Annotated in this window: 55 protein-coding genes (2 of these 55 only partly in view); 29 read left to right on the forward strand and 26 right to left on the reverse strand. The window is 65.9% G+C overall.

What is annotated here, in order from left to right:
- Positions 1-939 carry the 5' portion of a metalloprotease TldD gene (gene tldD, locus QX070_RS05875; protein ID WP_315735865.1) on the reverse strand. The gene continues 486 nt to the left of window position 1, outside the view, so only the first 939 of its 1,425 coding nucleotides appear in the window; the start codon lies at positions 937-939; the stop codon falls past the left edge of the window.
- A gap of 84 nt (positions 940-1,023) precedes the next feature.
- Here tldD and QX070_RS05880 point away from each other — a divergent pair, with 84 nt between their 5' ends.
- Entirely contained in the window at positions 1,024-1,524 is a 501-nt protein-coding gene (locus QX070_RS05880) for a GNAT family N-acetyltransferase (protein WP_315735867.1), read from the forward strand.
- An 86-nt stretch (positions 1,525-1,610) separates the two neighbouring features.
- Here QX070_RS05880 and QX070_RS05885 read toward each other — a convergent pair whose 3' ends face one another.
- A complete protein-coding gene (locus tag QX070_RS05885; protein ID WP_315735869.1) occupies positions 1,611-2,240 on the reverse strand; it encodes an invasion associated locus B family protein in 630 nt (209 codons plus the stop codon).
- A gap of 480 nt (positions 2,241-2,720) precedes the next feature.
- On the opposite strand from QX070_RS05885, the gene coxB reads away from it, so the two are divergent.
- From coxB to QX070_RS05935, 10 genes are all read left to right on the forward strand, one after another.
- Positions 2,721-3,557, forward strand: coding sequence for a cytochrome c oxidase subunit II (gene coxB / locus QX070_RS05890; protein ID WP_315735871.1), 837 nt, complete (start codon positions 2,721-2,723; stop codon positions 3,555-3,557).
- A gap of 69 nt (positions 3,558-3,626) precedes the next feature.
- Positions 3,627-5,240 carry a cytochrome c oxidase subunit I gene (ctaD, locus tag QX070_RS05895; RefSeq protein WP_315735873.1) on the forward strand — a complete coding sequence of 538 codons (1,614 nt, stop codon included), beginning with the start codon at positions 3,627-3,629 and terminating at the stop codon, positions 5,238-5,240.
- A gap of 158 nt (positions 5,241-5,398) precedes the next feature.
- Entirely contained in the window at positions 5,399-6,337 is a 939-nt protein-coding gene (locus QX070_RS05900) for a heme o synthase (protein WP_315735875.1), read from the forward strand.
- A gap of 20 nt (positions 6,338-6,357) precedes the next feature.
- A complete protein-coding gene (locus QX070_RS05905; protein WP_315735877.1) occupies positions 6,358-6,534 on the forward strand; it encodes a CoxF protein in 177 nt (58 codons plus the stop codon).
- 34 nt (positions 6,535-6,568) lie between these two features.
- Positions 6,569-7,204, forward strand: a complete 636-nt coding sequence (locus QX070_RS05910) for a cytochrome c oxidase assembly protein (RefSeq protein ID WP_315735879.1) — start codon at positions 6,569-6,571, stop codon at positions 7,202-7,204.
- An 87-nt stretch (positions 7,205-7,291) separates the two neighbouring features.
- Positions 7,292-8,149 (forward strand): cytochrome c oxidase subunit 3, encoded by an 858-nt coding sequence (locus QX070_RS05915; RefSeq protein WP_315735881.1) that lies wholly within the window; start codon positions 7,292-7,294, stop codon positions 8,147-8,149.
- 166 nt (positions 8,150-8,315) lie between these two features.
- On the forward strand, positions 8,316-8,705 hold the full coding sequence (locus QX070_RS05920) for a DUF983 domain-containing protein (protein ID WP_315735883.1): 390 nt from the start codon (positions 8,316-8,318) through the stop codon (positions 8,703-8,705).
- Between the two features lie 184 nt (positions 8,706-8,889).
- Complete coding sequence (locus QX070_RS05925) at positions 8,890-9,648, forward strand: SURF1 family protein (protein WP_315735885.1); 759 nt, start codon at positions 8,890-8,892, stop codon at positions 9,646-9,648.
- 84 nt (positions 9,649-9,732) lie between these two features.
- Positions 9,733-10,200, forward strand: a complete 468-nt coding sequence (locus tag QX070_RS05930; protein WP_315735887.1) for a MerR family transcriptional regulator — start codon at positions 9,733-9,735, stop codon at positions 10,198-10,200.
- Complete coding sequence (locus QX070_RS05935; protein WP_315735889.1) at positions 10,139-10,543, forward strand: carboxymuconolactone decarboxylase family protein; 405 nt, start codon at positions 10,139-10,141, stop codon at positions 10,541-10,543. The genes QX070_RS05930 and QX070_RS05935 overlap by 62 nt, the downstream gene beginning before the upstream one ends.
- Before the next feature lie 25 nt (positions 10,544-10,568).
- On the opposite strand, the gene QX070_RS05940 is transcribed toward QX070_RS05935, so the two are convergent.
- The 4 genes from QX070_RS05940 to QX070_RS05955 all read right to left on the reverse strand — a co-directional run bounded on the left by QX070_RS05940 (position 10,569) and on the right by QX070_RS05955 (position 12,891).
- On the reverse strand, positions 10,569-11,156 hold the full coding sequence (locus QX070_RS05940; protein WP_315737007.1) for an NAD(P)H-dependent oxidoreductase: 588 nt from the start codon (positions 11,154-11,156) through the stop codon (positions 10,569-10,571).
- Between the two features lie 86 nt (positions 11,157-11,242).
- Entirely contained in the window at positions 11,243-12,076 is an 834-nt protein-coding gene (locus QX070_RS05945; RefSeq protein ID WP_315735891.1) for a PhzF family phenazine biosynthesis protein, read from the reverse strand.
- Between the two features lie 267 nt (positions 12,077-12,343).
- A complete protein-coding gene (locus QX070_RS05950) occupies positions 12,344-12,571 on the reverse strand; it encodes a hypothetical protein (protein WP_315735893.1) in 228 nt (75 codons plus the stop codon).
- Entirely contained in the window at positions 12,568-12,891 is a 324-nt protein-coding gene (locus tag QX070_RS05955; protein ID WP_315735895.1) for a heavy metal-binding domain-containing protein, read from the reverse strand. Before QX070_RS05955 ends, QX070_RS05950 begins: the two co-directional genes overlap by 4 nt.
- A gap of 242 nt (positions 12,892-13,133) precedes the next feature.
- Between QX070_RS05955 and QX070_RS05960 the strand changes: the two genes are divergently transcribed.
- The 5 genes from QX070_RS05960 to QX070_RS05980 all read left to right on the forward strand — a co-directional run bounded on the left by QX070_RS05960 (position 13,134) and on the right by QX070_RS05980 (position 19,251).
- Positions 13,134-13,622 (forward strand): hypothetical protein, encoded by a 489-nt coding sequence (locus tag QX070_RS05960; protein ID WP_315735897.1) that lies wholly within the window; start codon positions 13,134-13,136, stop codon positions 13,620-13,622.
- A 1,462-nt stretch (positions 13,623-15,084) separates the two neighbouring features.
- Positions 15,085-16,500 (forward strand): threonine synthase, encoded by a 1,416-nt coding sequence (thrC, locus tag QX070_RS05965; protein WP_315735899.1) that lies wholly within the window; start codon positions 15,085-15,087, stop codon positions 16,498-16,500.
- Positions 16,500-17,789 carry a pitrilysin family protein gene (locus QX070_RS05970; RefSeq protein WP_315735902.1) on the forward strand — a complete coding sequence of 430 codons (1,290 nt, stop codon included), beginning with the start codon at positions 16,500-16,502 and terminating at the stop codon, positions 17,787-17,789. The genes thrC and QX070_RS05970 overlap by 1 nt, the downstream gene beginning before the upstream one ends.
- 114 nt (positions 17,790-17,903) lie before the next feature.
- Positions 17,904-18,491: a GNAT family protein gene (locus tag QX070_RS05975; RefSeq protein WP_315735904.1), complete on the forward strand. Its 588-nt coding sequence runs from the start codon at positions 17,904-17,906 to the stop codon at positions 18,489-18,491.
- Positions 18,492-18,633: 142 nt separating this feature from the next.
- Entirely contained in the window at positions 18,634-19,251 is a 618-nt protein-coding gene (locus QX070_RS05980) for a hypothetical protein (RefSeq protein WP_315737009.1), read from the forward strand.
- Positions 19,252-19,373: 122 nt separating this feature from the next.
- On the opposite strand, the gene QX070_RS05985 is transcribed toward QX070_RS05980, so the two are convergent.
- From QX070_RS05985 to QX070_RS06005, 5 genes are all read right to left on the reverse strand, one after another.
- Positions 19,374-19,865, reverse strand: a complete 492-nt coding sequence (locus QX070_RS05985) for an ATP F0F1 synthase subunit B (protein WP_315735906.1) — start codon at positions 19,863-19,865, stop codon at positions 19,374-19,376.
- Entirely contained in the window at positions 19,865-20,440 is a 576-nt protein-coding gene (locus tag QX070_RS05990; RefSeq protein ID WP_315735908.1) for a F0F1 ATP synthase subunit B', read from the reverse strand. The genes QX070_RS05985 and QX070_RS05990 overlap by 1 nt, the downstream gene beginning before the upstream one ends.
- 28 nt (positions 20,441-20,468) lie before the next feature.
- Entirely contained in the window at positions 20,469-20,696 is a 228-nt protein-coding gene (locus tag QX070_RS05995) for a F0F1 ATP synthase subunit C (RefSeq protein ID WP_006615622.1), read from the reverse strand.
- Between the two features lie 40 nt (positions 20,697-20,736).
- Positions 20,737-21,480 carry a F0F1 ATP synthase subunit A gene (locus QX070_RS06000; RefSeq protein WP_315735910.1) on the reverse strand — a complete coding sequence of 248 codons (744 nt, stop codon included), beginning with the start codon at positions 21,478-21,480 and terminating at the stop codon, positions 20,737-20,739.
- Between the two features lie 73 nt (positions 21,481-21,553).
- The gene (locus tag QX070_RS06005; RefSeq protein ID WP_315735912.1) at positions 21,554-21,931 is read right to left on the reverse strand and encodes an AtpZ/AtpI family protein; all 378 of its coding nucleotides are present in this window, start codon (positions 21,929-21,931) and stop codon (positions 21,554-21,556) included.
- 286 nt (positions 21,932-22,217) lie between these two features.
- Here QX070_RS06005 and QX070_RS06010 point away from each other — a divergent pair, with 286 nt between their 5' ends.
- From QX070_RS06010 to QX070_RS06020, 3 genes are all read left to right on the forward strand, one after another.
- Positions 22,218-22,841: a 2-hydroxychromene-2-carboxylate isomerase gene (locus tag QX070_RS06010; protein ID WP_315735914.1), complete on the forward strand. Its 624-nt coding sequence runs from the start codon at positions 22,218-22,220 to the stop codon at positions 22,839-22,841.
- Positions 22,842-22,943: 102 nt separating this feature from the next.
- On the forward strand, positions 22,944-23,510 hold the full coding sequence (locus tag QX070_RS06015) for a hypothetical protein (protein ID WP_315735916.1): 567 nt from the start codon (positions 22,944-22,946) through the stop codon (positions 23,508-23,510).
- Positions 23,511-23,534: 24 nt separating this feature from the next.
- Positions 23,535-24,002, forward strand: coding sequence for a secondary thiamine-phosphate synthase enzyme YjbQ (locus tag QX070_RS06020; RefSeq protein WP_315735918.1), 468 nt, complete (start codon positions 23,535-23,537; stop codon positions 24,000-24,002).
- Positions 24,003-24,110: 108 nt separating this feature from the next.
- On the opposite strand, the gene QX070_RS06025 is transcribed toward QX070_RS06020, so the two are convergent.
- The gene (locus QX070_RS06025; protein ID WP_315735921.1) at positions 24,111-25,781 is read right to left on the reverse strand and encodes an MFS transporter; all 1,671 of its coding nucleotides are present in this window, start codon (positions 25,779-25,781) and stop codon (positions 24,111-24,113) included.
- Between the two features lie 352 nt (positions 25,782-26,133).
- Between QX070_RS06025 and QX070_RS06030 the strand changes: the two genes are divergently transcribed.
- Positions 26,134-26,808, forward strand: coding sequence for a response regulator transcription factor (locus QX070_RS06030; RefSeq protein ID WP_315735923.1), 675 nt, complete (start codon positions 26,134-26,136; stop codon positions 26,806-26,808).
- Between the two features lie 379 nt (positions 26,809-27,187).
- Here QX070_RS06030 and QX070_RS06035 read toward each other — a convergent pair whose 3' ends face one another.
- Complete coding sequence (locus tag QX070_RS06035; RefSeq protein WP_315715219.1) at positions 27,188-28,564, reverse strand: IS30 family transposase; 1,377 nt, start codon at positions 28,562-28,564, stop codon at positions 27,188-27,190.
- A gap of 426 nt (positions 28,565-28,990) precedes the next feature.
- Between QX070_RS06035 and QX070_RS06040 the strand changes: the two genes are divergently transcribed.
- From QX070_RS06040 to QX070_RS06055, 4 genes are all read left to right on the forward strand, one after another.
- Positions 28,991-29,572: an Imm21 family immunity protein gene (locus tag QX070_RS06040; protein WP_315735925.1), complete on the forward strand. Its 582-nt coding sequence runs from the start codon at positions 28,991-28,993 to the stop codon at positions 29,570-29,572.
- Positions 29,573-29,727: 155 nt separating this feature from the next.
- Complete coding sequence (locus tag QX070_RS06045; RefSeq protein ID WP_315735927.1) at positions 29,728-30,087, forward strand: hypothetical protein; 360 nt, start codon at positions 29,728-29,730, stop codon at positions 30,085-30,087.
- A gap of 98 nt (positions 30,088-30,185) precedes the next feature.
- Positions 30,186-30,641, forward strand: a complete 456-nt coding sequence (rpiB, locus tag QX070_RS06050) for a ribose 5-phosphate isomerase B (protein ID WP_315737011.1) — start codon at positions 30,186-30,188, stop codon at positions 30,639-30,641.
- Between the two features lie 153 nt (positions 30,642-30,794).
- Positions 30,795-30,956, forward strand: coding sequence for a hypothetical protein (locus tag QX070_RS06055; RefSeq protein WP_315735929.1), 162 nt, complete (start codon positions 30,795-30,797; stop codon positions 30,954-30,956).
- 60 nt (positions 30,957-31,016) lie between these two features.
- Here QX070_RS06055 and QX070_RS06060 read toward each other — a convergent pair whose 3' ends face one another.
- From QX070_RS06060 to QX070_RS06085, 6 genes are all read right to left on the reverse strand, one after another.
- Complete coding sequence (locus QX070_RS06060) at positions 31,017-34,535, reverse strand: PAS domain-containing hybrid sensor histidine kinase/response regulator (RefSeq protein WP_315735932.1); 3,519 nt, start codon at positions 34,533-34,535, stop codon at positions 31,017-31,019.
- 549 nt (positions 34,536-35,084) lie between these two features.
- Complete coding sequence (gene hemA / locus QX070_RS06065; protein WP_315735934.1) at positions 35,085-36,314, reverse strand: 5-aminolevulinate synthase; 1,230 nt, start codon at positions 36,312-36,314, stop codon at positions 35,085-35,087.
- A gap of 209 nt (positions 36,315-36,523) precedes the next feature.
- Positions 36,524-37,582, reverse strand: a complete 1,059-nt coding sequence (locus tag QX070_RS06070; protein WP_315735936.1) for an MBL fold metallo-hydrolase — start codon at positions 37,580-37,582, stop codon at positions 36,524-36,526.
- Between the two features lie 191 nt (positions 37,583-37,773).
- Positions 37,774-39,912: a HAMP domain-containing methyl-accepting chemotaxis protein gene (locus QX070_RS06075; RefSeq protein ID WP_315735938.1), complete on the reverse strand. Its 2,139-nt coding sequence runs from the start codon at positions 39,910-39,912 to the stop codon at positions 37,774-37,776.
- A 243-nt stretch (positions 39,913-40,155) separates the two neighbouring features.
- A complete protein-coding gene (locus tag QX070_RS06080; protein WP_315735941.1) occupies positions 40,156-40,890 on the reverse strand; it encodes a porin family protein in 735 nt (244 codons plus the stop codon).
- A gap of 219 nt (positions 40,891-41,109) precedes the next feature.
- Positions 41,110-41,421 carry a hypothetical protein gene (locus tag QX070_RS06085; RefSeq protein WP_315735943.1) on the reverse strand — a complete coding sequence of 104 codons (312 nt, stop codon included), beginning with the start codon at positions 41,419-41,421 and terminating at the stop codon, positions 41,110-41,112.
- Positions 41,422-41,708: 287 nt separating this feature from the next.
- On the opposite strand from QX070_RS06085, the gene QX070_RS06090 reads away from it, so the two are divergent.
- Positions 41,709-43,697: a methyl-accepting chemotaxis protein gene (locus QX070_RS06090; protein ID WP_315735946.1), complete on the forward strand. Its 1,989-nt coding sequence runs from the start codon at positions 41,709-41,711 to the stop codon at positions 43,695-43,697.
- Positions 43,698-43,771: 74 nt separating this feature from the next.
- Here QX070_RS06090 and QX070_RS06095 read toward each other — a convergent pair whose 3' ends face one another.
- Genes QX070_RS06095 through QX070_RS06105 form a run of 3 tightly spaced genes read right to left on the reverse strand, consistent with a single transcriptional unit; the run spans position 43,772 to position 47,575 of the window.
- Complete coding sequence (locus QX070_RS06095) at positions 43,772-46,036, reverse strand: xanthine dehydrogenase family protein molybdopterin-binding subunit (RefSeq protein WP_315735948.1); 2,265 nt, start codon at positions 46,034-46,036, stop codon at positions 43,772-43,774.
- Entirely contained in the window at positions 46,026-47,084 is a 1,059-nt protein-coding gene (locus QX070_RS06100; protein ID WP_315735950.1) for a xanthine dehydrogenase family protein subunit M, read from the reverse strand. Before QX070_RS06100 ends, QX070_RS06095 begins: the two co-directional genes overlap by 11 nt.
- Positions 47,081-47,575 (reverse strand): (2Fe-2S)-binding protein, encoded by a 495-nt coding sequence (locus QX070_RS06105; protein WP_315735952.1) that lies wholly within the window; start codon positions 47,573-47,575, stop codon positions 47,081-47,083. Before QX070_RS06105 ends, QX070_RS06100 begins: the two co-directional genes overlap by 4 nt.
- Before the next feature lie 196 nt (positions 47,576-47,771).
- On the opposite strand from QX070_RS06105, the gene QX070_RS06110 reads away from it, so the two are divergent.
- Positions 47,772-48,371 (forward strand): TetR/AcrR family transcriptional regulator, encoded by a 600-nt coding sequence (locus tag QX070_RS06110; protein WP_315735954.1) that lies wholly within the window; start codon positions 47,772-47,774, stop codon positions 48,369-48,371.
- Between the two features lie 18 nt (positions 48,372-48,389).
- On the opposite strand, the gene QX070_RS06115 is transcribed toward QX070_RS06110, so the two are convergent.
- The 4 genes from QX070_RS06115 to QX070_RS06130 form a co-directional block, all read right to left on the reverse strand.
- Complete coding sequence (locus tag QX070_RS06115) at positions 48,390-48,908, reverse strand: hypothetical protein (RefSeq protein WP_315735957.1); 519 nt, start codon at positions 48,906-48,908, stop codon at positions 48,390-48,392.
- Positions 48,895-49,182, reverse strand: a complete 288-nt coding sequence (locus QX070_RS06120) for a hypothetical protein (RefSeq protein WP_315735958.1) — start codon at positions 49,180-49,182, stop codon at positions 48,895-48,897. Before QX070_RS06120 ends, QX070_RS06115 begins: the two co-directional genes overlap by 14 nt.
- 75 nt (positions 49,183-49,257) lie before the next feature.
- Entirely contained in the window at positions 49,258-49,959 is a 702-nt protein-coding gene (locus QX070_RS06125) for an alpha/beta fold hydrolase (RefSeq protein ID WP_315735960.1), read from the reverse strand.
- 799 nt (positions 49,960-50,758) lie between these two features.
- Positions 50,759-51,559: an IclR family transcriptional regulator C-terminal domain-containing protein gene (locus QX070_RS06130; protein WP_315735963.1), complete on the reverse strand. Its 801-nt coding sequence runs from the start codon at positions 51,557-51,559 to the stop codon at positions 50,759-50,761.
- Between the two features lie 211 nt (positions 51,560-51,770).
- Here QX070_RS06130 and QX070_RS06135 point away from each other — a divergent pair, with 211 nt between their 5' ends.
- From QX070_RS06135 to QX070_RS06145, 3 genes are all read left to right on the forward strand, one after another.
- Positions 51,771-53,129: an aromatic ring-hydroxylating dioxygenase subunit alpha gene (locus tag QX070_RS06135; RefSeq protein ID WP_315735965.1), complete on the forward strand. Its 1,359-nt coding sequence runs from the start codon at positions 51,771-51,773 to the stop codon at positions 53,127-53,129.
- A gap of 193 nt (positions 53,130-53,322) precedes the next feature.
- On the forward strand, positions 53,323-54,762 hold the full coding sequence (locus QX070_RS06140; protein WP_315735967.1) for a glutamine synthetase family protein: 1,440 nt from the start codon (positions 53,323-53,325) through the stop codon (positions 54,760-54,762).
- A 339-nt stretch (positions 54,763-55,101) separates the two neighbouring features.
- Positions 55,102-55,974: the 5' portion of a hybrid sensor histidine kinase/response regulator gene (locus tag QX070_RS06145; protein WP_315735969.1), read on the forward strand. Its footprint extends 732 nt past the window's final position; 873 of the gene's 1,605 nt are visible here — the first part of the coding sequence; its start codon is at positions 55,102-55,104; its stop codon lies beyond the right edge, outside the window.

Raw genomic sequence — 55,974 nt, forward strand, 5'->3', positions numbered from 1 at the left:
GGTACGGCTGGTCGGCGTGCCCTCGTCGTCGATCGACAGCGAGCCGCGGCGCGAGGCCATGGTGCCGTCGTCGACCACGGTGACGCCCTTGGCGGCGACCGGCTTGCCCAGCAGTCCGGCAAAGGCCGAGGTCTTCTTGCGGTTGAAGTCGCCCTCGAGGCCGTGGCCGACGGCCTCGTGCAGCATCACGCCGGGCCAGCCGGCCCCTAACACGACGTCCATCTCGCCGGCGGGGGCGGGGACAGACTCCAGGTTGACCAGCGCCTCGCGCAGCGCGCCGTCGGCGGCCTCGCGCCACGCCTTGGTCTCGATGAAGCGCGCATAGGCCTCGCGGCCGCCATAGCCCTTGCCGCCGCTCTCCTGGCGATCACCCTGGCCGGCGACGACGGAGATGTTCACGCGCACCAGCGGGCGGATGTCGCGATAGCTCTCGCCGTCGGGCCGCAGGATCTCCACGACCTGCCAGGTCGCGCCCAGGCTCACCGTCACCTGGCGCACGCGCGGATCCTTGTCGCGCAGATACGCGTCGATCTCGCCGAGCAGCTTGACCTTGGTTTCGAAGCCCGGGGCGTCCAGCGGATTGTCGTCGCCATAGAGCCGGACGTTGGTGTGCGGCGGTGCGCTCGCGAACGTGCCGGAATAGCCGCCCCTGACCGCGCTCACCGCATCGGCGGCGCGCATCAGAGCCGGCAGCGACACGTCGGAGGAATGGGCATAGCCGACCGCGTCGTCCTTCACCGCGCGCAGGCCGAAGCCCTGACTGGTGTCGTAGGTCGCCTGCTTCAGCCGGCCATTGTCGAAGGTCAGCGCCTCGGTCTGGCTGTATTCGAAGAACAATTCGCCGTCATCGGCACCGGCCAGGCCGCGCGCGACCTCGCTCCGGACCGCATCGCGATCCAGATTGGCGCGCTCGAGCAGGGAAGTGGTGGGAGCAGTCATGTTTCAATCCGTTGTCGGAGCGTTCATTCCAAGATAGTTGTTTTGACGCCGGGGCGCGAGGGGCTGGATGATTACCGAACTGACATGGTTGAGATCGTTCCCATCACGTCCGCTCACATCGAGAGCTTCCACCGCACGCTCGATCATGTCGCGCGCGAGCGGCGCTATTTGTCGTTCGTGCAGGCGCCGCCGCTGGAGTCCACGCGCGCCTTCATTCTGAACAACATCCACGAGGGATATCCGCAATTCGTCGCTCTCTCGGCCGGGGAGGTGGTCGGCTGGTGCGATGTGACGCCCAAATCGGGGCCAATCGATGCCCGGATCGGGGTGCTCGGCATGGGCCTAATGCCGCAGTTCCGGCACCAGGGCCTCGGCAGGCGACTGATGGCGGCGGCGCTCGAGGCCGCGCGGGCGGCCGGCTTCTCGCGTGTCGAGCTCACGGTCTACCGCAGCAACACCAACGCTATCCGGCTGTACCAGAAGGCCGGATTCCTGCTCAAGGCGGTGCAGCCGCGGGAGCCTGGCGATGACGGGTTCGACAAGACCCTGCTGGTGATGGCGCTGGCGCTCGACGGCCCGCGCTGAGGCCGCGGCGCGCGCATTCAGACGCGCGAACTCACGGCTCGATCACGGCATCGTGCGCGGGAGGGGCCTGTCAATCGTGGCCAACGTCAGGGCAGCTTGTCGAAGCCTTCGGCCAGTCCGTTGAGGCTCAGCGGGAAGCCGATCCCTTCCTCCGGCGTCTCGAAGATGATGAAGGTCGCGGTCTTGGCCGTCTTGAGCTGGCCGAGCAGCTTGTCCTCCAGCACCACCTCGGCGACGCAGCCATTGGGCAGGCAGCGCACGAAGCCGGCGCGGCCGACGTCCTGGTTGTCGAGCTTCAGGCCGAGGCCGGAGGGCAGCAGCACGCCGAGCGGCGCCACCACCCGCATCAGCCGGCTCTTCTGGTCGGCGGTCTTCAGCATGATCACGGTGAGGCCGGCATTGGAGCGGTCCTCGGCCACGACGCTCTGGATCAGCGCGCACTGCTCGCTCTGCGCGCCCGGCGGCGTGTCGCAGCGGATCTGCCAGTCGCCATGCACCGAGCGCACCGCGCCCTGTGCCAACGCCGCGTGCGGCACGCCGACCACCGTCGCGGCCATCAGCGCGATCGCCGTTGCTGCGGCGGAGGTCATTGCGGCGACATGCGTGAGTCGCGCACGCACCGCGCTGAATCGGTACAAACGGCGCGAGTCATTCGCAGCTGGGGTCGGCATGTCAGCTGTCCTGTCCGTTGAAACCCTGATCCGGGTCGGTGCCATGACAATTTCCTGTGGGTGATCTGCGCGTCCGACGCCATGATACGGCAATGATGGCGTCTTGAGGACAGCGTCACCGGCGTACGGCACGAAACGATACCAAATATGGCCGCACCCCGGTGGGCGCTGCCGCTGCGCCTCGCCGAATCAGCCTCGCAAACGGCCGTGTCCCGTTTGCCTACATCGCGCCGCACGCCTGTCAAGCGCCCGTTGCCCGCGAAATCACGGCGTGCGGCAATCTCCCGGAAAATACGCTTGTCGCGACGAACAGCGCGGCGCGCGATATCCGGCGCAAGACTGCATTGCGATAGATCAAGAATTATGGTTTGAGAAGAAAGATTTCGTCATTCCAGTGAACTGGCCCAGGTGCTTTTCTATGCATCCGCCCGAAGGCCATTTGTCAGGAGAGCGGATCGAACGGCGCGCCGCCGCGTGAAGCGGGCGGTGCGCTGAGGGGGAAAGTTCTGAAGGGAGCGCGACGGCATGAAGATGTCGAAAGGCCAATTGAGCGCCTTGCTGGGGTTGGCTGTAACGGGCATGACGCTCGTGTCGGGTGGAGCGGCGTTTGCTGAAACGGGGCAGCCGGCGCCATGGGAAGTCAAGCTGCAGGAGGCTGCGACGCCGGTGATGGAGAACATCACCTGGTTCCACGGCCTGCTGCTGACGATCATCACCATCATCACGCTGTTCGTGCTGGCGCTGCTGATCGCCGTGGTGGTCAAGTTCAACGCGCGCGCCAATCCGGTGCCGTCGCGGACCACGCACAACACGCTGCTCGAAGTGGCGTGGACGCTGATCCCGGTGCTGATCCTCGTCACCATTGCGGTGCCGTCGTTCCGCCTGCTGTTCCTCGAGCTCGACGTGCCGAAGGCCGACCTCACGATCAAGGCGACCGGCAAGCAGTGGTACTGGAGCTACGCCTATCCCGACAACGGCAAGTTCGAGTTCGACTCGCTGATGGTGCAGGACAAGAAGCCGCGCCTGCTGGCGGTCGACAATGAGATGGTCGTGCCGGTCAACAAGGTGATTCGCGTCCAGACCACCGGCGCCGACGTCATCCACTCCTTCGCCGTGCCGTCCTTCGGCATCAAGATCGACGCCATTCCCGGCCGCCTCAACGAGACCTGGTTCAAGGCGACCAAGGTCGGCATGTATTACGGCCAGTGCTCCGAGCTGTGCGGCAAGGACCACGCCTACATGCCGATCGCGGTGCGCGTCGTGAGCGACCAGGAATTCACCGCCTGGGTCGAGGACGCCAAGAAGAAGTACGCCAGCGCGCCCGCGAGCACCTACGCGTCGGCTGCGGGCATATCGCAGTAGCGCGCGGGGACGAGCGCTTAGGATTGAGGGCCGCCTCGCGCGGCCTACGGGGACACTGAGGATTGGACAATGGCGACGAACGCGACGACCCTGACCGGCCATGACGATCACGCGCACGACCATCCGACCGGATGGCGCCGCTGGATCTATTCGACCAACCACAAAGACATCGGCACGATGTATCTGATCTTCGCGGTGTGCGCCGGCATCATCGGCCTCGTCATGTCGGTCGCGATCCGCATCGAGCTGATGTATCCGGGCGTGCAGTTCTTTCACGAGAACCACACCTACAACGTGTTCGTGACCTCGCACGGCCTGATCATGATCTTCTTCATGGTCATGCCGGCGATGATCGGCGGCTTCGGCAACTGGATGGTGCCGCTGATGATCGGTGCGCCGGACATGGCGTTCCCGCGCATGAACAACATCTCGTTCTGGCTGCTGCCGGCCTCGTTCGCGCTGCTGCTGACCTCGACCTTCGTCGAGGGCGAGCCCGGCGCCAACGGCGTCGGCGCCGGCTGGACGATGTATGTGCCGCTGTCGACCTCGGGTCATCCGGGACCGGCGGTGGATTTCGCGATCCTGTCGCTGCATCTCGCCGGTGCGTCGTCGATCCTCGGCTCGATCAACTTCATCACCACGATCTTCAACATGCGTGCGCCGGGCATGACCCTGCACAAGATGCCGCTGTTCGTGTGGTCGATCCTGGTGACGGTGTTCCTGTTGCTGCTGTCGCTGCCGGTGCTCGCCGGCGCCATCACCATGATGCTGACCGACCGCAATTTCGGCACCACCTTCTTCGATCCGGCCGGCGGCGGCGACCCGCTGCTGTTCCAGCATCTGTTCTGGTTCTTCGGCCATCCGGAAGTGTACATCCTGATCCTGCCCGGCTTCGGCATGATCAGTCAGATCGTGTCGACCTTCTCGCGCAAGCCCGTGTTCGGCTATCTCGGCATGGCCTACGCCATGGTCGCGATCGGCGGCATCGGCTTCGTGGTGTGGGCGCACCACATGTACACGGTCGGCATGTCCTCGGCGACGCAGGCCTATTTCGTCGCCGCCACCATGGTGATCGCGGTGCCCACCGGCGTGAAGATCTTCTCCTGGATCGCCACGATGTGGGGCGGCTCGATCGAATTCCGCGCGCCGATGCTGTGGGCGGTGGGCTTCATCTTCCTGTTCACGGTCGGCGGCGTCACCGGCGTCGTGCTGGCGAATGCCGGCGTCGACCGCGTGCTGCAGGACACCTATTACGTCGTCGCGCACTTCCACTACGTGCTGTCGCTCGGCGCCGTGTTCGCCATCTTCGCGGGCTGGTACTACTGGTTCCCGAAGATGTTCGGCTACATGTACAACGAGACGATCGCGAAGGCGCACTTCTGGGTCACCTTCGTCGGCGTCAACCTGGTGTTCTTCCCGCAGCACTTCCTCGGCCTGTCGGGCATGCCGCGCCGCTACATCGACTATCCCGATGCCTATGCCGGCTGGAATCTGGTGTCGTCGATCGGCTCCTACATCTCGGCCTTCGGCGTGCTGATCTTCATCTACGGGGTCGTCGACGCCTTCATGCGCAAGCAGCAGGCGGCGAACAATCCGTGGGGACCGGGCGCGACGACCTTGGAATGGACCCTGTCCTCGCCGCCGCCGTTCCACCAGTTCGAGGTGCTGCCGAAGGTGCAGTGAGTCCGATCTCTCCGACGCGGCGCCCATCCGGCGCCGCGTCGATATCCGCCGGTGGTGCGCCCGATGGTTTGCCGGATGGAGTCTTGAATCGAGGTTCTGGCGCGCCCTGCGTCAGAGCCGTTTGAATTGAAGCCTGTGAATTGAAGTCTGGATTCGTCGTGTCGGTCATCGATCAGAACGCCATTGCCGTCGGCCCGCGGATTTCCGAGGCCGATGTCGGCGATTATCTCGCGCTCCTGAAGCCGCGGGTGATGTCGCTCGTGATCTTCACGGCGTTGATCGGCCTGCTGATCGCCCCGGGCCATTTCCACCCGGTGCTCGCCATCACCTCGCTGCTGTGCATCGCGGTCGGGGCCGGGGCCTCCGGGGCGCTGAACATGGCGCTGGAAGGCGACATCGACTCGCTGATGTCGCGCACCGCCAACCGCCCGATCCCGCGCGGCCGCGTCACCCGCCAGGAGGCCCTCGCCTTCGGCATCACGCTGTCGTTCTTCTCGGTGCTGACGCTGGGCATCCTCGTCAACTGGTTCGCCGGCGCGCTGCTCGCCTTCACCATCTTCTTCTACGTCGTGATCTACACGCTGTGGCTGAAGCGCTGGACCGCGCAGAACATCGTCATTGGCGGCGCCGCCGGCGCCCTGCCGCCGGTGGTCGCCTGGGTTTCGGCCACCGGATCGATCGCGCCGGAGCCGCTCTGGCTGTTCCTGATCATCTTCTTCTGGACCCCGCCGCATTTCTGGGCGCTGGCGCTGTTCCGCAGCGACGATTACGCCCGCGCCGGCGTGCCGATGCTGCCGGTGGTCGCCGGCCCCGATGCGACCCGGCTGCAGATCCTGCTCTACACGATCGTGCTGGTGGCGGTCGCGCTGGCGCCCTGGCCGCTCGGCTATTTCGATGCCGTCTACGGCGTGGTCTCGCTCGCGCTCGGCGCCGGCATGCTGTGGCTGGCGATCGGGGTGTTCCGCAAGCGCGAGCGCATCGCCTCGCTGCGCGCCAACCGCAGGCTGTTCGCCTTTTCGATCCTGTATCTGTTCGCGCTGTTCGCGACGCTCGGGCTCGAAGCGGTCGCGCGCATGATCGCGCCGCTGATCTGGTAAGAGGCGCGAGACTGGAAAACATGGCGATCACGATGGCAGATCCGAACGAGCAAGAGGGCATCGTCCTCACCGAGGCGCAGCTGCGCAGCCGCCGTCGCCGCTCGATCGCGATTGCGCTCGCGCTCGGCGTGCTGGTGGTGCTGTTCTTCGCGGTGACCATGGTGAAGGGTCCCGCGGTGCTGAATCGGCCGATGTAGAGACGCGATGCAGGACAGGGCGAAGCAGACCGCAATGGAGACAACCGACCAGATCGTTCCGGCGACAGCGCCGGCCGCGCCGCGCCGCGGCCTCGGCCGTGATGCGCTGGTCGGCGGCATCTGCGGCGCCGTCGTGGTGCTGATGGTCGGCGCGTCCTATGCCGCCGTGCCGTTCTACAACTGGTTCTGCCGCGCCACCGGCTTCAACGGCACCACGCAGGTCGCGACCGCGGCGCCGTCGTCGGCGCCGCTGGCGCGCCGGATCGGCATCCGTTTCGATGCCAATGTCGCCGGCGGGCTGCCGTGGAAGTTCGAGCCGGAGAAGACCGAGATCGAGGTCGCGATCGGCGAGGTGGTCACGGTCTACTACAAGGTCACCAACCAGGCGGCGCGCACCACCATGGCGCAAGCGGCCTACAACGTGACGCCGCTGACGTCGGGCGCCTATTTCCAGAAGATCAACTGCTTCTGCTTCACCGAACAGACCATGGCCCCGGGCGAGACCCGTGAGATGCCTGTCGTGTTCTACGTCGATCCGGCGATCACGGCCGATCACGAGAATGACGGGCTGAAGACGATCACGCTGTCCTACACCTTCTATCCCGTTCGCGACGCCGAGCCCAAGCCGATCGCCGCGGGCGAGCCGGACAAACCGCGGGGCAACCTGTGACCGCGCGGACGTCCGATATCCGGGGACCATTGCTGTTGAACGACACCGTGCCGGCGCGACCGGCATCGATCTGGGGAGAGACCTGACATGGCTGAGGCGCACGCCAAGCATCACGACTACCATCTCGTCGACCCGAGCCCCTGGCCGTTCGTCGGCTCGGTCTCGGCCTTCATCATGGCGTTCGGCGCGATCGGCTGGATGCACAAGATGTTTGGCGCCGCGCCGGTCGTGTTCGGCATCGGCACCATCGGCGTGCTCTACACCATGGCGAGCTGGTGGGGCGACGTCATCAAGGAAGCGCAGTACAAGGGCGATCACACCCGCGTGGTGCAGCTCCATCACCGCTACGGCATGATCCTGTTCATCGCCTCCGAGGTGATGTTCTTCGTCGCCTGGTTCTGGGCCTATTTCAATGCCGCGCTGTATCCGAACTTCGAGGTGCAGGTCACCCGCGACGCCCTGTTCGGCGGCGTCTGGCCGCCAAAAGGCATCGAGACCTTCGATCCCTGGCATCTGCCGCTGCTCAATACGCTGATCCTGCTGACCTCTGGCACCACGGTGACCTGGGCACACCACGCGCTGCTCGAGGGCGACCGCAAGGGTCTGAAATACGGCCTGATCCTCACCATCCTCCTGGGTGCCACCTTCACCTGCGTGCAGGCCTATGAGTACAGCCACGCGACGTTCTCGTTCGCCGGCCACATCTACGGCTCGACCTTCTTCATGGCGACCGGCTTCCACGGCTTCCACGTCCTGGTCGGCACGATCTTCCTGATCGTCTGCCTGGCGCGCGCCTATGCCGGCCACTTCACGCCCAAGCAGCATCTCGGCTTCGAGTTCGCCGCCTGGTACTGGCACTTCGTCGACGTGGTCTGGCTGTTCCTGTTCATCTGCATCTACGTCTGGGGCCACGGCGCCGAGGCGATGGCCCACGGCGCGCACTGAAGCTGGCGCGTACCGGTTCCGCCGAACGTGCTAAGAAGGGGCGGCCGTCGGGCCGCCCTTTCTCGTTGCGGCGGCGCCCGGCGGTTGATCGAAATGTGATCCGCTCTCGTCGCCTCCGGTTGTATCACCATGAGGCGTCGCCCGGCCGCCCAGGGGGCAAGACACCATGACCACCCACCCGCCCGTCACTTTGGCCCAGACCGTCCTGCGCGGGCTCGCCTGCCGCTGCCCGCGCTGCGGCCGGGGCAAGCTGTTCGACGGCTTCCTCAACCTGCGCAAGCGTTGCGAAGCCTGCGATCTCGACTACGCCTTCATCGACACCGGCGACGGTCCGGCGATCTTCATCATGATGCTCGCTGGCGCCATCGTGGTCGGCGCCGCCCTGATCGTCGAGGTGAAGTATCAGCCGCCGTTCTGGGTCCATGCCGCGCTATGGGGACCGCTGATCCTGGTGACGACGCTGCTGCCGCTGCGCGCGATGAAGTCGCTGCTGATCGCCCTGCAATTCCACCACAAGGCCGCGCCCGGCCGTTTGGTGGACAAAACGCCGCGATGAGGGACTTAACGGATCGCCGCCGGCGCGGTGCGCTCCCTCCCCCCTTGTGGGGTGGGGAGGGGGGTAGCTCCGGCGGCAGTCTTTGTGGGGCTACCCTCACCCCCAACCCCTCCCCGCAAGGGGGAGGGGAGCGCACCGTCTGCGTCGGCAGAGCGCGCAGCCTGTCGTTGGCGGCCCTGCAACGATGACCTCGACCCGCCCCAACACCTCATCTCGCGCCTTTGCCGCCTTCACCCTCGTCATGGTCGCACTGTTCATCGGCCTCGGCGTCTGGCAGTTGCAGCGCCGGGCAGCGAAGCATGCGCTGATCGCCGCGCTCACCGATCGCGTCGCCGCTGCGCCCGAGCCGCTGCCGCCACAGACGGAATGGCGCACGCTGACGCCGGAGCGCGACGAATTTCGCCGCGTCAGCTTCACCGCCACCTACACCAGACTGCCGGACGCGATGGTCTACAGCGCCGGCTCGGCCGTGCGCGAGGACGTCTCCGGGCCGGGCACCTGGGCGTTCCTCCCCGCGCGCCTGCCGTCTGGCGAGACCGTCGTGATCGACGCCGGCTTCGTCGCCAACACGATGCAGGAACGCAGCGTCCAGGATCGCCAGGTGGGCAAGCTCGTCACCGGCGTCCCCGTGACCCTGACCGGCTATCTGCGTTTCCCGGAAGCCGCCGGCCTGCTCACCGCGGCGGAAAATCACGACAAGCGCCTGTGGTTCACCAGGGATCATCAGGCCATGGCCAACGCCCTCGGCTGGGGCGAGGTCGCGCCGTTCTACATCGATCTGGAATCGCCGGTGCCCGACAATGGCATTCCCAAGCCCGGCCCGCTGTCGCCGCATCTGCGCGACGAGCACATGCAATACGCGATCACGTGGTTCTCTCTGGCCGCCGCGTTGATCGTCGCGTTCGCGGTGTGGGCGCGGGGTCGGCGCGCAGCGAACCGATGAGCCCGTAGTCCGCGAAACGTCGCTTGACTTAGAGCGCACTCGAACCCGTAGCCTGCGTGGCGTCGTGAATGGAGATAGGGGCGCATGAAGATCGGCGAGCTGGCAAGGCAGTCGGGGCTCACGCCCCATACCATCCGCTACTATGAGCGGATCGGGCTGCTCCCCAGGGCCGATCGCGATCATGCCCGCCAGCGGGACTACGACGCATCGATCCTGACCTGGATCGAATTCCTCGGCCGTCTCAAGGCCACGGGAATGCCGATCCGGGACATGCTGCGCTATGCCGAGCTGCGCGCGGGCGGCGCTGCCACGGAGCCGGGCCGACGCCGGCTCCTGGAGCGGCATCGCGACGCGGTCCGGGCGCGCGTCGCCAGCCTGCAGGACTGCCTTCTCGTTCTCGACGGCAAGATCGCCGGCTATGCCGGCAGCAGCGAGAGGACGAACGATGATGACGCGATCCACGCCCAACCAGGCCACGACGACGAGCCCGATGCCATCCGGCGCCAACAACGATCAGGATCGGCTGGTGCGCGGCCGGCGCGCGCTCGATAGCATCGACGGCGAGGCCGGCCGCAATGTGATCGCGGCGCTCGCCGACATCGCGCCGGATTTCGCGACCTACGTGATCGAGTTTCCGTTCGGCGACATCTATTCGCGCCCCGGCCTCGATCTGCGCAGCCGCGAGATCGCGACCATCGCAGCGCTGACCGCGCTCGGCAATGCCAGCCCGCAGCTCAAGGTGCACCTCCATGCGGGCCTCAATGTCGGCCTCAGCCGGGCGGAAATCACCGAGGTGATCATGCAGATGGCCGTCTATGCCGGCTTCCCCGCCGCGCTCAACGGCCTGTTCGCGGCCAAGGCGGTGTTCGCGGAAGCGGACGCGAAGCCCGCATGAATTCGGGCGCCCGCGGTGAGCACAGTCATGACGATGGCTGTGTGTTCTCATCGCCTGCGGACGCGGCCAAGGCCAGTGCGGCGATCGCATCCGCGATGGCCGCACGCATGTCGGGGGCCGCGACGCGACCATCTGCGGTCATTGCCGTCGGCGGCACCGGTACGGCGACGCAAGCCTCATCGACGATCGTCGCGCCCGCGCGCTCCAGCACCCTGCGCAGGTCGGCATGGGCGTCGTGCGCGCCACCATGGGCCGAGCAGTTGATCCAGCCGATCGGCCGTCGATAGAGGCTGCCGGCACTGACGGTCCAATCGATCATGTTCTTGAAGCTGCCCGGCAGCGAGCCCGCATATTCCGGGGTCGACAGCATGACGGCGCGGGCGTCGCCGAGCAGCTTGCGCAAGCGAATGACCGGCTCGGGCAAGGGATCGCAATCGTGGTCGGGATTGAAGTGCGGCAGCTCGCTCAGCCCGACGTAGATCGCCGGCGTGACATCCGCTGGCGCCAGCTCGGCCGCGGCGACGATCGCTGCACGGCAGGCCGAGCGGGCGCGCAGGCTGCCGCTGATCAGAACGATGAGCGATGTGTCCTGCTGCATCTCGGTCGACATCATCACGGCGTGCTCCGCTGGCGAACGAAGCGCTCGTTCTTGCAGCCCGCGCACTATGGCAGCCAAGCGCCCCGGGATTTCAAATCAAATCACGCGTGAATCAACCGGGCTCGCCCGGACACCCGGACCGGCGCGCCTGGAGGGCCGTCGAGATCGACCTGCAGGCAGCAGGGCACGCCCATGTCCTCGCCCTGGCGGATCACGATCGGCCCCTCGGTCGCCCAGGCGAGCTCGCGCAGATAGCCGGCCAGCGCCGCGGCCGCAGCGCCCGTCGCCGGATCCTCGTAGACCCCGCCGAACGGAAACGGGTTGCGGGCGTGAAACAGCTGCGGCGTCTCGGCGTGCACGAGGGCGAAGGTGCAGAAGCGCTCACGCTGTGCCAGCACCTGGCCTCGAGCGAAGTCGTAGCTGATGGCAGCCAGGCGGCTGCGGTCGCGCAGGGCAATCACTGGATGATCCATGCCGGCGTGAGCGATCACCGGCGGGATCCGCTCGTCGAGTTCGTCTTGCGACAGCCCGAACAGCGCCAGGATCTTGTCGAGCGCCGCAGATGGCAGGGCCCGGGTCAGCGTCGGCGGCGATCGAAACGCCGCGCTCCAGTCGGTCGCCGAATGATGCCCGTCGACAGTGATTTCGGCATGGTTGAGCGTCAGTGCGAACGTGCCGGAGCGCTCGTGCCTCGCCAGCGCTGCGCCGAGCGCAATCGTCGCGTGGCCGCAGAAATCCACCTCGGCCTGCGGCGCGAAATAGCGCACCCGCCATTTGTCGCCGATGGGCGCCGCGAACGCCGTCTCCGAATAGCCGATCTCCGCCGCCGTCGCCTGCATGGTGGCGGCCTCGGGCAGCGCCTCGCAGATGACGACCCCGGCCGGATTGCCGCCGCGTGGGCCGTCGGTGAAGGCTGCGATGTGCTGGATGATCATGGAGGTCTCGCGCTCGATCTCTGTGTTGGCGATGCTAGGCTTTCAGCGCTCGCAAGTGAAGATGTGCAAGACGTGACTCCACGCACCGCTGTCGTCCCTGCGAACGCAGGGACCCATACCGCGGAATCTATCGGTGAAGCGCAACTGCCAGTCGTCGTCCCACCGAAGCCGGTGGTTATGGGTCCCTGCGTTCGCAGGGACGACGGCGGAATGTGACGCGGCTTCCCTGTGTCGTCGGTGCGATGGTCTCCCGCGTTCGACCGCGGTCTACACGGATCGGCCCGCCCTCACATACGCCCGCTCGCCGGTCCGCGGATGAAACCACACGTCCAGCGTCTCGCCGCTGGTGGGATCGACGAAGCGCTCCTCGGTCTTGATCCAGTCCGGGCCTGGCGGCGCCGAGAGCGCATCGCGCTTGTAGCCTCCCTGGCGGAAGACGAACCACACCAGCACGACCGCTGATATGACCGCGAGCCAGAGCACGAGATCGATCACGGCGCGGGTTCGATCACCGCCGCCGTGCCATAGGCGACGATCTCGCTCATGGTCTGGCCGATCTCGGCGCTGTCGAAACGCATCATCAGAATGGCGTTGGCGCCCATCGACGTGGCGTTGGACACGAGCCGGTCGAGCGCATGGCGCCGCGCCTCCTCCAGCATCTGCGTGTACTCGTGGATCTCGCCCCCGACGATCGAGCGCAGGCTGGCCACCAGATTGCCCCCGAGCCCGCGGCTGCGCACCACCACCCCAAAACACTGCCCCAGCATCCGCACCGTGCGGTAGCCGGTCACGTTTTCCGTCGTCAAGACGATCATGGGGGGCTCCATCTGATACTGGCCCGCTCGGGCAGGGGCGCTTGGATTTGACAACCCAGCCACGGTTCCGGTTCAAGGGAGCCACAAGTCTTGCCAGGGCGCCACGGCCAGACGGTGTTACAGCCCATAAACTGTTGAGCTTTGTTAACACTGAGTTTGGGCGTATTCGTTCCGTCGAACGCAAGGCATGCAGGCCGCTAGGCTCTCACTGCCTTATTGGAATCGATGACGGATCATAGCTCATGCCGATGAAGATGATCGCGCTCGCCGGAGCCCTGTGTCTCCTGCTCTCCAGTTCGATGGCATGCCGCGCGAACTCTGGTCCGTGGTGCAGGCCTGACGCTGCAATCCTGAGCTTCAAGAACCAACAGGGGCACGATCTCGCAAGGATCGAGCTGCGCGCCCTCAAGCCCAACTGCAACCGAAATCCGGAGAAGCTTGGCGCAAGCGTGGAAAGATCGATGCGCATCGAGCATGGCGGAGGGTGGACAGATGTTCCGGCGGAGTGCGTAGCCGGTGTTTCCTTTGAAGCAGATGGGTTGGCGCTGTCGGGCGACGATTCGGGACTTGGCATAGCGCTCGCCGGGAAATCGACTGACACGGCCGAGCGCGTGAGGCTCGTCATTTATAAGTCGCGAGAAAGGATCGCATGCTTTCGCATCGAGCCATGTCCGAGCGCCGAGGATCAGTCGGACGAAATCCGCGAGTGCTACAGAGAGTTGACGCGCTAAGCCCGCTCGGCCTGCGGATGACTGCAGACCGAGAGCGTCAGGAGACCTCTATCCCCGCCATTGCGAGGCATCGTTGCGCCGACGCAATCTGTGGATGGAGCCGGGTTGTTTCGTTCATCCGGCCGCGCGATCCGCGACCGGATGGCTCGCAATGACGGCTGCCGACTGCGTCTTACTCACCTGGGCGCGTAACCCGGCATGTCGCTGCGCTCATGCGGGCTACTGACCAGCGCCCCCAAAACTCCGCTGTCGTCCCTGGTCGGCATCCGTCGATGCATGCGCGTCGTCGGGCTTCCACGGGACGACACCGGGAGTGAAGCTGCTCTGCGGTCTGCATTGCGGAGCAGCGCCTGCCGCACTCGTCTGAGTCGCCCGACGGGCTGCCAGGATCTAGGCCCGAGCGCACCGCGAACTAATACGCCTGGCTGCTCCGAAACTTTCTTTTGGCGAGCAGGTCCAACGCCATCAGCCAATCCAGTCCAGTCTGCGCGAAAATTCCTCTTTCATATTTTCCGAAATTGTGGTTGTCTTTGTCTATCCCGCCTCGTTGCGAGGGGCGTACGCGTCGTCACGGACGTGGGGTGGGATGCGATGGACGGGTCGGCTGCAACTGACGAGTGCGGCCGGCGCGGACGGCGAAGTCGCGTGGTCCTGATACCCCGACGCTGGTATCAAGTTGGCGCTGGTGCCGATGCATCGCGTCGATGACGGTGGCCAAAAAGCCCGGTGCACCGAGGAGATCGCGTATAAGTCGTAAGCCATCGCGCAGGGAAGGCCGGGTCGCTCTGGCTGAACCTGTGGTTCCTGCCCCGTGCATTCTTGTTCGCACGGGGGCCGCGGGTGCCAGCCGGCATCCGGTCTTCCCTGCGCCCTCCGATTCGGAGGGAGGTATGCTTGCAAAGCTCGGGCGCTCATCGCGCCGCGAGAACGCTTCTCCACGCACCGCCGTCATTCCGGGGCGCCCGCAGGGCGAGCCCGGAATCCATACTCCTGGTCGTGGTTATGGATTCCGGGCTCGCGCTCCGCGCGCCCCGGAATGACGAGGTGGAGAGATCGTGCCGATATCCCATAGTTCGTTCGCGTGCTCGAAGTGCCCGGCCGGAAGCCACATCCACCGCCGTCATCCCCGCGAAGGCGGGGATCCGGGACGCCGCGGCGGTGCGGTCGACCGCGGCCGCCGCGGCGTACGGGATCGCCCGGTTGAACCGGAGATGAAAGCGGTGGGGCGGATGGTCCGCTGGACCGGCCCGGGTCAGCCGTTGCGACCCAAGTCTCGTAACCGATGCCCCGTGACCCACCGTAACGCCGCCGTAACCCGCAGCCGCGACCATTGCTGTGCCAACAACCGGTTTCGCGCACGGGCCAAAACCATTATGGTGCCGGACCATGTTGCCGCCAGGCGGTTCCGATTTCGAATTCAATCAACGGGTTATGGCCTGGTGACGCAGGTCAGGAGAGCGGTTTGACGCGCTATGTTTCGACCCGCGGGGAAGCCCCCGCGCTCACCTTCTGCGATGTGATGCTGACCGGGCTCGCCCGCGACGGCGGCCTGTACGTGCCCGAGACCTGGCCGCAGCTGACGCCCGCGACGATCGCTTCGTTCTTCGGCCGGCCCTATTGGGAGGTCGCGGTCGAGGTCATCAAGCCGTTCGTCGCCGGCGAGATTTCCGACGAAGAGCTCGGCCGCATGGCCAACGAGGCCTATGCGACCTTCCGCCACCCCGCCGTGGTGCCGCTCGACCAGAGCGCAGCGCACCAGTTCGTGCTGGAGCTGTTCCACGGCCCGACCTTGGCGTTCAAGGACGTGGCGATGCAGCTGATCTCGCGGCTGATGGACCACGTGCTGGCCAAGCGTGGCGAGCGCACCACCATTGTCGTGGCGACATCAGGCGATACCGGTGGCGCGGCGGTCGAGGCTTTCGCCGGCCGCGACTATGCCGATCTGATCGTGCTGTTCCCGCATGGCCGCATCTCCGAGGTGCAGCGGCGGATGATGACGACGTCGGGTGCGGCCAACGTGCATGCGCTGGCGATCGAAGGTCATTTCGACGACTGCCAGGCGATCGTGAAGGGCCTGTTCAACCATCACGGCTTCCGCGATTCGGTCAGGCTGTCGGGCGTCAACTCGATCAACTGGGCGCGCGTCGTCGCCCAGGTGGTCTACTACTTCACCTCGGCGGTCGCGATCGGCGCGCCCCACCGCGCCGTCGACTTCACCGTGCCCACCGGCAATTTCGGCGACGTCTTCGCCGGCTATGTCGCCAAGCGCATGGGCCTGCCGGTGCGCACGTTGCGCGTCGCGACCAACGTCAACGACATCCTCGCCCGGACGCTGACGACCGGCATCTACGAGGTGCGCGAGGTGCATGCGACGGCTTCGCCCTCGATGGACATCCAGGTGTCGTCGAATTTCGAGCGGCTGCTGTTCGAAGCCGGCGGCCGCGATGCCGGTACCGTGCGGCGGCTGATGGACAGCCTCAAGCAGTCCGGCCGCTTCGTGCTGCCCGATGCCATGCTGGCGGCGATCCGCGCCGATTTCGATGCCGGCCGCGCCGACGAAACCGAGACCGCGGCGGCGATCCGTGCCGCCTTCCGCGAGGCCGGCGATCTCGTCGATCCGCACACCGCCGTGGCGCTGGCCGTAGCCGATCGCGACGGCACGGATCTGTCGGTGCCGAATATCGTTCTGTCGACCGCCCATCCCGCCAAATTCCCCGATGCGGTCGAGGCCGCCTGCGGGATGCGGCCGCACCTGCCGGTGTGGCTCGAAGGGCTGATGAGCAAGCGCGAGGACATCAGGATCATGCGGAACGACCAGGCCGAGGTGGAGAAGTTCATCCGCTCAGTCAGCCGGGCCGCCAAGCAGGGAATTGCATGATGGGTGTGGAAGTCACCAAGCTGCCGACGGGGTTGACGGTCGTCACCGACACGATGCCGCATCTGGAGACGGCGGCGCTCGGGGTCTGGGCCGGCGTCGGCGGTCGCGACGAGAAGCCGGATGAGCACGGCATCTCGCACCTCCTCGAGCACATGGCGTTCAAGGGCACGACGACGCGCAGCGCCCGCGAGATCGTCGAGACGGTCGAGGCGGTCGGCGGCGATCTCAATGCCGGCACCTCGACCGAGACCACGGCCTATTACGCCCGCGTGCTGAAGGCGGACGTGCCGATGGCGCTCGATGTGCTCTCGGACATTCTGGCCAATCCGTCGTTCGTGCCGGAGGAGCTGGAGCGCGAGAAGAACGTGATCGTGCAGGAGATCGGCGCGGCACAGGACACGCCCGATGACGTTGTGTTCGAGCATCTCAACGAGCTGTGCTTTCCGGACCAGCCGATGGGCCGCTCGCTGCTCGGCACCGCCAAGACGCTGGAGGCGTTCGATCGCGACAAGCTGCACGGCTATCTGTCGACGCATTATCGCGGACCCGACATGGTGGTCGCGGCGGCCGGCGCCGTCGATCATCAGCGGGTGGTCGAGGATGTGACGAAGCGATTTGCCAGCTTCAATGGCGGCCCGGCGCCGAAGCCGCTGCCGGCGACATTCGGCAAGGGCGGCTCACGCGTCGTGCACCGCGATCTCGAGCAGGCGCATCTGACGCTCGCGCTCGAGGGCGTGCCGCAGGCCGATCCGTCGCTGTTCTCGCTGCAGGTGTTCACCAACATCCTGGGCGGCGGCATGTCGTCCCGGCTGTTCCAGGAGGTGCGCGAGAACCGGGGGCTCTGCTACTCCGTCTACACGTTCCACGCGCCCTATAGCGACACCGGCTTCTTCGGCCTCTACACCGGGACAGATCCGGCTGACGCGCCCGAGATGATGGAGGTCGTGGTCGACATCATCGGCAATGCGGTGGAGACCTTGAGCGAGGCCGAGGTCGCCCGCGCCAAGGCGCAGATGAAGGCCGGGCTGCTGATGGCGCTGGAGAGCTGCAGTGCCCGTGCCGAGCAATTGGCGCGGCATATCCTGGCCTATGGACGGCCGCAGACCTTGCAGGAGATGGTCGCCAAGATCGAGGCGGTCAGCGTCGAGAGCACGCGCGATGCGGCGCGGGCGCTGCTCGCACGCAGCAAGCCGGCCGTCGTCGCGCTCGGCACCGGCAGGGGTCTGGACACAGCGGTAACTTTCGCCGAAGGTCTGACCGGTTCGAGATCGAAGGCCCAACTGCACTGAACGTGGTGCGGCTCGGTGCGGTCTTCGCATTGAATTCCGCCAGGACTCGGCGCCGGAGATCTGGGGTGGGTCGGAGCAGGCTTCGACCCGGAAAGAGCAGGGGGAGCATCACAGATGGCCCTGTTTCGCTTGCCATCCAACGGACCGGCTGCGCTGGCTCCGCGCGGCCAGGGCCTGCTGCTGCGCGCGCCGCAGATGGCCGATTACGCGCAATGGGCGCGGCTGCGCGAGATCAGCCGCGACTATCTCACGCCCTGGGAGCCGATCTGGCCGTCCGACGACCTGACGCGCTCCGGCTTCCGCCGCCGGCTGCGCCGCTATGCCGAGGATATCTCGGCCGACCGCTCCTATCCGTTCATCCTCTTCCGTGAGCAGGACGGCGCCATGCTCGGCGGCATCACGCTCGCCAATGTCCGCCGCGGCATCGTCCAGGCCGGCACCATCGGCTACTGGATGGGGCAGCCGTTCGCGCATCATGGCTACATGACGGCGGCGCTGCGGCTGCTGCTGCCGACCTTGTTCGGCGAGCTCAATCTGCACCGGGTCGAGGCGGCCTGCATCCCGACCAATACGCCGTCGATTCGCGTGCTGGAGAAATGCGGCTTCACCCGCGAGGGCCTGGCGCGTCGCTACCTGTGCATCAACGGGGTCTGGCAGGACCATTACCTCTATGGCCTGTTGCACGAGGATTTCCGGGGGTAGCAATCGTGATCGGGATGGCCGCGGGAGAGGCCGATCGGGGCTGGTTCCGGCCTCTGAATTGGGTATAGACGCCTGGGCTGGGCGACCGAGTTGCCGGGGATATCAGACGATGCGAGAGACGAGCGTGATCAGGGTTGGGACGTTGGCAGCCGTGCTGCTGGCCTTGGGAGCCGCGGGCGCGGCGCCGCCGGCGGCCGCCCAATCGCTGACCGACCGCTTCAAGAGCCTGTTCGGCGGCGGCTCCGACAACAAGGGACAGGAGAACTTGCCGGCCGGCGGCGGACCGCAGGCCGATCCGACCGAGGGCCTGACCTGTCCGCCGGTCAGCATTCGCGCCGGCGCCTCGACCTACGCCGTGGCCGCGCCCGGCAAGCAGGCGGTCGGCAATGACGTCCGGTTCCAGGCGTCGATCACGAAGACCGCGCGCGAATGCAATCTCAACGGGGCCGAAATCATCGCCAAGATCGGCATCCAGGGGCGCATCGTTGCCGGACCGGCGGGCGCGCCGGCGAGCGTCGACATTCCCATGCGCATCGCCGTGGTCCAGGGCGGCATCGGCGAGAAGGTGATCGCGACCAAGTCGTATCGCACCACGGTGCAGATGACCGAGGACGGCAGCGTGCCGTTCACGATCGTCGCCGAGGACATGGTCTATCCGGTCCCGCCGCCCGGCGCCAATGCCGACAATTACGTCTTCTACATCGGCTTCGACCCGCAGGCCCTGACCCCGGAGCGGCCGCACGGCAAGAAGCGGAGGTGAGGCGGGTGAACGACGGCGAGGCCGCGCTCGGCATGTCCGGGGCCGATGGCCTTCAACGCAAAAGGCCGGCGCGATGAAATCGCCCCGGCCTTTTGAAGATTCTGGATCAGATGGACTGCCGCTCAGTTCAGCTTGCGGCCGACTTCCGCGATGCCTTTGGCCACGAGGTCTTCGCCAAGAGCGCCCTTGACCGACTGCGACAGCACGGTCGCGGCGGCCTGGACGGCGGCATCCGCCGCAGCGGACCTGACGTCGGCGAGAGCCTGGGCCTCGGCGAGGGCGATCTTGCTCTCGGCGGCCTTGGTGCGACGGGCGACGAAGTCTTCCATCTTGGCCTTGGCCTCCGCCGCGATGCGCTCGGCTTCCGCCTTGGCGCTGGTGATGATCTCCTCGGCCTCACGTTCGGCACTGGCGCGGCGGGTCTTGTAGTCGGCGAGCACTTTGGCCGCCTCTTCCTTGAGCCGCTTGGCCTCCGCCAGCTCGTTCCTGATGCGCTCGGAGCGATTGTCGAGCGCCTTCAGGACCGTGCGGTGGACACCGAGATAGGCGAACAGGCCCATCAGGATCACGAAGGCAATCGCAACCCAGGTTTCCGGATCAGCAAGCAAATGCATCAGGCTGTTCCCTTCAACGATGCATCGACCGCAGCCTCGACCGTCTTGGCCGCAGGGGCCTTGCCGGTGAGCTGCTTCACGATCGCGCTGGCTGCGTCTGCGGCGATGCCGCGGACATTGCTCATTGCGGTCGTGCGGGTGGTGGCGATGGACTTCTCAGCCGCCGCGAGCTTGGATGCGAGGCTGTCTTCCAGCGCCTTGCGCTCGGCGTCCGAAGAAGCCGCGAGCTTCTCGCGGGTCTCGGCTCCGATCGCCTGGGCACGGGCACGAGCCGTCGCCAGCTCGCTTTCATACGCCTTCATCGCGGCTTCGGATTCATCCTTCAGCCGCTGCGCTTCAGCCAGATCGCCGTCGATCGACTTCTGGCGGGCGTCGATGACGGCCCCGACCTTCGGCAGCGCCACACGCGAGACGATCACGTACAGCGCCACGAAGGCGATCACCAGGGAGACGATCTGGGAGGGAAAGGTTTCCTTCTGGAAGGGAGGGAAACCATGCCCGCCATCGGCCTCAGTATGGGCGCTTGCGGTGCCCTTGGCCTCGCCGCCCTTGGCCTCGCCATGACTTTCAGCCACGGGCTTCTCCTGTCCGGCTCAGGCCGTCTTAGACGGCGTACAGCAGGAGCAGCGCGATCAGCAGCGAGAAGATGCCGAGCGCTTCGGTCACCGCGAAGCCGAAAATCAGGTTGCCGAACTGGCCCTGGGCAGCCGACGGATTGCGCAGAGCGGCCGACAGATAGTTGCCGAAGATGATGCCGATGCCGGCACCCGCGCCACCCATGCCGATGCAGGCAATGCCCGCGCCAATGTACTTCGCTGCAACCGGATCCATGAAACGAACTCCTTTGAGGGGTTTGGTAGAGAGGGCCGGATCAGTGGCCCGGATGGATAGCATCGTTGAGATAGATGCAGGTGAGGATCGTGAAGACGTAGGCCTGGAGGAACGCGACCATCAGCTCGAGGCCGGTCAGCGCGACCGTCAGGCCGAGCGGCAGCAGCGCGCCGACCTTGCCGACGAAGCCGAGCGCGCCGAGCATGGTCACGAAGCTCGCGAACACCTTCAGCGTGACGTGGCCGGCCAGCATGTTGGCGAACAGACGGACGCTGTGCGAGATCGGGCGGGAGAAGAAGGAGATGATTTCGATCACGACCACCAGCGGCAGGATCACCGCGGGGATGCCGGACGGCACGAACAGCTTAAAGAACTTCAGGCCGTTCTTGTAGAAGCCGTAGATGATGACCGTCAGGAACACCAAGAGCGCCAGCGAGAAGGTGACGATGATGTGGCTGGAGACGGTGAAGGTGTAGGGGATGATGCCGACGATGTTCGAGACGAAGATGAACATGAACAGCGAGAACACCAGCGGGAAGAACGTCATGCCGTGCGAGCCGGCGCTGGTTCTGATGGTGTTGGCGACGAATTCGTAGGACAGCTCGACCACCGACTGGAACCGGCCCGGCACGAGCGCGCGCCCGGCGGCCATCATCATGACGGCGATGAGCACGACCGCGAGCAGCATGTACGCGGACGAGTTGGTGAAGGTGATCTCCTGATTGCCGATGTGGCCGATCGTGAAGATCTTGTTGAGATGGAACTGGTGGATCGGATCGATCATCCGCGTGGCGTCTCAGTTGTTCACCGGCCACGCCGGCGCTTTGCAATTCACTCGACGATCTTCCGCGCTGATCTCACTGGCGGGGCCTGTCGGGAGCTATGCCTGCGGATCTCACCACGTTCAACACGCCGGCGGCAAAGCCGAGCAGGAAAAACACGATGAATCCGAAGGGCGATGTCGACAGCAAGCGGTCGAAGCCCCAGCCAAGCAACGCACCGACGAGGACACCGGCGATCAACTCGGACGACAGTCGCAGGCCACGCGCCATGGCCGAAGCCCGGGCTGCAGTGTCACCGCTGCCGTTTCCAGGTTGATCAGCCCCGATCTTTCGGCCGTCGCGAATTTCGGACAACCGTTGGTCGAGACTTCCGAGCCTTGCGGAAAGCGCAACCTCATCGGGCGACTTGTCGCGATCCTTGTGTCCGCTGCTCTCGTTCGTGTCATCCGCCATGTGCCATCCGCCACGTGTGGAGACCCGACCCGGTGCCGCGAGTTTCAGGAATTAGCGCCCCATCGCCCTTTAAAGCCGCGCGGACCATACTGACCGCATCCCCCCAAGTCAAGATTGCGTGTTGAACTGTTAGATGCCTGAATTTACACGTTTTCTCGGCTTTTTCGTCAGATCGGTCGCGCGTGTCACCGCGCCGCATCAACAGTGTTGTGTGCGGCTGCGATCTTGCACCCGTCAGGACCCTCTGATCAGCTCTCGCTGAGCTCCAACCAACACGGGAACCCGCATGGCGCGCCAGATCGACTACTATTTCTCGCTGCAGTCGCCATGGGCCTATATCGGCCACCGGCTGTTCCGCGACATCGCCGCGAGCCACGGGGCGACTGTCAACCTCAAGCCGGTCATGCTGGTGGATCTGTTCGCCGAGACCGGCGGGCTTCCACTGGCCAAGCGCCATCCGGCGCGGCAGCGCTATCGCATCGTCGAGCTGAAGCGGTGGCGCGACAAGCGCGGTCTTGATTTCCACATCCAGCCGAACAACTGGCCCTTCAACGCCCGGCTCGCCGACGGCGTCGTCATCGCGGCGCAGCAGGCCGGCCTCGATCCGGAGCCCTATCTGCAGCGCGCCTTCCCGGCCATCTGGGAGCAGCAGCTCAATCTTGCGGATGCCGAGGTGATCGCCGGCTTGGCCGATGCAGCCGGACTGCCGGGCCGCGATCTCGTGACGCAGGCGGCGACGGACATGGTCGGGGCGGCCTACGAGCAGAACCGGCAGGACGCGATCGCGGCCGACGTGTTCGGCTCGCCGGCCTATGTGCTGGACGGCGAGATCTTCTGGGGGCAGGACCGGCTCGAGCTGCTGGCGGACGCGTTGAAATCCGGTCGCTCCGCCTATACGTCCGAAACATAGGTGCGGCCTGTGGCAGGGGATCGCACCTGGGGCAACGTCATGGCCGCGACACAATGTCGGCGTGCATGGCGGCGGTTGCGAATGCGCCTGGGAGAGCCAGCCATGAGTCTCACGAAGCCCTACCGGCCGCCCCTCCTCGCGCTGCTGGCGTTGAGCTGTCTCGGCGGAGAGGCGTTTGCGGTCGAGGACACCGCGCCTGACGGCGACAAGGGACGCTACACGATGTCGACGACGTCGGATGGCGTGATCCGGCTCGATACGAGGACCGGTGCGGTCTCGATGTGCAACAACAGCGGTGGGTCGGGCTTCGCCTGTTACGCGGTGCCCGATGAGCGCGCCGCGCTGGATGCCGAGATCGGCCGTCTGCAGGCGGAGAATGAAAAGCTCAAGGGCCAGCTCGCGTCGCGCGACCAGAGCATCTCCGGCAAGATCGATGAGCCGCTGCCGAAAGATCAGGCGCTGCCCAAATCCGATCAGTTGAAGAAAGCCGAACCCAAGACGGGGGACAAGCCGGGTGAATCGAAATCCTCCGATGCAACGCGCAAACTCGAGATCCCGCTGCCCAGCGACCAGGACATGGATCGCATGATGGGGTTCCTCGAACAGGCTTGGCGCCGGCTGCTCGACATGGCGACGCGGGTGCAGAAGGACGTCTCGGGCAGGATCTGAGACCGCTTCGAGGAGGCTGAACGCATGCCAGCCAGATCGATGTCGCGCAGCGCGCCCTCGGCGAGCGTCATCAATACGATCGTAACCTCGACTCTGACCGTACAGACTTCGGGCCGCGGCTTCACCGATCTCACGCGCGAGGTCGAGGCGTTCCTGCGTGAAGTATCCGCCAGGGAAGGCGCGGTGACCCTGTTCATTCGCCACACCTCGGCGTCGCTGACGATCCAGGAGAATGCCGATCCCACCGTGCTGCACGATCTCGCCACGGCGCTGGCGCGGCTGGCGCCGGAGAATGCCGGTTGGGTGCACGACACCGAGGGGCCCGACGACATGCCGGCGCACATCAAGACCATGTTGAGCGCGGTCTCGCAGCAGGTGCCGGTGCAGGACGGCCGCATGATGCTCGGCACATGGCAGGCGCTCTATCTGATCGAGCATCGCGCGCGTCCGCATCGGCGCGAGGTGGTGTTGCAGTTCATCGGCGCGGCCTGAGGCCATGAAAGAGAAAATCCCTGGCGCAAAAAGCGGAACGGCCGCGGAGTGATCCGCGGCCGTTCGTCGTTGGAAGCAGATGCGAGCGGGGTGCCGCTCGCCTCGTGATCAATCGGCCTGGATGTCGACGTCCTTGGTCTCCGGCAGGAAGATGAAGCCGACGACCGCGGTGATCACGGCGAACGTGATCGGGTACCACAGGCCGGCATAGATATCGCCGGTCGAGGCCACGATTGCGAAGGCGGTGGCGGGCAGCAGGCCGCCGAACCAGCCGTTGCCGATGTGGTAGGGCAGCGACATCGAGGTGTAGCGGATCTTGGTCGGGAACAGCTCGACCAGCATCGCTGCGATCGGGCCGTAGACCATGGTGACGAAGATCACCAGGATCAGCAGCAGGCCGATGATCGCCGCGACCTGCGGACGGAAGATGTCGAACGGATGCGCCATCTTCACGATCGTCGGGTTGCCGGCCTTCGGATAGCCGGCCTCGCCGATCGCCGCCGTCAGCGCCGGGTTGCTGGTCTTGGCGTCGGTGTAGGGCACTTCCTTGCCGTTGAAGGTAACCTTCACGCCGGAGCCGGCCGGACCGTACACGGTCGAGTACTTGACCGAGGACTGGGCCAGGAAGGCGCGGGCGGTGTCGCAAGGCGCGGTGAAGACGCGGGTACCGACCGGGTTGAACAGGTCGCCGCAACCGGCGGGATCGGCCACCACTTCCACCTTCGTCGCCTCGATCGCCTTCTCCAGCGCCGGGTTGGCGTTGGTGGTGATCATCTTGAAGATCGGGAAGAAGGTCAGCGCCGCGATGAGGCAGCCGCCCATGATGATCGGCTTGCGGCCGATCTTGTCGGACAGCATGCCGAACACGACGAAGAAGCCGGTGCCGAGCAGCAGCGACCAGGCGATCAGCAGGTTGGCGGTGTAGCCGTCGACCTTCAGGATCGATTGCAGGAAGAACAGCGCGTAGAACTGGCCGGTATACCAGACCACGCCCTGGCCCATGGTGGCGCCGATCAGGGCCAGCAGCACGATCTTGGCGTTGCCCCAGTTCGCGAACGCTTCCGTCAGCGGTGCCTTCGAGCTCTTGCCCTCGTCCTTCATCTTCTGGAACACGGGCGACTCGTTGAGGCGCAGACGGATCCAGACGGAGACGCCGAGCAGCAGCACGGACACCAGGAACGGAACGCGCCAGCCCCATTTGGCGAAGTCGGCCTCGCCAATGATGGTGCGGGTGAACAGGATGACCAGCAGCGACAGGAACAGGCCCATCGTCGCCGTGGTCTGGATGAAGGAGGTGTAGTAGCCGCGCTTGCCCATCGGCGCATGCTCGGCGACGTAGGTGGCCGCACCGCCATACTCACCGCCGAGCGCGAGGCCCTGCAGCAGGCGCAGACCGATCAGGATCACCGGTGCGGCGAAGCCGATGGTCTCGGCGTTCGGCAGGATGCCGACGATGAAGGTCGACAGGCCCATGATCAGGATCGTGACCAGGAAGGTGTATTTGCGGCCGACGATGTCGCCGATGCGGCCGAACACGATGGCGCCGAACGGGCGGACCAGGAAGCCGGCGGCGAAGGCCAGCAGCGCGAAGATGTCGCGGGTGGCCGGCGGGTAGGCGCTGAAGAACTGCGCGCCGATGATCGAGGCCAGAGATCCGTAGAGATAGAAGTCGTACCACTCGAACACGGTGCCGAGAGAGGAAGCCAGAATGACGAAGCGTTCGTCCTTCGTCATGCCTCCCGATCTCGCTTGTGTGGCTACCATTGTCGACATCGGCATTCGCTCCCCATGATTGTTGTGATGATGGCTTTCGCCTCCGCATGCCGGACTTGGACGGCGCAGGTCGCGGAGACCTTGGCCTTCAGTAACATTGCAGTGAAACCCGCCCCAATACGACTTTCGGCTCTGCCCTCTGCGGCGCGCGGGAAAGATGGGGACATTGCGGCGGATCAAGTTCGGTGAGCGGCCGTCGCGTTACCGATGTTGCGTTGCACAAGGTTCGGATTAACCGCCTTCCCTGCAAGTGGAATTGGACGCTTGCATGCAACCGGTGGCCGGGCGAGTATTTCCGGAAAACCGGGCGCGTGCAGTTGCAGCATGTCGTCGGTCTCGCAAGGTCAAATCTGGATTCATGGCGGCTGCCAGCACCCATCTCGTCATTGCCGATGATCATCCGCTGTTCCGCAACGCTTTGCGGCAGGCGGTCGCGAGCGTGCTCGCGGAGGCCGTGGTCGACGAGGCCGGTTCGTTCGAGGACCTCACCGCACTGCTGGAAAAGGATTCCGATGTCGATCTCGTACTTCTCGACCTCACCATGCCCGGCATCTCCGGCTTCTCGGGCCTGATCTATCTGCGCGCGCAATATCCGGCGATCCCGGTGGTCATCGTGTCGGCGAGCGATGACGGCGCGACGATCCGCCGCTCGCTCGATTTCGGCGCGTCCGGCTTCATTCCGAAACGGTTCGGCGTCGATACGCTGCGTGATGCCATCAAGAAGGTGATGGACGGCGACGTCTGGGTGCCGCCCGACACCGACCTCGCCGCCGGGGCCGATCCGGAGATGACGAAGCTGCGCGACCGGCTGGTCACCTTGACCCCGCAACAGGTGCGTGTGCTGATGATGCTGTCGCAGGGCCTCCTCAACAAGCAGATCGCCTACGAGCTCGGCGTCTCCGAGGCGACCATCAAGGCGCATGTCTCGGCCATCCTGCAGAAGCTCGGTGTCGAGAGCCGGACCCAGGCTGTGATCGCCGCCGCGAAGATCGCGGGCAGCGCCTGGCGGCAGGATACGCCGACGGGGAAGTAGGCGACGGGAAAATCTGGATGAGTCGTCATTCCGGGATGGTCCGAAGGACGGGGCCCGGGATCTCGAGATTCCGGGTTCGGCTCTGCGAGCCGCCCCGGAATGACGATACCCCGCAGCTGTCTGCCGGAGACGCGATTGGCCGGCGCTTGATGCCGCCTTGCAGTGTATGTGGACAGCGTCCATTCCGCACGCCTTCTGCTTCACCCGCGACACACCTTCACGGCCTCGCGGCGCACAGCGCGTCCGAGCTTTGCCAATCATCGGCCCTCTTGAAGACAGAGGGCGCAGGGAAGGCCGGGCGCTGGCCGCGCCCGTGGCCCGCCTGCAGAAAAAAAGCAGGCGGCAGTCACCACAGGTCTGGCCGAAACACCCGGCGGGCTCAAGCGGTGGTCGCAACACCCAGTGTTTTCATTCGTGACAGCAGCTCGTCAAGCGCCTCTGCTGGAGTTTTCCATCCTAGCGTCTTTCTCGGTCGGGAATTGAGCGCTGCGGCCACGGCGGCGATCTCGTCAGCATCGTAGACGCTCAGATCGGTACCTTTCGGGAAGTACTGCCGCAGCAGGCCATTCGTGTTCTCGTTCGTGCCACGTTGCCAGGGGCTTCTTGGATCGCAGAAGTAGATCTGAAGGTCTGTATCGATCTTGAGGTCACTGTGTTGAGCCATTTCGGTCCCCTGATCCCAGGTTAGCGAGCGGCGGAGTTCTTTGGGCAAGGTGACGATGGTGCGCGTGATCGCATCGCGTACCGCTTCAGCTCCGTGTCCGGAGAGCGCAGGCCCATCCTTCGTACGTGGGCCGTCGTCAAACCCCGGCAACCGTGGAAGGTGCAGGAGCATTGTAAACCGCGTGCTGCGTTCGACCAGCGTGCCGATTGCCGAGCTGGCGGAGCCGACGATCAGATCTCCTTCCCAATGTCCCGGCACAGCTCGATCCGCGACTTCGGCCGGACGCTCACTGATCATGATCTCCGGCGATATGAAGCCTTTGCTGCGCTTCCGCGTACGCGCTCGGGGCACGCGCAGCGCACGTCCCGTTCGCAAACAGGACGACAACTCGCGTTTCAGCGCTCCTCGGCCCTGAACAAAAAGCGCCTGGTAAATGGCTTCGTGGCTGATGCGCATCGCCTCGTCATCCGGGAAGTCGATCGGCAAGCGCCGGGCAATCTGCTCGGGACTCCACGCTTTCGTCCACCCCTGATCCTGGCTAGAGCCCGCACGACCGGCCTTCCGCCGAACGCCGCCTGGAGGCGCGACAAACCCTGCAAGCCGCTCTTCAACATAAGCGCGCAAGGCGGCGTTGCTTGCAAGCTTGCTCGGCTTAGGACGCCGGGCCGATCGATCTGCATGCCACTGGGCGGCCGTCGCCCGATAGGCCATCTTGCCGCCGTGCGTGGCTGCATTGCGATCGAGTTCACGGGAGATGGTCGAGGGAGACCGATTGAGGCGCCGTGCTATCTCTCGTACAGAATGGCGCTGCGCATTCAGCAGCGCAATCTCTTCGCGCTCAGAAAAGGAGAGGTGCCGTCCGGAGAGCGGCTTCGCTGAAGGTCGGAACATTGCCGGTGCCACGCCGCCCGCTTTTCGAAATAATCGGGGGCCGACAGCATCCGATAATCCAGCAGCCAGCGCAGCATTCTCGCTGTTCAATCCAGCGGCAATCCCACGCCAAAATTTCTGCTGTTCCGCACGCCCCGCAACTGGTGGGCGCCCCAATGATCCCAGCTTGCCCCGCGTTGACCGTTTCTTTCGAATGCCCATCGCAACCTCCTCATCGAGTGTTGCGACGACCAATTGAATCCACCCCCGGCCTTCCCTGCGCGATGGCTTTAACGGCTGCTCCGCGCTCTCCTCGGGGACCGGCTTTCTTGCCCCCGTCATCCGCAACACCGTCGTCACGGATTTGGCATCAGCAACGGGATGCCAGGACCACACGGCTTGACCGTGCGCGCCGGATCGTTCGTCGGCATGCCAAAGCACGCTGCGACCCGACGCGCCCACCGCATCCCGCGCCCCACGTTCGTGACGATCGCGAAGCGCCCCTCATGGCGGGCACGGGATGGCGCGACTCGTAGCATGATTTCTGGAAAAAAGAAACTCAATTCGCGGGGGGGGGCCTCGTTTCGGCTCGAATAGCTGCCGAGCTTTGTTGGTCCAAGAGTAGACGCATCTGCTATCATTAGCCGCATGTCACGCACCCGCACCTGGATTGAAACGACCCGTGGCCCTCACGTGCTGATCCCCGCTGAGCAACTGTCGCGTTGGCGGGGCATCGAGGGATGGAGTAGCCATGAAGACCCTGAAGATCAGAGCGACTATGCGCGTGCGTGCAGGGTGACGGGCTGGCTGGGATCGATCGTCTGCGGGAATGGTGCGGCCGTCATCTTGTCCGGAGATGCCGGTGATGTGGCGTGGTACGCCGATGATCGCGAAGACCGAGGGGTTCTCGTTCAATGGATTGGGGTCGACGATGAGCGACTGATTGAGCCTGCATTGAGGGCGCCGCAACTGCGGGCCGACCTCGATGGCCCGGACGCTGAGCGACTCGAATTCGAGACGGGGGCGTCCGGGGTCATGTATCTGATCGATTCAGCCGATCGAGGTGACGATCTGCGCAGCCATCATCTGACACTGGCGTTGCGGCCAGGGCGCTATCTCGCGAGAGCAGCGTATCAACACTCTACCGGGCTGGCGATTGTCGTTCGCGAGATCGGCTGGATCAGCCGATTGCCGACCGCTGGGAGACAGGCGGCTGCCCCAGACAGTTGATCGGCCGTTGAAGAGGATGTTATATGCCCACCCCAGAGTGGAGCAGCTCGATGTTCGCAATGCCCCGCCGGATCTTGGTCGCCTCGTTGATTACGATATCGCTTGCGCATGTCTCGCCTGGGTCCGCTTGCTCTTCCCTCTCTCGGAAGCCGCTCGTGACCGAGGAGGAATTGTTTTCGCAAGCCTCCGCGGTCCTCGTCGCACACCTCACGTCGGTCCAGGAGATTGCCGCGCCAGACGATATGAAGGGGGCCTACAAGCAGATCATCGAAGCTTCGGCCCAAGCGATCGAGGTGATCAAAGGAAAGCCGCCGGACGACGAAAAGGTCAGGAGCGCGCCATTTGCATACGGCAATTGCACGCTCCCTCTCCTGGCGGGGGCTGATTACATCTTCTTTCTGCAGGATCGAGATCCGTACATCACCTTCCTGACCGGATCTGCAGGGCCCATCCTGAACCGCAACGGGAGCGAGGTGCGCGAGAGGCTCGACAAGCTGAGGTCGCTGGCAAAATAATGCGGGGGAAGAGATTTGCCGATTGATCTCGGATCCAGTGCGTCGAGTACCTAATCCGACTCATTCGAGCCGCGAACCTGCTCCGGAACGAGGAAAGCCTGCTCCATGACAGCCACAGCCGCGTCGTCCTCTCCAGCGACCACGCTGCCATCCCCTTGCGACAAGCCATTGCGGCTCATCTCTCGCTGAAAGGCTGGGTGGTGGTCGATATCGGGCTGACGACGCCGGAGAGCACGCATTATCCGAAGCATGGCGAAGCGGCCGCGCGTCGCGTCGCCTCCGGCGATTGCCGGTTGGGCATCATCCTGCGCGGCACCGGCCAGGGCATTATGATGGCTGCCAACAAGGTCAAGGGCATCCGTTGCGGCGTCTGCGCAGACACCTTCTCGGCGCGGATGATCCGCCAGCACAACGACGCCAACATGCTGTCGATCGGTGCGCGCGTGGTCGGCGAGGGGCTGGCGCTCGATATCGTCGACGCGTTCCTAACTGCGGATTTCGAGGGCGGCCGGCATGTGACGCGGGTGGACATGATCACCGCACTGGAGGCGTAGTGCCGTCGCTTGAATGCGAACGGACCAGCAATTGCGACAGCCAAAGGGCGGGTCCAGGTGCGCCGCGCTGCTGCGGGTCAGCGTTCCCGCCTTGGTGAACCTTTCAGCCCTTCGTCTTGACCTATTTTGAGCGGGGGGAGGTAGAGGTCGCACATGACTGCCATGGCCAGGGCTCTTTCGAGGGCTTTTTCCGAGTCATCGGATGGTGCAAAGGACGAGTTGCTCAGACATCTGGTGCTGTTCTTCGCTGCTTTATTTTTCGTATGGATACTGACCCAGACCTACGGGCTGGATTTGAGCCTCGCCTTTTTCTGATTCCTTTGTTCGCCAGTCGGGGCTGCCTCTTTTTCGGGTGAGCAGCCGCGCCTTTGCGAACTACTCCGCCGCCACCATCTGCTGGATCCGCCACTGTCCCAACAACGCCCGCAGCGACGCCGGCTTGAGCGGCTTGTTGAGCACGGCGATGTTGTCGTCGCGGGCGGCGGCGCGGACGTGGGGGCTGCGGTCGGCGGTGATCAGGATCGCGGGCAGCGCCTCATTGAAGCGGCGGCGGATGTCGCGGATGGCGGCGATGCCGTTGCCGCGGTCGAGGTGATAGTCGACGAGCAGGCCGGTGACGGCGCCGTCGCGTGCCGCGATCGCCTCCACCGCGGACTCCGGATCGGGGACGGCGATCACCTCGGCGTCCCACGCCGTCAGCAGGGTCTTCATGCCGTCGAGGATCGCGGGATCGTTCTCGATGCAGACGATCAGGGCGCCCGCGATCGGCGTCGTTGCCAGCGGGGTCGCGGTGGTGACGGCGGCGGTGTGGTTGATCGCCTTGGCGATCGGCACCGTCACTGAGAACACCGAGCCGCGGCCGGGCCGCGAGTCCAGCGCAATGCCGTGATTGAGCACACGCGCGATGCGCTCGACGATCGACAGCCCCAAGCCGAGGCCGCGCGCGATCCGCGCGCCCTGCTCGAGGCGGTGGAATTCCTTGAAGATCTCGCCGCGCTTGACCGGGGGGATGCCGACGCCGGTGTCGTAGACGCCGATCTGCAGCGACTGGCCGTGGCGGCGGCAGCCGACCAGCACGCGCCCCTTGGGCGTGTACTTGATGGCGTTGGAGATGAAGTTCTGCAGCAGCCGGCGCAGCAGCAGGCGGTCGGATTCGACCGGCAGCGACGACGGCACGAACACCAGCTCCAGACCCTTGGCGCGCGCGGCCGGCGCGAACTCGATCTCCAGCGAGCGCATCAGGTCGGCCATCTTGAAGCTCGAGATCGAGGGCGTCATCGCGCCGGCGTCGAGCCGGGAGATGTCGAGCAACGCGCCGAGAATCTCCTCGATCGCCTCGAGCGAGTCGTCGATGTTCTCGACCAGGCGCGAATCCTCGCCCGCCGTCTGCCGCTCGACCAGGCTCGTCACGTAGAGCCGCGCCGCGTTCAGCGGCTGCAGAATGTCGTGGCTGGCGGCGGCGAGGAAGCGCGTCTTGGAGATGTTGGCGTCCTCGGCGGCGCTCTTGGCCAGCGCCAACTCCGAGTTCAGCCTTGTCAGCTCCTCGGTGCGGTCGCGCACGCGCTTCTCCAAGGTCGCATTGGCGCGCTCCAGCGCTTCGGCGGCCTCAAACGAGGGCGTCACGTCGGTAAAGGTGATGACGAGGCCGCCATCCGGCATGCGGTTGGTGCGGACCTCGATCACCATGTGGCGGTCGGCGAGGCGTTCCAGATAAGGCTCGCCCTCGGTGGTGTAGGCGGCGAGTCGGCGCGCCAGCAGCGCCTCGCTGTCCTCATAGGTCGGCGCGCCGATCGTGCCCATGAATTCGAGGATTTCCTTCAACGGGCTGCCGATCTGCACCAGATCCGGCGGCAGCCCGAGCAGGTCGACGAACTGGCCGTTGGAGCAGATCAGTTGCAGGTCGGCGTCGAACACCGCGATGCCCTGGCGCACGTGGTTGAGCGCGGTCTGCAGGATCTCGCGGTTGAAATGCAGCGCGGCATGGGAATCGTCGAGCAGCTTCAAGGCGGCCTTGGCCGACACCGTGCGCTTGCGCAACAGCAGCGACATCACGAGGCGCGACGACGCCGCGCCAATCGAGGAGGCGATCAGGTGCTCGGCATGGCGCAGCAGCTCGAAATCGGCCGGCGCGGCCGGATCGAGCGGGAGGTTGCGCTGGGCGGCGAACGCCTCGAACGAGGCGCGGGCGCGGTCGGGACCGAGATATTGGCCGACCGTGCTCTGGATGTCCTGCACCGTCACGGTCGAGCGCCAGCGCCGGAAGCTCGGCGCACTCGGCGTCAGCTCGGCCGGTACGAAGATGTCGGCCTGCAAGAGCTCGATCGACGACGGCTGCCGCGCCAGCGACAGCACGATGTAGGTCAACAGATTGAGCGACAGGCTCCACAGCACGCCATGCAGCAGCGGCGGCAGATCGGTGCCGAGCAGCGCCTGCGGCCTGAGTGCCTCCAGCCCGAACGGGCCGTGCTGGAGAAACAGGATGCCCGCGGTCGAGGTGTCCAGGAAGCTCGGGATGAAGAGCGTGTAGAGCCAGACGGCGAAGCCGACCAGCATGCCGCCCATGGCGCCGCGCGCGGTCGCGCGCCGCCAGAACAGACCGCCGAAGAAGCTCGGCGCGAGCTGGGCGATGGCGGCGAACGACAGCAGACCGATCGCGGCGAGCTGGGTGTTGCCGAGCGCGCGGTAGTAGAAATAGGCCATCACCATGATGGCGAAGATCGCGATGCGGCGGGTGCCGAGCAGGAAGCCCGCGAAGTCGCGGCCGATCTCGCGCTGCTCCTGACGCTGCAGCACCAGCGGCACGACGATGTCGTTGCACACCATGATCGACAGCGCCACGCATTCGACGATGACCATCGCGGTCGCCGCCGACAATCCGCCGACGAAGACGAGGATCGACAGCCATTGCGAATTGGCCTCGATCGGCAGCGCCAGCACATACATGTCGCTGTCGACGGCGCCGAACGGGAAGGTGACGAGGCCGGCGAGCGCGATCGGAATCACGAACAGATTGATCGCGACCAGATAGAGCGGGAACAGCCAGCGCGCGCGCGACACCTCGGCGTCGTCGGCGTTCTCGACCACGCTGACATGGAACTGGCGCGGCAGCAGCATTGCGGCGCAGAACGACAGCAGGGTCATGGTGAGGAAATTGCCGATGCCCGGCACATATTCCAGCGCGCGCTCGGCCTCCGGCGATTTCATCGCGCGCTCGATCAGCTCGACCGGCGAGAACATCCAGAAGGTGACGAAGGCGCCGGCGGCGATGAAGGCGACGAGCTTGATGATCGACTCGGTCGCGACCGCCAGCATCAGGCCATGCTGATGCTCGGTGGCGTCGGTCTGTCGCGTGCCGAACAGCACCGCGAAGACGGCCATCGCGAGCGTGACCATCAGCGCCATGTCGCCGACGATCGGGATGTGGGCGAAGGCGCGGTCGTCGATCAGGATGGTCTGCAGCGACGAGGCGACGGCCTTGAGCTGCAGCGCGATGTAGGGCACCGAGCCGATGATCGCGATCAGCGCCACCGTTGCTGCGACCGCCTGGCTCTTGCCGTAGCGGGCGCCGATCAGGTCGGCCACGGACGTGATGTTCTGCGACTTGGCGAGCTGGATCACCCGGCGCAGCAGCGGCGTGCAGGCGCCGACCATCAGGATCGGCCCGAGATAGATCGCGAGGAAGTCGACGCTGGTGCGCGAGGCGAAGCCGACCGAGCCGAAGAAGGTCCAGGAGGTGCAGTAGATCGCCAGCGACAGCGGGTAGATCAGCCCAGCCAGCCGGCCACGGCTTTCCGCCGGCCGCCGCTCTCCGGCCCGGTTGCCGCGGCTGGCGACCAGGAACAGGAAGCCGATGTAGCCGAACGCGGCTGCGATCACGCCCCAGTCATGCAGCATGGCCTTCGCGAACTCCTCGATCGCTGCGCCCCGTGAATTGGCTGCGAACTTAGCGCTTTGCGAGAGGCGGGGCGATAGGGATGTGGCGAGGGACGCAGGGAACGAGGAGGCGTCGTTAAGGGCGGCGCGATGTATCGCTTCGACGGCGGCGGTCCGTTCCATATCCAGACGGATCGGTGGAGTCGTGACGATCTGAGCCCGTGTCTCGCGGCGTGGCCGGTCAGCTCCCCTCCCCCTTGCGGGGAGGGGTTGGGGGTGGGGGGCCCCGGGCACTGAATTGAATTAGACGCGCGCCTCGGCCTTATCGTCAGCAGCTGGACTCTTCGCTCCTTTAGAGAGCTCAGGCTGTCTCATGGAGAGCGGGACTCGTGGACCCCCACCCCCGACCCCTCCCCGCAAGGGGGAGGGGAGCGCAGTGGCGCGTGAGGTGATCGCGTAGCCAGCTCAGCCGCGGGCGCGCGTAGCCCGGATGAGCGGAGCGATATCCGGGGTCCTATGAGCTGCCGAGGCGAACCCGGGTGTCGCTGCGCTCACCCGGGCTACGAAGGGCTACTCCGCCGCCATCGCCTTCTTGTGCAGCGAAAGGCCCAGCCGTTCCCAGACCTGCAGCAGGGCTTCGGCGAGGCGGTCGATCAGGCCGTCGTCGTGATAGGGCGAGGGCGTGATGCGCAGACGCTCGGCGCCCTTGGCGACGGTCGGGTAGTTGATCGGCTGGATGTAGATGCCGTGCTCTTCCAGCAGCAGGTCGGAGGCCTGCTTGCACTTCTCGGGATCGCCGACGAACAGCGGCACGATGTGGGTGTCGTTGGTCATCACCGGCAGGCCGGCGGCGTTGAGGATCGCCTTCACCCGAGCGGCGCGGTCCTGGTGGCGTTCGCGCTCCCAGCTCGACGATTTCAGGTGCTTGATCGCAGCCGTGGCGGCCGAGCAGATCGGCGGCGGCAGCGCGGTCGTGAAGATGAAGCCCGGCGCATAGGAGCGCACGGCGTCGATGATCTCGCCCTTCGCGGCGATGTAGCCGCCGAGGCAGCCGAACGCCTTGGCGAGGGTGCCTTCGAGGATGTCGATGCGGTGCATGACGCCGTCGCGCTCGGCGATGCCGCCGCCGCGCGGGCCGTACATGCCGACCGCGTGCACCTCGTCGACATAGGTCATCGCATTGTAGCGCTCGGCGAGATCGCAGATCGCCGCCAGCGGCGCGACGTCGCCGTCCATCGAATACAGGCTCTCGCAGGCGATCAGCTTCGGCCTGTTAGGACCGGCGGCGATCAGGAGCTGTTCGAGATGGGCGAGATCGTTGTGGCGCCAGATCTGGCGCTCGCAGCCGGACTGGCGCACGCCCTCGATCATCGAATTGTGGTTCAGCGCGTCCGACAGGATCAGGCAGTCGGGGATCAGCTTGGCGAGCGTGGCGATGCCGGTCTGGTTGGAGACATAACCGGAGGTGAACAGCAGCGCCGCTTCCTTGCCGTGGAGGTCGGCGAGCTCGGCCTCGAGCTGCACCAGGGGATGATGGGTTCCGGCGATGTTGCGGGTGCCGCCGGCGCCGGTCCCGACGCGGGTCGCGGTCTCGACCATCGCGCCGACCACCTTCGGGTGCTGGCCCATGCCGAGATAGTCGTTGGAGCACCAGATCACGACATTGCGTGGTCCGCTCGGCGAGTGCCAGGTCGCATGCGGGAACCGGCCGGCGATGCGTTCGAGATCGGCGAAGACACGGTAGCGACGCTCATCATGCAGGCGACCGAGGGCGGCACTGAAGTACTGGCTGTAGTCCATCACGAAACCCGAACTGGCGCGCTGCAGTGCAGCATCTAAAGTGAAGACCTCGCGGCATGCGTGGCGTGAGGTCTTCTTAGAGCGTTTCCAGAGCGGCTGTCGAGCCGGAATCCCACGGCGGGAATTGGGCGATTTGTCCAAGGGAGGAGTGATCTCGGCCGAACGGCGCCCGGATTGCGGCGACGCGGCGGCGGCACAGCTCCGCGGCCTCAGGTGGTGCGATAATGCAGCACGCCGTCGACATCCTGGCCGGTCAGCCGACCCTCGACCAGCATGTAGTTGACGTGGGCGATCAGCTCGCCGGCGGCAAAGCCCATCTGGTGCGGGTCGAGCACGTGCTTGTGGAACACGACCGGCACGAGCTGCGCCGAGGTTTTCGGCTCGTCGCGGCAGGCGTCGGCGATCATCCGGCAGCGCTCCTCGTGGTGGTCGGCGAGCTGCTTGATGCGCGTCTTCAGCCCGTAGAACGGCACGCCATGGCCTGGCAGCACCAGCACGTCATAGGGCAGGGTGGTGGTGAGGCTCGCCAGCGACGCCAGATATTCGCCGAGCGAGTTCTGGTCGGGCTCGACCGCCCAGACGCTGACATTGGGCGAGATCTTGCTCAGCACCTGGTCGGCGGACAGGAACAGCTTGTCGGCGGCACAATACAGCATGACCTGGTCGAGCGCGTGGCCGCCGCCGGTGATGACCTTGAAGCGCCGGCTGCCGATCTGGATCTCGTCGCCATGGGAGATGCGGCGGTAGGAGGCCGGCAGCACCGAGACGCGCTGCAGATATTCCTGGCCGCGGCCGAGCAGCTTGTCGGTCAGGGTCTCGTCCATGCCGTGGCGGCGGAAGAACAGCCGCTGGGCATCGCGGCGCTCCTCGGTGCCGCGGTTCTGGTGATAGACCGACTGCAGATACTCGACCTGCGACATCACCAGCGGGCAGTTGAAGCGCTCGACGATCCAGCCGGCGAGCCCGACATGGTCGGGATGCGAATGCGTCACGATCAGCCGGCTGATCTTGACGTGTTTGAGCGGACCATCGAGCAGCCGCGTCCAGGCGGCGATCGACTCCTCGTTGCCGAAGCCTGAGTCCACCGCGACCCAGCCGTCGCCATCGGCGAGCAGATAGATGTTCACATGGTTGAGGCGGAACGGCAGCTTCAGGCGCAGCCACAGCACGCCGGGCGCGACCTCGACGACCTGGTCCTCACCGGGATGCTGCTCCCAGGGATAGCGCAGGGCCTCGGCGGAGGAGTGAACGGTGTCTGTCTTCGTCATGCCTCATCGATTAACGGCCGCTGCGGGCGAGCGCCAGCCGAAAAACACATGGCAGGACGGCATTCCGGGGTACGGAAGGTGCTTCGGGTCGCGCCAGCATGACCTGCCTCGACGCCTTCTGCTTCGCCACGCCCCCATCATTCCGGGGCGAGGCCGCAGGCCTCGAACCCGGAATGACCGGCGAGTAGCAACTACGCCGCCCGGATGTTGGTCAGGAACGAATCGACCTCGGCGCGCAAGGTGTCGGCCTCGCGGCGTAGCGCCTCCGAGGCGCTGAGCACCTCGTTGGCGGAGGTGCCGGCCTGGGCCGAGGCGCTGGAGACGCCGGTGATGTTGTTGGAGACCTCGGTGGTGCCGGAGGCCGCCTGCTGGATGTTGCGGGCGATCTCGTGCGTCGCGGTGCCCTGCTGCTCGACGGCGGCGGCGATCGCGGTGGTGACGTTGTCGATCTCGGCGATGGTCTCGCCGATGTTGCGGATCGCCGACACGGCCGACGAGGCGACCTGCTGCATGCCTGCGATCTGGGTGCGGATCTCGTCGGTGGCCTTGGCGGTCTGGCTCGCCAGGCTCTTCACCTCCTGCGCGACCACCGCGAAGCCGCGGCCGGCCTCGCCCGCGCGCGCCGCCTCGATGGTGGCGTTGAGCGCGAGCAGGTTGGTCTGGGAGGCGATCGCCTGGATCAGGTCGACGACGACGCTGACGCGGCTCGCATTGTCGGCGAGTCCCTGCATCGTCGAGTCGGTGGCGCCGGCTTCCTCGACCGCCTTCTTGGCGATCTGGGCCGAGGTCACGACCTGGCGGCTGATCTCCGCGATCGACGACGACAATTGCTCGGTGCCGGCCGACACGGTCTGGACGTTGACCGAGGTCTCCTCGGCAGCCGCCGCGACCGCATTGACCAGCGAGTTGGACTGGTCGGCGGTCTGCGACATGCTCTGCGCGGTCGCCTGCATGGCCGTGGCGGAGTTCTGCAGCGTGCCGAGGGCGCTGCGCACCGTCGCCTCGAACGTGGCGATCTGGGCCTCCATGCGCGCGGCGCGCTCGGCCTTGGCGGCATTCTCGCGGTCCTGCTCGGCGGCCAGGGTACGGGCACGGACCATGTTGTCGCGGAACACCTGCAGGGTGTCGACCATCGCGCCGATCTCGTCGCGCTGCTTCGAGGCCGCAATCTCGGTGCCGAGATCGCCGCTCGACAGCGTCTGCATCGCCTGCTGCAGCCGCTTGATCCGGCGCAGGATGTTGCCGCCGACATAGAGCCAGACGAACAGCACCGAGCCGAGCAGCGTGGCTGCGCCGGCACCGGCCATGCCGAGCGTTGCCAGCTCGATGTCACGGCCCGCCGTGCTGGTGGCGCTTTCGGTCGACTTGCGCACGCCTTCGACGAGCTGCTGCACGCTGATGTCGAGACCGACATTGAGCTTTCGCGTCTCCTCCAGCACGGTCTGCCCGTAATCGTTGGCGTCGAGCTCCTTCTCGCGCGTCTTGAACACGCGGGCCTTGCCCTCGCCGAGTGCGGCGAGCTTCAGCGCGGCATCGTGGATTGCCTTGGTGCTGCGGCCGGTCGGCAGCAATTCGAGATTGGATTTGAGCTGCGCCAGCGCCTCCTTGAACTGCCGCTCGATCGTCTCCAGCGTGTCGCTGTCGTTGGCCGAGAGCGCGGCAGCCATCTGCGCCACCAGCAGGTTGCCGGACGCGATCACGTTGCCGAGCTGTTCGACGAACCGTGCGGCCGCCGTTGCATCGTCTGCCGACACCTCGGCTGCGCCGAGCACGGCGTTGAGCTGCGTCTGGGCATCTAGCATCGGCTCGTTGGCGGCGGCAGTGAAGTCCGCCTGCGCCTTGCGCAGCGCGTCATATTGCTTGTTGTGCAGGGCCGCCACTTCGAGCCGCTCGCGTGCGGCCGACACCAGGCTCTGATTGGCTTCGTTGATGTTCTTGATGGTCTCCGCGAGCGGCGCCACCACGCTTTTCGCGGCGCCGAGCGCGCTGATCTCGCTCAGGCGCTCCTGCGTGGTCTTCTGGATCTCCTGCATCTTCTTCAGGCGATCGTTGAGCGCGTCCTCGCTCTGGGACTGCAGCAGCGCCGGGCCGAGGCTGGCCAGGCCGGAGCTCTGCGCCAGCAATTGCAGGCTCGAGGTCAGGCGCGGAATCTCGCGGTCCGAGAGCTCGACCATGGTGCCGCCGACGTGTCGCAGCATCAGTCCCGCAGCGACGCTGATCGCGATCGCCATGCCGGCGATCACTGCGAAGGCTGCGAACAGGCTGCCGCGGACGCCCCATCCAGGTCGCAGGACTCCGAGCACCCTGCTGAAGCTGAACCGAATCGCCATCTCTGGTGTCCCCCGATATGCACTACTTGGAGCTGTTGCTTGCAGGCAGTATCGCGGCGGGCGGTTAACAAATCCGGGAAACTACTCGGGCAGTGCTGAGTTTTCTCGCATTTTCGCATTTCACCGTGCGGCATTTAACAGGACGGAAAGGATTGTTGGGCCGCGCTTTCGATAACCTATGACAGAAAAGGCCGGCATCGCTGCCGGCCTTCCCGTCGTTTGTTGTTATTTGACGCCTGCGGATCAGTAGCGGGCCGCGAGCGGAGCGCCCCAGTTGAAGCGGTAGTTCACGCCAGCCTTGAAGGTGTGGTCGTCGGTGGTGAAGCTGCCGGTCGGGACCAGCGCGGCGGGCGCCGTGAAGGTGGCGCTGCCGAAATTGTAGTACTGATACTCGGCCTTGGCCGACCAGTTGGGCGCGAACATGTATTCGAGTCCGCCGCCGACGGTCCAGCCGTTGCGGTGGTCGCCGTTGGTTGCGAAGCCGACCGGCGTGCCGGCGAACGTCACCTTCTCGTTGTTGTCGGAATAGGCGTAGCCGCCCTTCACGTAGAGCAGGCCCGGACCCCAGGTGTAGCCGAAGCGGCCGGTGATCGAGCCGAGGCCGCGCTGGCTGTTGGTGTAGACGAGGCCGCCAGGGAAGGCGGCGCCGACGCTGCCGCTCAGCCAGCTGTACTGGCCCTCGGCGCCGATCACCCAGGTCGGTGCGAACTGCCAGTCGGCGCCGACCTGCACGCCGCCCAGGAAGCGGCCGTTGGAGTTGTTGCCGGTGGCGAGGCCGGAGAAGTTGTTGTCGCTGGAGAACGCGCCGCCGAGATGGGCGCCGAGATAGAAGCCGGTCCAGTTGTAGATCGGAGCGGCATAGGCCGGCGGCGCCTTGGTGGCGTAGGGATAGGTCCGGGCGCCGAGATCGGCGGCGACAGCGGACTGGGCCGAGGCCAGCGCGGCGACTGCAACGGTTGCGAACAGGATCTTCTTCATGGCGGGTCTCCGATACTCAACTAACAAGGCTCGCGCAGCGCGCGCCGTCGATGGATCGGAGATAGATCGCTTTCGAATAAAATGCTGTCACTCGCGCAGCACACTGGCCTCCAACCCGACCTTCTGCGGGCAAAGGCTCTGGCGTAGTTAGCAATGCACTAACGAAGGCTGGAGCAGGAGCTGACGCCGGGCCTTGCTGTGCCGTCGCGGCACAACTGGTTAAGGCGCGTTAAGAGCTCGATGCAAGGCCGCGACTGCGTCGCGCAGCTGCTCGCGATGAATGATGTCGTCCTTGGGCATCGAAGCGATGCCGGCGGCGAGCTCGTGAAGGATCGCGGCGAGCAGTCCAAAGTTCAGATGCATATGGATCGATTTGCGGACGTCCTCGGGGCCGGGGCGCTCCAGGGTCAATGCCAGGCCAGATGATTCGAGATGGGCTTCGAACCGCGAGGAATGCTCGAACGTGCCGGCATAGAACTTGTCGGGATATTCGAGCGCGATCTCGGCCTTGTCCGGGATGGGTTTCGACATGGTGGCTCCTGAGCGGCGGTGCGCGGATGTTCGCAGATCCGCCTCCCGCCGCCTTGCGCCAGGTCATAGTGGGCAGAGCGCCTGCGTCCCCCGATCGAGTCGGGCCGGACCGCATTTCTACGGGGGCGGAAATTTACCTTACCCTGAGAAAAGGTTGTGCACGCTGATCAAATTGACGACTCGATGCCGGTCGTTCCGGACGGACCAGCTCCATGCAAGCGAGCGGAGAGGGCTCCGGCGGGGCGACGGCGGGTGCAGTCCACCCTCCAGCGAAATGTGCCGCCGACATGAAGATGCGTCTCTCCATTTCCACGTTCATTGCGGCTTTTGGCCTTGTGCTCGCACTCGGCTTCGGTGCGGTCGTGCTGACCAGCGCCTATGCGCTGCGCGAGCTCAAGGTCGGCGGGCCCCTCTACGACAAGATCAAGCTCGGCAATGATCTGGTGGCCGACATCCTGCCGCCGCCTGAATATGTGCTCGAGGCCTATCTCGAGGCGACCCTCGCACTCCGGACGCCGAAGGATCTCGACACGCATGTCAGTAAGCTCTCGCAGCTGAAGAAGGACTATGAGGATCGCAAGACGTTCTGGATCGGCTCGGCGCTGCAGCCTGATCTGAAGTCGCTGCTGGTCGAACGATCGGACGGTGAGGTCCAGAAATTCTGGCAGGCCCTGGAAGCCGAGTTGATCCCGGCGCTGCGCTCCGGCGACATGGCGAAGGCCGATGCCGCCTATGCCCGGCTGGCCGAAGCCTACGCCGCCCACCGCGCGGTGATCGATACGCTGGTCGACAAGGCGAACAAGCTGAATGCGGACATGGAGGCCACGGCGGCGACCCAGGATCGCAGCATCTCCATCGTCGTGTGGACCGTGTCCGGCATCGTTCTGGCTCTGGTCGTCGCCGGCATGTCGGGGCTGGTGATCGGCGTCGTCCGTCCGCTGTCGCGCATGACCGGCCTGATGCGGCGGATCGCCGAGGGCGATCTGTCGGCCGACATTTCCTATTCGGAACGCGGCGACGAGATCGGCGCGATGGCGGGCGCGCTGAGCATCTTCAAGACCAACGCGCTGGAGAATGCGAGCCTGCGCGACAAGCAGGAGCGCGACCGTTTGGCCGCCGAGGAGCATAAGAAGCGCGCCATGCTCGACATGGCCGACGTGATCGAGCGCGAGACCGAGACGTCCGTCGAAGCTGCGGCCGGCGCATCGCGCCAGGTCGAGGCCGTCGCCGCAGGCCTCTCGAAACTGGCCGAGGAACTGTCGACCGACGCGCAATCGGTGGCCGCAGCCTCGGAGCAGTCGCTCTCCAATGCCCAGACGGTCTCGTCGGCAGCCGAGCAACTGAGCTCGGCGATCCGCGAGATCTCGAGCCAGGTGGCGCGCGCCAGCACGATCACCAAATCGGCGGTGACGGAGCGCGAGAAGGCGAAGAACACGATGCTCTCCTTGTCCGCGGCCGTGGACAAGATCGCCGAGGTCTCCAACCTGATCGGCGGCATCGCCGAGCAGACCAACCTTTTGGCGCTCAATGCCACCATCGAGGCCGCGCGCGCCGGCGATGCCGGCCGCGGCTTTGCCGTGGTTGCGGCCGAGGTCAAATCGCTGTCGGATCAGACCGCCAAATCGACCGAGGAGATCTCGCGCCTGATCGGCGAGGTGCAGACCACCACGCAGGCGACCGTCGACGTCGTCGAAGGCATCGGCAGCCAGATTTCCGAGATCGACGAGGTCGCGGCCTCGATCGCCGCGGCGATGGAGGAGCAGCACGCGGCGACCCAGGAGATCAGCCGCTCGGTCCGGTCGTCGGCGAGCGCGGCGCGCGATGTGTCGTCCAAGATCGGCAATGTCGGCAGGGATGCCGGCATGGTCAACGATCGGGCCGCCGAGGTGCGCAACGCCATCGGCTCCGTGGCAACGGGCCTGACCTCGCTCCGTGCCACGCTGGTGAAGGCCGTCAGGACGGCGACCGCCGAAGCCGATCGCCGTCAGTCGCCGCGGTTGAAGTCGAGCCTGTCGATCAAGGTCGTCGACGATCGCAAGGGCGTGGTGAAGGCCGATCTGGTGGATATTTCCGAAGGCGGCGCCTGGATCAGGTTCGATCCCGAGCCGGGCATCGGCGATCGCGGTGTCATGGAGTTCAGCGGCTTCGACGGCCACGTGCAATATCGGGTCCGCGCCCGTGACAAGGACGCGCTGCATGTCGAGTTCGACCCCGGCCAGAATCGCGAGGCGTTTCTGGCGTGGTTCAGGCGGACCTTCGCACGGCAGGCGGCGTAGACGGAGCGCCGTCGCTTGCCTCCGCTCTCGGCCAAGAGAACGGAGGCTTCGTGCCGGTCCTCAACGCGCCATCGTCATTGGCGCGAGACCAGGTCGCTGATCCGCACTGGGAAGCGCCTGATCCGAATGCCGGTCGCATGCGCCACCGCGTTGGCCACCGCCCCGGCGGAGCCGGTGATGCCGATCTCGCCGACGCCCTTGATGCCGAGCGGGTTGACGAACGGATCGTGCTCCTCGACCGTGAACGCCTCGATCGCCGGGACGTCGGCATTCACCGGGACATGATACTCGCCGAGATTGGCGTTCATGATGCGGCCGCTGCGCCGGTCGGTGACGGCCTCCTCGTGCAGCGCCAGCGAGATGCCCCAGATCATGCCGCCGATGAGCTGGCTGTTCACCAGCTTCGGATTGATGATCCTCCCGGCCGCAAACGCGCCGACCATGCGGGTCACCCTGACCTGGCCGAGATCGGGATCGACCTTGACCTCGGCGAAGACAGCGCCATGCGAGCTCATCGCGTACTGCTCGTTGGCGGCGGGATCGGGCACGCCTGAGCCGGAGCCCTCGATCTCGGCGAGACCGGCGCGGGCCAGGATGTCGGCATAGCTCTCGCCGCGGCTGTCATCGTCGCGCCGCAGCAGCCGCCCGTTGCGAGCGATCACGCCGGCATTGCCGGCGCCGAACAGTGGCGAGCGCTCATCCGCCGTCGCAAGCCCGGCAAGCTTCGCGATGACCGCGGCTCCCGCATTGTGGATCGCGGTGCCCACGGTCGCCGTGTGGGCCGAGCCGCCGGCGATGCCGGCATCCGGCAGATCCGACGTTCCGGCCTTGAACGTGACCTGGTCGAGATCGAGCGCGAGAGAATCCGCGGCGATCTGTGCGAACGCGGTCCACGCGCCCTGGCCCATGTCGTGCGCGCCGCTCTCCACCACGCCGCTGCCATCGCGCCGGATCACCGCGCGCGCCTGGCCTGCGAACATCAGCGCATGGAACGTCGCCGTGCCCATGCCCCAGCCGACCAGGAAGCCGTCCTTGTCGCGCATCGTGCGCGGCTTCAGCGGCCGCTCCCACCAGCCGAAACGCTCCGCACCTTGCGTGTAGCACTCGCGCAGCGCCTTGGACGAGAACGGCTTGCCGGTGGCCGGCTCGACCTCGGCGTAGTTCTTGACCCGGAAGGCGAGCGGATCGAGGCCGCAGGCCTCGGCCATCTCGTCGACGGCGCTTTCCAGCGCGATCGAGCCCGGCGCGATGCCGGGCGCGCGCACGAACAGCGGCGTGCCGGTGTCCATGCGCACCGCGTCATAGGTGGTCGCGATCGCCGGCGCGGTATACAGCGTGTGCGTGACATGCGCCGCCGCCTCGTAGAAATCCTCGAAGCTCGAGGTCGCGATCCGCGCGTGATGATGGATCGCCGACAATTGTCCCGCGCCGCTTGCGCCGAGCTGCAACGTCTGCCGGGTCGGCGAGCGATGGCCGAACGGACCGTAGAGCTGCTCGCGGCGCACCACGAGCTTCACCGGACGTCCGGTCAGCTTCGCGGCGAGGATGCCGAGGATCTGCGGTCCCGCGATGAGGCCCTTGCCGCCGAAGCCGCCGCCGAGATAGGGGCTGCGGATCAGGATGCTCTCCGGCGCGATGCCGAACAGCTCGGCGAGGCGCCCGCGCATCATCACGAGGCCCTGGGTCGGCGTGTCGATGACGAGGCGATCGCCCTGCCATTCGGCGACGATCGCATGCGGCTCCATCGCGTTGTGATAGTGCGCCGGGGTCTCATAGGTCGCGGTGATCTGCCTGTCGCTGCCCGCCAGCGCGGCCTCGACATCGCCATGGTAGCTCTCGGCAGGAAATCCCATGCCGACCACAGGCGGCACGTAGGCGTCGCTGGCGTCGAGCCCGATGCGGGCCGGCTCGACTTCGTAGCGCGGGGACAGCAGAGCGGCGCCTTCGGTCGCTGCTTCCAGGCTCTCGGCGACGAGGAGCGCGATCGGCTGGTTGGCGTAGCGCACGCGATCGTTCTGCAGCGCCTCGAACCGGAACGCGAACGGATTAGGCTTGCCGTCGGGATCGGCGTGCAGCGGCGGCCGGTTGGCGGAGGTCATCACCTCGACCACGCCGGGATGCGCCTTGGCGGCTTCGACGTCGAGCGCGACGACGCGGCCGCGCGCGATGCTGGAGACGGCGAGCACGGCATAGAGCAGGCCGGGCGGATTGTTGTCGGCGGCGTAGCGTGCCGTGCCGGTGACCTTGGCGCGGCCATCGACGCGCGACAGCGACTGGCCGATGTTGGAGCCGTGTCTGATATGGGCGGGATCGCGGGAGAGATTGAGCTCAGGCGTCATGAAGCACTCCTGGAACGGAGGAGAAGGGAGAGGCCGGCAACGCCGGCATGCGCGACGGCGTGCCGTGGGCCGCGGCGGCAAGCGCGCGCACGATCAGGCTGCGCGCGAGCGGGATCTTGTAGGCGTTGTCGCCGGAGGGCTTTGCGTCGTGCAGCGCCGCCTCGGCGGCGCGTTCGAACAGGTGCGCATCCGCGGGCTGTCCTGCGAGCAGCGCTTCGGCCTGGTGGGCACGCCATGGCTTGGCAGCGACGCCGCCGAGCGCCAGGCGCGCCTGCTTGATGCTGCCGTTCTCGATCACGAGACCGGCTGCCGCCGAGACGATCGCGAACGCGTAGGAATTGCGCTCGCGGACCTTCAGATAGCGCGCGTGCCTGGCGAACGCGCGCGACGCCGCGGGCAGCCGGACCGCGACGATCATCTCGCCCGGCGCGAGCACGCTCTCGCGCTCCGGCGTGCTGCCGGGCAACAGATGCAGCGCCTCCAGCGCGACCTCGCGCCGGCCCGCTTTGCCTTCGATCTCAACCACGGCATCGAACGCCGCCAGCGGCACGCAGAAGTCGGAGGGATTGGTGGCGATGCAGGCCTCGCTCCAGCCCAGCACAGCGTGCTGGTGGTTGTCGCCGCCGCGGGCGTCGCAGCCGGCGCCAGGCGTGCGCTTGTTGCAGGCCGACGCCGGGTCGTAGAAATAGGCGCACCGCGTCCGCTGCAGCAGATTGCCGCCGACGGTGGCCGCATTGCGCAATTGCGCCGAGGCGCCGGACAGCAGCGCTTCCGCCACCGCCGGAAAGTCGCGCGCGAAGCCTGAATCATGCGCGAGATCGGCATTGCGCACCAGCGCGCCGATCCTGACATCGCCATTGCCGAGCGTCTCGATGCGCGTGAGCTCGGCGAGATGCGAGATGTCGACCAGCCGCGCCGGCCGGACGACATTGCCCTTCATCAGATCGAGCAGGTTGGTGCCCGAAGCGAGATAGGCGGCGCCGGGTGCGCCGGCGGCGGCAATCGCTTCGGCGACGCTCGACGGCTTCACATAGTCGAACCGGTTCATGCCGCGCGCTCCTTCGTATCAGAGAGCGTCGCCTGCGCGTCGAGCACCGCCTCGACGATACCGACATAGGCGCTGCAGCGGCATAGATTGCCGCTCATGCCTTCGCGCACGCGCTCGGGATCGGAGCCCGCCTGGCCTTCGTTGATGAGCCCGACCGCGCTCATGATCTGGCCCGGCGTGCAGAAGCCACATTGCAGGGCGTCATGATCGATGAACGCCGCCTGCACCGGGTGCAGCTGGTCGCCTTGAGCAAGTCCTTCGATGGTGGTGATCGCGGCGCCGTCGAGGCTGACGGCCAGCGTCAGGCAGGAGTTGATGCGGCGGCCGTCGACCAGGACGGTGCAGGCGCCGCACTGGCCGCGGTCGCAGCCCTTCTTGGTGCCGGTGAGGTGGAGGCGCTCGCGCAGCAGGTCGAGCAGGGTGACCCTGGGGTCGTCGAGCGCAAGCGTTCGCGGCTCACCGTTGACGGTGAGTCTGACAGTCCGATTCATGCGTTGTTCCGATCGAAGCGATGGCCTAATCGGATCGCAGCGGGCACCGCCTTACGGGCGATGGTCCGTCCAGATCCAGCGACCGCGGGACGACAGCTCAGGAAAGTTGGCTGTCCCGGGTGGCAGGTCTATTTATACGGAGGGTTCCTCCGTTTAGCAAGGGGACATGAACGGTCCGTCATCAAGAGCTGGTGAGATGGAGACGAAACCACAAGAGCGGCCGCGCAAGCCGCGCGCCGATGCGCAGCGAAATCGCGAGCGCGTGCTGGAGGCCGCCAAGGCGGTGTTCAGCGCTGGCGGCGCCGAAGCCAGCCTGGAAGCGGTGGCGCGCCAGGCCGGCGTCGGCATCGGCACGCTGTATCGTCACTTCCCCACCCGCGAGGACCTGTTCGAGGCGGTGTACCGGCGCGAGGTCGAGCAGCTCTCGGAGCTCGCCGAGGCGCTGAAGAGCGAGCCGTCGCCGGTCGAGGCGCTGCGGCGCTGGCTGCGCTCGACGGTGCAGTTCGTCGCCACCAAGAAGGGCATGATGGCCGCACTGGCGATCGTCATGAACGCGAACTCCGAGCTCGCCGCCTATTCGCACGGCCATCTCACCCGCGCGATCGGCGCGCTGCTGTCGCGGGCCGTCCAGGCCGGCGAGATTCGCAGCGACATCAGCGCCGACGACGTCCTGCGTGCGCTGATCGGCATGTGCTACATGCACGATCAGACCGGCTGGCAGCAGAGCGTGCTGCGGCTGCTCGATGTGTTCGTGGACGGGTTGAGGGTGGGGACGGGAAGAGTCAGCGAAGCGTAGTTGGCTTTCCGTCCTGGCTCAGCGGGGCGGGAATAGCAACAACGTCAACAATGTCAGGAAAGTTTCCTGGTTTTGGACGCGAGCGGCTTCGAAGCTCGCCAATGCAGCTCTCGCCATTCTGATGGCGAGCTGCGCATCCAGGGTTTTGACGCGGATCATCGGATTATAGTCGGCTTCATGGCGCTTCTCTTGCAGCTCCAGGACAGCGAATGCGAACGCTTGAAGGTTTGCTCCAAAGCCTCCAGAGGGCGCAAACGGGAGATATTTGGCGGAGAGCTTCGACTTTTTGATCTCCTCGCATAGCAATCGGAGGTCTCGATGATCCACGGCTCTATAGACGAGGGCGTATGAAGGTGTCCCTTGTTTCGTCTTGCCAACGAATTGATCTGCAGCGGCGATGAGCGTTGCATGAAACAATCCATAGTACGCAGCCGAAATTGCGCGACGGATGTTCACCTGCCGTGGTGGCCCCGCCGCAGGCGGAACGATCAACTGCTCAGCCTGCTGAAACAGATGCTCCGGATTAAGTATCGCCAACGGCCTCGTTCTCCGCCTCGTATTCGATCAGCGGAAAACGGTCCTCGCCTGCGGCCTGGAGCTGCTCTTGGATCTGGACCAGCGTATCCAGTACTGCTTCTCCCTCGATGTTGGTCCCTTGGATGGGGCTCAATACGATGGTGATCCGCAGCGCGTCACGGCCTTCGGAGTCCGCATAGGACGCCGTCGTGACGTCTGTTACCGCGGCGGAGCTGCTCAGATTCGCAGTGGCGACCTCGCGGGCGATCTTGGCGATTTTGGCGTTATCCAGCATTGTCGCAATATACGCTGCATTCCGGTGAGTTGCCACCGGCCAGCGTGCGGAGTCTCATATGGCTCATTGGCGATCTCACCCCCTGAGCCACTCCATCAGCGCCTGCGCCGTTTCCTCCGGCTGCTCGGGCTGCGGCAGGTGACCGCAATTCTCCAGCACGACCAGCCAGCTGCCGTCGATGCCGTCGGCCATCTCCTTCGACAGGCTGTTTGGAATGGTGTTGTCGGTGTCGCCGGTCAGCACCAGGGTCGGGCAGCGGATCGCGGTCAATGTCGGCCGCGAGTCCGGACGCGACATGATGGCCGTAAGCTGCCGGACGAAGCCGATGACGCCGACCTCCTCGGCCATGTCGTGCACCAGCTGGCGCAGCCGCGGATCGTCCTGGCGCGACGGATGGACGAAGCCTGAGAACAGCTCGTCGACCACGCCGTGATAGTCGCCCTCCTTGGCGCGGGTGATCATGGTGCGGCGGCGCGCGCTCGCCTCCGGCGTGTCGGGCCTCGCCTGGGTGTTGATCAGCGCCAGCCGGCCCACGCGCTCCGGCGCCTGGCGCATGATCTCGAAAGCGATGTAGCCGCCCATCGAATGTCCCGCGAGCGCGAAGCGCGGCGGCGCCTCGGCCAGGATGCGGCGCGCGATCGCGGCCATGCTGTCATCGCGGACGTGGTTGGCCACCATCACCGGCCCGAGCCGCCACAGCGCGGGGATGACAGGCGCATAGATGCGGGGCGACGAGATCAGTCCAGGCACCAGCACGAGCGGCAGCGCATCAGTCATGGGTCTTCCCCCGGAAACGGCGTTCACCTGGTCCGGGTGTTTTCCACCCGGCATGCCATTTACGCGCGTGAGGCGGCCGATGTCCAACGATGTGCTCCGCTTCGCGCCCGCCGTCCCGGGGCGACGACCTCGTCCCCAGCCTTGCCCTGGCTCATCCTGCGCCTCTTCGCGACGGCGTATGGCCGGACGGACGCAGTGATCGGGTCGCACGCGATGCCGCTTGGGCCGCGGCGCCTTTGGCTTTCGTGATTGCGGCGCCATTCGCGGCAATCTGGTGGCGTCGTCCGCAATCCGCGCGCGAGGCGGAGGTCGAACTACTTCCGCTCCGGATCATGCCACCATCGCACGCAGCGCGATGATACCAGGATGGATCGTCAATCGTGGCAAACAGGGTCGGGCGTCACGATAATATCACGTAATGGGCGTGGGCCGCGGCGTCGCAAGGCCTGCGACCACAACGATTAGTTCGCGCGGCCGGTAACTTCACGTGGCCGGCGATGGCCGGCTCTCTCGTCCTGTTGCGGCGATGAGTTGGTAGCACCGCGCTGTCGGTGATGACATCGGAACGATTGTCGCGCGAAGTCCGGCTCTCACGAGAACGGCGAGTGCGCCGATCCGCGATGCAGCGAGGGGCGGGACGACGTGCTCGATCAGCGGCGCGACGATGCCTCTCGGCGATGTCGCTGCCGGATGGAGCAGCGGCGCTCGTGGCCGCGAGTTCGATGCGAAGGTTGCGGTGGTGTGACCTGATGCGCGAGCGAGAGCCAGCGCGCCAGCGGCCGAGGCCTCTCCCCGACGATCAGACGAGCAGTGGCTGCGCCGTGGCTGCGAGCTTCTTCAGCAGCGGCAGGAAGCGCTCCTTCATCTCGTCGACGCCGATGCGATCGACGTGGCCGCCGATGTTGGCGGCGGCGATGATGCCGCCGTCATAGCGGCGAATCGGCACTGAAATCGAGCGGAAACCCAGCTCCGCCTCACCGTCGACGAGCGAGTAACCGTCGTCACGGACGGCGATGATCGACGCGAGCAATGCTTCCTTGTCGGTGATCGTCTGCGGCGTCATCTCGGTCAGCGTCATGCGCTCGACGGCCTGGCGCAACTGATCGTCCGGCATCCGGCTCAGCAACACGCGGCCGACCGACGTGCAGAACGCCGGCAGCCGATAGCCGATTTCGAGCCCGGTCGAGAACATCCGCGTCGACGTCGCGCGCGCGATGAAGACGACCGTCTCGCCGTCGAGGACGGCGAGCGAGCAGACCTCGCGCGCCTCGCCGGCCGTGTTGTCCATCAACGGCTGCATCACGCTGTTGATCTGGTTGGAGGCGAGATAGCTGGAGGCCAGCAGCAGCACGCGCGGCGTCAGCGAGAACAGCCGATCGTCGCCATGGACGAAGCCGGAGGCCTTCAGTGTCAGCAGAATCCGTCGCACCGTGGCGCGGGCGAGGCCGGTGAGTTCCGCGGCCTTGCTCAGCGTCATCGGGCGGCCCTCGCGGCTGAAGGCTTGTATCACCCGCAGGCCGCGATCGAGCGCTTCCACGAACTCGGGACCGTCGCCCCGAGCCTGCTTCTTCTCCTCATCAGTGCGCTTCAGTTTCGGCATCGGCCTGACATGATCCGCTGTTGTTGTTTTCGGCCGCAGTGAAGCTGCAGTCCGTTGGCCCCTCGGCTTCGGTTGTAGCTTTTTCACTTGCGCTTCTCCCCACTTAAAGCGAATCTAATCTGGGCGAACATGTGTTCGTCTAGCGAACATTATTAGATGATCGCGTGACGCTCAACGCCCGACTTGCGACGGAACAGGAGAGACGGCCATCATGATGAGCCAGGAGCAAAACGACCTGATCACGCGCGTCGGACCCGGCGCGCCCGCCGGTAAACTAATGAGGATGTACTGGCAGCCGGCCGCGCTGGTCGATGAGCTCGCGGGCGAGCGGCCGGTGCGCGCGGTGAAGCTGCTCGGTCAGGACTTCGTGCTCTTCAAGGATGCGCAGGGCCGCTACGGACTACTTGATCGCGATTGCCCGCATCGCGGCGCAGATCTCGCCTTCGGACGGCTGGAGAACGGCGGGTTGCGTTGCGCCTTCCATGGCTGGCTGTTCGACGCCGACGGCAATTGTCTGGAGACGCCGGCCGAACCGGCCGGCTCGCCGCTGTGCAAGAACGTCAGGCAGCGCGCTTATCCCGTGGTCGAGAAGGGCGGCCTCCTCTGGGCCTGGCTCGGCGATGGCACAGCCCCGGCGTTCCCGGACCTCGACTGCTTCACCGCGCCCGACGCCTACACCTTCGCCTTCAAGGGCCTGATCGAATGCAACTGGCTGCAGGCGCTGGAGGTCGGCATCGACCCGGCGCATGCCTCGTTCCTGCACCGCTTCTTCGAGGACGAGGATACGTCGACCGCCTATGGCAAGCAGTTCCGCGGCGCCTCCGCCGACAGCGAGCTGCCGATGACCAAGGTGCTGCGCGAATATGATCGTCCGATCATCAATGTCGAGCGCACTGAATACGGGCTGCGCATCATCGCGCTGCGCGAGATCGATGCCGAGCGCACCCATGTGCGGGTCACCAATCAGCTGTTCCCGCATGCCTTCGTGATTCCGATGAGCACGGAGATGACGATCACGCAGTGGCACGTGCCGGTCGATGACGAGACCTGCTACTGGTACGCGATCTTCACCAGCTATGGCGCGCCGGTCGACCGGGCGAAGATGCGGGCGCAGCGGCTCGAGCTCTATGAGCTGCCGGACTATCGCTCGCGCAAGAACAAGAGCAACGACTACGGCTTCGATCCTCAGGAGCAGGCGACCGCGACCTACACCGGGATGGGCAACGACATCAACGTGCACGACCAGTGGGCGGTGGAGTCGATGGGCCGGATCCAGGACCGCACCCGCGAGCATCTCGGGCAATCCGACAAGGCCATCATCCAATACCGCCGTCTGCTGCGCGAGCAGATCGAGACGATCGCGCGCGGCGAGCTGCCGATGCTGTTCCTCGATGCCGCGGAGGCCCGCAGCGTGCAGGGCCCGGCGACGATGGACGGCATCGGGCCGACGCGCGGCTGGGAGACCTACTGGATGGAAGTCGACGTCCGCCGCCGCCGCAACGCCCCCTGGGCCCCGCCGGTGCCGGCGGATATCATTCGGCTGGCCCCGCATCTGAGCGCGGCGGAGTAGCTACTTTGCTCCGAGTTGCCGTACGGTGGCCAAGGCCGGCGGAACGGCGCAGCGTGCCGTCCGACGGCGTGCCCACCATTCACGTGCACCGTCGCGGCGGTGGGCGCGTCGTGTTCGCAGCGTCCACTGGCGCAACGGCGGAGGTAGCGCCGCGAACGCGCCTTTGCCCGTCCTACGATTCGAGGAGCCATCGTTGAGTTTCGTCGACAAGCATCAGCTGTGGACCGTCGAGCAGGCCGAGGCCGCAGCGCGCATGCGCCGCCTCGCCGAGGAGCACGGCCTCACCACCATCCGCTTCTCGTTCCCGGACCAGCACGGCATCCTGCGCGGCAAGACGCTCACCGTCGATGCGGCGCTGTCCTCGCTCGAGGACGGCTGCTCGATCACGACGACCCTGCTTGCCAAGGATACCTCGCATCGCACCGTGTTTCCGGTGTTCACCGCCGGCGGCGGCTTCGGCATGGCCGAGATGCAGGGCGGCAGCGATGCACTGATGGTCGCCGATCCCACCACCTTTCACGTGCTGCCCTGGGCACCCGGCACCGGCTGGGTGCTGTGTGATCTGTACTTCGCGAATGGCGCGCCGGTGCCGTTCGCCACGCGCAATCTCTATCGGTCGGCATTGGCGACGCTCGACCAGCGTGGCTATCAGTTCAAGGCCGGCCTCGAGGTCGAGTGCCACATCTTCAAGGTCGAGGATCCCAGGCTCGCGCCCGGTGATGCCGGCTCGCCCGGCCAGCCCGGCGTGCCGCCGACGGTCAGCCTGCTGACGCAAGGCTATCAGTATCTCACCGAGCAGCGCTTCGATCAGATGGAGCCGGCGCTCGAGATCATCCGGGCGAACCTCGTCGCGCTCGGCCTGCCGTTGCGCTCGATCGAGCTCGAATACGGGCCGAGCCAGTGCGAATTCGTGCTGCAGCCGGGCATCGGGCTGGCGCCTGCAGATACGATGGTGCTGTTCCGCAGCGCCGTGAAGCAGATCGCGCAGCGAAACGGCTATCACGCCACCTTCATGTGCCGGCCGCGCATCCCCAACGTGATGTCGTCGGGCTGGCATCTGCACCAGTCGCTGGTGGCGCGCGACGGCAGCAACGCGTTCATGACGGAGGACGCCGAAGGTCTGTCCACGCTCGGCCGTCACTACATGGCAGGCCTGCTCGCGCATGCGCGCGCCTCCGCGCTGTTTTCGACGCCGACGATCAACGGCTACCGGCGCTACCGCGCCTATTCGCTGGCACCGGACCGCGCCATCTGGGGCCGCGACAACAGAGGCGTCATGATCCGCGTGCTCGGCGGCCCCGGCGATCGCGCCACCCGCCTGGAGAACCGCATCGGCGAGCCCGCCGCCAATCCCTACCTCTACATGGCATCGCAGATCGCAGCCGGCCTCGACGGCATCGACCGCAAGATCGATCCCGGCCCGTCCGCTGACGTTCCCTACGAGACAAAGGCAGATCTCCTGCCGAAATCCTTGGGCGAAGCGGTCGATGCGCTGAAGCAGGACGCGTTCTTCCGCGAAGCCTTCGGTGCCACCTTCATCGACTACTACACCTTCCTCAAGACCGCCGAGCTCGAGCGCTTCCAGGCCGAGGTGTCGGACTGGGAGCAGCGCGAATATTTCGAGATGTTCTGACCACGATGCAGCGCATCGCACGCTGCGCGTCAGCCCGCCGTCGACCCGGATGCTCTGCCCGGTGATGTAGGCCGCGCTCCGTCGGCGGACGCGCAACATCCTCGTCGCGCGCGCAATGCGCCGACGATGATGCGGCGCGGGCATTTCCATATCCGCCGGATTTGTTCCCCCGCCGCCTCCTCGCATTTTCGTGAGCCCTGTGTCCGCCGTCCCGCGTGCAGGCATGCCTGCGGGAACCCGATCCGATCCTTCGGCATATCGAAGGGGCGCGTTGCGCAACTCACGCCGGTGCCGGCGCGACCCTGCATGTCATGGAGAGAGAAGGCGGAGCAAGGAAGCATGTTGGAACACAAGCCGCAGCGCGATCGCGCGGTCGTCGACAGCGGCGATGCATCCGATCTGTCGTCGGAGCGCCACGACATCTTCTTCGCGGCCGTCGAGACCACACGGATGCCGATGATCGTCACCGATCCGCGCCAGAACGACAATCCCATTCTGTTCGCCAACCGGGCGTTCCTGGAAATGACCGGCTACGAGATCTCCGAGATCGTCGGCACCAATTGCCGTTTCCTGCAGGGGCCGGACACCGACCGCGACACCATTGCAGCGATCCGCACGGCGATCGCCAACCGCCAGGACATCGCGGTGGAGATCCTCAATTATCGCAAGAATGGTGCTTCGTTCTGGAATGCGCTGTTCGTCAGCCCGGTCTACAACCGCGACGGCGAGCTGGTGTATTATTTCGGCTCGCAGCTCGACGTGTCGCGCCGCCGCGACGCCGAGAGCGCGCTGGTGCAGTCGCAGAAGATGGAGGCGATCGGCCAGCTCACCGGCGGCATTGCGCACGACTTCAACAACATCCTGCAGGTCATCATCGGCTACACCGAGACGCTGCAGGGCGCCGTCGCCGAACTGGCCCCGCGGCACCGCCGCGCCGTCGAGAACATCCGCACGGCCGCCAACCGGGCCGCGACCTTGACGCAGCAGCTATTGTCGTTCGCGCGCAAGCAGCGGCTCGACAGCCGGCCGATCAACCTCAACAACATGATCGAGACCATGGTGCAGATGGCGCGCCACACGCTCGGCGACAGCGTGCGCATCGTCGTCAAGGCGCAGCCGGGCCTGTGGAACAGCCGCGTCGACCAGACCCAGGCGGAGGTCGCGCTGCTCAATCTGTTCGTCAACGCGCGCGATGCGATGCCGCACGGCGGC

This window comes from Bradyrhizobium sp. SZCCHNR1093, assembly GCF_032381175.1.
Taxonomy (GTDB): Bacteria; Pseudomonadota; Alphaproteobacteria; order Rhizobiales; family Xanthobacteraceae; genus Bradyrhizobium.

What these genes read in the sequence shown, in the direction of transcription:
- QX070_RS05880 (WP_315735867.1), top strand. Translation starts at nt 1,024, where the DNA reads ATGGTTGAGATCGTTCCCATCACGTCCGCTCACATCGAGAGCTTCCAC.
- QX070_RS05885 (WP_315735869.1), bottom strand. Translation starts at nt 2,240, where the DNA reads ATGGCACCGACCCGGATCAGGGTTTCAACGGACAGGACAGCTGACATG.
- coxB (WP_315735871.1), top strand. Translation starts at nt 2,721, where the DNA reads ATGAAGATGTCGAAAGGCCAATTGAGCGCCTTGCTGGGGTTGGCTGTA.
- ctaD (WP_315735873.1), top strand. Translation starts at nt 3,627, where the DNA reads ATGGCGACGAACGCGACGACCCTGACCGGCCATGACGATCACGCGCAC.
- QX070_RS05905 (WP_315735877.1), top strand. Translation starts at nt 6,358, where the DNA reads ATGGCGATCACGATGGCAGATCCGAACGAGCAAGAGGGCATCGTCCTC.
- QX070_RS05910 (WP_315735879.1), top strand. Translation starts at nt 6,569, where the DNA reads ATGGAGACAACCGACCAGATCGTTCCGGCGACAGCGCCGGCCGCGCCG.
- QX070_RS05915 (WP_315735881.1), top strand. Translation starts at nt 7,292, where the DNA reads ATGGCTGAGGCGCACGCCAAGCATCACGACTACCATCTCGTCGACCCG.
- QX070_RS05920 (WP_315735883.1), top strand. Translation starts at nt 8,316, where the DNA reads ATGACCACCCACCCGCCCGTCACTTTGGCCCAGACCGTCCTGCGCGGG.
- QX070_RS05925 (WP_315735885.1), top strand. Translation starts at nt 8,890, where the DNA reads ATGACCTCGACCCGCCCCAACACCTCATCTCGCGCCTTTGCCGCCTTC.
- QX070_RS05930 (WP_315735887.1), top strand. Translation starts at nt 9,733, where the DNA reads ATGAAGATCGGCGAGCTGGCAAGGCAGTCGGGGCTCACGCCCCATACC.
- QX070_RS05935 (WP_315735889.1), top strand. Translation starts at nt 10,139, where the DNA reads ATGCCATCCGGCGCCAACAACGATCAGGATCGGCTGGTGCGCGGCCGG.
- QX070_RS05940 (WP_315737007.1), bottom strand. Translation starts at nt 11,156, where the DNA reads ATGATGTCGACCGAGATGCAGCAGGACACATCGCTCATCGTTCTGATC.
- QX070_RS05945 (WP_315735891.1), bottom strand. Translation starts at nt 12,076, where the DNA reads ATGATCATCCAGCACATCGCAGCCTTCACCGACGGCCCACGCGGCGGC.
- QX070_RS05955 (WP_315735895.1), bottom strand. Translation starts at nt 12,891, where the DNA reads ATGATCGTCTTGACGACGGAAAACGTGACCGGCTACCGCACGGTGCGG.
- QX070_RS05960 (WP_315735897.1), top strand. Translation starts at nt 13,134, where the DNA reads ATGCCGATGAAGATGATCGCGCTCGCCGGAGCCCTGTGTCTCCTGCTC.
- QX070_RS05970 (WP_315735902.1), top strand. Translation starts at nt 16,500, where the DNA reads ATGGGTGTGGAAGTCACCAAGCTGCCGACGGGGTTGACGGTCGTCACC.
- QX070_RS05975 (WP_315735904.1), top strand. Translation starts at nt 17,904, where the DNA reads ATGGCCCTGTTTCGCTTGCCATCCAACGGACCGGCTGCGCTGGCTCCG.
- QX070_RS05985 (WP_315735906.1), bottom strand. Translation starts at nt 19,865, where the DNA reads ATGCATTTGCTTGCTGATCCGGAAACCTGGGTTGCGATTGCCTTCGTG.
- QX070_RS05995 (WP_006615622.1), bottom strand. Translation starts at nt 20,696, where the DNA reads ATGGATCCGGTTGCAGCGAAGTACATTGGCGCGGGCATTGCCTGCATC.
- QX070_RS06000 (WP_315735910.1), bottom strand. Translation starts at nt 21,480, where the DNA reads ATGATCGATCCGATCCACCAGTTCCATCTCAACAAGATCTTCACGATC.
- QX070_RS06005 (WP_315735912.1), bottom strand. Translation starts at nt 21,931, where the DNA reads ATGGCGGATGACACGAACGAGAGCAGCGGACACAAGGATCGCGACAAG.
- QX070_RS06010 (WP_315735914.1), top strand. Translation starts at nt 22,218, where the DNA reads ATGGCGCGCCAGATCGACTACTATTTCTCGCTGCAGTCGCCATGGGCC.
- QX070_RS06015 (WP_315735916.1), top strand. Translation starts at nt 22,944, where the DNA reads ATGAGTCTCACGAAGCCCTACCGGCCGCCCCTCCTCGCGCTGCTGGCG.
- QX070_RS06020 (WP_315735918.1), top strand. Translation starts at nt 23,535, where the DNA reads ATGCCAGCCAGATCGATGTCGCGCAGCGCGCCCTCGGCGAGCGTCATC.
- QX070_RS06025 (WP_315735921.1), bottom strand. Translation starts at nt 25,781, where the DNA reads ATGCCGATGTCGACAATGGTAGCCACACAAGCGAGATCGGGAGGCATG.
- QX070_RS06030 (WP_315735923.1), top strand. Translation starts at nt 26,134, where the DNA reads ATGGCGGCTGCCAGCACCCATCTCGTCATTGCCGATGATCATCCGCTG.
- QX070_RS06035 (WP_315715219.1), bottom strand. Translation starts at nt 28,564, where the DNA reads ATGGGCATTCGAAAGAAACGGTCAACGCGGGGCAAGCTGGGATCATTG.
- QX070_RS06040 (WP_315735925.1), top strand. Translation starts at nt 28,991, where the DNA reads ATGTCACGCACCCGCACCTGGATTGAAACGACCCGTGGCCCTCACGTG.
- QX070_RS06055 (WP_315735929.1), top strand. Translation starts at nt 30,795, where the DNA reads ATGACTGCCATGGCCAGGGCTCTTTCGAGGGCTTTTTCCGAGTCATCG.
- QX070_RS06060 (WP_315735932.1), bottom strand. Translation starts at nt 34,535, where the DNA reads ATGCTGCATGACTGGGGCGTGATCGCAGCCGCGTTCGGCTACATCGGC.
- hemA (WP_315735934.1), bottom strand. Translation starts at nt 36,314, where the DNA reads ATGGACTACAGCCAGTACTTCAGTGCCGCCCTCGGTCGCCTGCATGAT.
- QX070_RS06070 (WP_315735936.1), bottom strand. Translation starts at nt 37,582, where the DNA reads ATGACGAAGACAGACACCGTTCACTCCTCCGCCGAGGCCCTGCGCTAT.
- QX070_RS06075 (WP_315735938.1), bottom strand. Translation starts at nt 39,912, where the DNA reads ATGGCGATTCGGTTCAGCTTCAGCAGGGTGCTCGGAGTCCTGCGACCT.
- QX070_RS06080 (WP_315735941.1), bottom strand. Translation starts at nt 40,890, where the DNA reads ATGAAGAAGATCCTGTTCGCAACCGTTGCAGTCGCCGCGCTGGCCTCG.
- QX070_RS06085 (WP_315735943.1), bottom strand. Translation starts at nt 41,421, where the DNA reads ATGTCGAAACCCATCCCGGACAAGGCCGAGATCGCGCTCGAATATCCC.
- QX070_RS06090 (WP_315735946.1), top strand. Translation starts at nt 41,709, where the DNA reads ATGAAGATGCGTCTCTCCATTTCCACGTTCATTGCGGCTTTTGGCCTT.
- QX070_RS06095 (WP_315735948.1), bottom strand. Translation starts at nt 46,036, where the DNA reads ATGACGCCTGAGCTCAATCTCTCCCGCGATCCCGCCCATATCAGACAC.
- QX070_RS06100 (WP_315735950.1), bottom strand. Translation starts at nt 47,084, where the DNA reads ATGAACCGGTTCGACTATGTGAAGCCGTCGAGCGTCGCCGAAGCGATT.
- QX070_RS06105 (WP_315735952.1), bottom strand. Translation starts at nt 47,575, where the DNA reads ATGAATCGGACTGTCAGACTCACCGTCAACGGTGAGCCGCGAACGCTT.
- QX070_RS06110 (WP_315735954.1), top strand. Translation starts at nt 47,772, where the DNA reads ATGGAGACGAAACCACAAGAGCGGCCGCGCAAGCCGCGCGCCGATGCG.
- QX070_RS06120 (WP_315735958.1), bottom strand. Translation starts at nt 49,182, where the DNA reads ATGCTGGATAACGCCAAAATCGCCAAGATCGCCCGCGAGGTCGCCACT.
- QX070_RS06125 (WP_315735960.1), bottom strand. Translation starts at nt 49,959, where the DNA reads ATGACTGATGCGCTGCCGCTCGTGCTGGTGCCTGGACTGATCTCGTCG.
- QX070_RS06130 (WP_315735963.1), bottom strand. Translation starts at nt 51,559, where the DNA reads ATGCCGAAACTGAAGCGCACTGATGAGGAGAAGAAGCAGGCTCGGGGC.
- QX070_RS06135 (WP_315735965.1), top strand. Translation starts at nt 51,771, where the DNA reads ATGATGAGCCAGGAGCAAAACGACCTGATCACGCGCGTCGGACCCGGC.